This window comes from Salinicola sp. MIT1003, from assembly GCF_001858555.1.
In the GTDB taxonomy this organism is placed as follows: Bacteria; Pseudomonadota; Gammaproteobacteria; order Pseudomonadales; family Halomonadaceae; genus Salinicola; species Salinicola salarius.
The window spans coordinates 342,077-398,310 of record NZ_MCAP01000011.1 but is presented as its reverse complement, the minus strand read 5'-3'; the positions used below and the strand labels follow the sequence as shown (position 1 = coordinate 398,310).

The 56,234-nt window shown below is 50.6% G+C and carries 62 protein-coding genes (2 of these 62 running past the window's edge); 35 read left to right on the top strand and 27 right to left on the bottom strand.

Going from position 1 to position 56,234, the window contains the following annotated elements:
• The 4 genes from BC443_RS07025 to BC443_RS07010 form a co-directional block, all read left to right on the top strand.
• Positions 1-406, top strand: the 3' portion of a protein-coding gene (locus BC443_RS07025) for an amino acid ABC transporter permease (protein ID WP_071231113.1). The gene continues 251 nt to the left of window position 1, outside the view; the window shows 406 of its 657 coding nt (coding positions 252-657); its start codon lies off the left edge, out of view; it ends in the stop codon at positions 404-406.
• Positions 387-1,115: an amino acid ABC transporter ATP-binding protein gene (locus tag BC443_RS07020; protein ID WP_071231112.1), complete on the top strand. Its 729-nt coding sequence runs from the start codon at positions 387-389 to the stop codon at positions 1,113-1,115. Before BC443_RS07025 ends, BC443_RS07020 begins: the two co-directional genes overlap by 20 nt.
• Positions 1,116-1,128: 13 nt before the next feature.
• Complete coding sequence (locus tag BC443_RS07015; RefSeq protein ID WP_071231111.1) at positions 1,129-2,001, top strand: MurR/RpiR family transcriptional regulator; 873 nt, start codon at positions 1,129-1,131, stop codon at positions 1,999-2,001.
• 93 nt (positions 2,002-2,094) lie between these two features.
• Positions 2,095-2,949 carry a bifunctional allantoicase/(S)-ureidoglycine aminohydrolase gene (locus BC443_RS07010; RefSeq protein WP_071231110.1) on the top strand — a complete coding sequence of 285 codons (855 nt, stop codon included), beginning with the start codon at positions 2,095-2,097 and terminating at the stop codon, positions 2,947-2,949.
• Here BC443_RS07010 and BC443_RS07005 read toward each other — a convergent pair.
• From BC443_RS07005 to BC443_RS06985, 5 genes are all read right to left on the bottom strand, one after another.
• On the bottom strand, positions 2,946-4,247 hold the full coding sequence (locus BC443_RS07005) for an FAD-dependent oxidoreductase (protein WP_071231109.1): 1,302 nt from the start codon (positions 4,245-4,247) through the stop codon (positions 2,946-2,948). The genes BC443_RS07010 and BC443_RS07005 overlap by 4 nt on opposite strands.
• A gap of 40 nt (positions 4,248-4,287) precedes the next feature.
• Positions 4,288-4,950 carry a GntR family transcriptional regulator gene (locus BC443_RS07000; RefSeq protein WP_071231108.1) on the bottom strand — a complete coding sequence of 221 codons (663 nt, stop codon included), beginning with the start codon at positions 4,948-4,950 and terminating at the stop codon, positions 4,288-4,290.
• Positions 4,951-5,067: 117 nt separating this feature from the next.
• Positions 5,068-6,039 (bottom strand): dihydrodipicolinate synthase family protein, encoded by a 972-nt coding sequence (locus tag BC443_RS06995; protein WP_071231107.1) that lies wholly within the window; start codon positions 6,037-6,039, stop codon positions 5,068-5,070.
• Between the two features lie 93 nt (positions 6,040-6,132).
• The gene (locus BC443_RS06990) at positions 6,133-7,083 is read right to left on the bottom strand and encodes a 4-hydroxyproline epimerase (protein WP_071231106.1); all 951 of its coding nucleotides are present in this window, start codon (positions 7,081-7,083) and stop codon (positions 6,133-6,135) included.
• 233 nt (positions 7,084-7,316) lie between these two features.
• A complete protein-coding gene (locus BC443_RS06985) occupies positions 7,317-7,919 on the bottom strand; it encodes a cytosine permease (RefSeq protein WP_071231105.1) in 603 nt (200 codons plus the stop codon).
• A 50-nt stretch (positions 7,920-7,969) separates the two neighbouring features.
• On the opposite strand from BC443_RS06985, the gene BC443_RS06980 reads away from it, so the two are divergent.
• The 12 genes from BC443_RS06980 (at position 7,970) to BC443_RS06935 (ending at position 15,730) form a co-directional block, all read left to right on the top strand.
• Complete coding sequence (locus BC443_RS06980; protein WP_071231104.1) at positions 7,970-9,637, top strand: recombinase family protein; 1,668 nt, start codon at positions 7,970-7,972, stop codon at positions 9,635-9,637.
• A gap of 101 nt (positions 9,638-9,738) precedes the next feature.
• Positions 9,739-10,131 carry a histone-like nucleoid-structuring protein, MvaT/MvaU family gene (locus BC443_RS06975; protein ID WP_071231103.1) on the top strand — a complete coding sequence of 131 codons (393 nt, stop codon included), beginning with the start codon at positions 9,739-9,741 and terminating at the stop codon, positions 10,129-10,131.
• 60 nt (positions 10,132-10,191) lie between these two features.
• Positions 10,192-10,779, top strand: coding sequence for a hypothetical protein (locus tag BC443_RS18535; RefSeq protein ID WP_139284258.1), 588 nt, complete (start codon positions 10,192-10,194; stop codon positions 10,777-10,779).
• Between the two features lie 59 nt (positions 10,780-10,838).
• Positions 10,839-11,591, top strand: a complete 753-nt coding sequence (locus tag BC443_RS19060) for an HNH endonuclease (RefSeq protein ID WP_071231101.1) — start codon at positions 10,839-10,841, stop codon at positions 11,589-11,591.
• Positions 11,592-11,600: 9 nt separating this feature from the next.
• Positions 11,601-12,587: a hypothetical protein gene (locus tag BC443_RS06960; RefSeq protein WP_071231100.1), complete on the top strand. Its 987-nt coding sequence runs from the start codon at positions 11,601-11,603 to the stop codon at positions 12,585-12,587.
• The gene (locus BC443_RS18890) at positions 12,584-13,321 is read left to right on the top strand and encodes a GIY-YIG nuclease family protein (RefSeq protein WP_071231099.1); all 738 of its coding nucleotides are present in this window, start codon (positions 12,584-12,586) and stop codon (positions 13,319-13,321) included. Before BC443_RS06960 ends, BC443_RS18890 begins: the two co-directional genes overlap by 4 nt.
• A 61-nt stretch (positions 13,322-13,382) precedes the next feature.
• Positions 13,383-13,859, top strand: coding sequence for a lecithin retinol acyltransferase family protein (locus BC443_RS18150; protein WP_210766253.1), 477 nt, complete (start codon positions 13,383-13,385; stop codon positions 13,857-13,859).
• 299 nt (positions 13,860-14,158) lie between these two features.
• Entirely contained in the window at positions 14,159-14,311 is a 153-nt protein-coding gene (locus BC443_RS18790) for a hypothetical protein (protein WP_170835857.1), read from the top strand.
• Positions 14,299-14,580 (top strand): hypothetical protein, encoded by a 282-nt coding sequence (locus tag BC443_RS06950; RefSeq protein WP_071231098.1) that lies wholly within the window; start codon positions 14,299-14,301, stop codon positions 14,578-14,580. The genes BC443_RS18790 and BC443_RS06950 overlap by 13 nt, the downstream gene beginning before the upstream one ends.
• Positions 14,573-15,061 carry a hypothetical protein gene (locus BC443_RS06945; protein WP_071231097.1) on the top strand — a complete coding sequence of 163 codons (489 nt, stop codon included), beginning with the start codon at positions 14,573-14,575 and terminating at the stop codon, positions 15,059-15,061. Before BC443_RS06950 ends, BC443_RS06945 begins: the two co-directional genes overlap by 8 nt.
• Positions 15,058-15,351 (top strand): hypothetical protein, encoded by a 294-nt coding sequence (locus BC443_RS06940; RefSeq protein ID WP_071231096.1) that lies wholly within the window; start codon positions 15,058-15,060, stop codon positions 15,349-15,351. The genes BC443_RS06945 and BC443_RS06940 overlap by 4 nt, the downstream gene beginning before the upstream one ends.
• Entirely contained in the window at positions 15,344-15,730 is a 387-nt protein-coding gene (locus BC443_RS06935) for a hypothetical protein (protein WP_071231095.1), read from the top strand. Before BC443_RS06940 ends, BC443_RS06935 begins: the two co-directional genes overlap by 8 nt.
• A gap of 112 nt (positions 15,731-15,842) precedes the next feature.
• On the opposite strand, the gene BC443_RS06930 is transcribed toward BC443_RS06935, so the two are convergent.
• From BC443_RS06930 to BC443_RS18785, 10 genes are all read right to left on the bottom strand, one after another.
• Positions 15,843-17,120, bottom strand: a complete 1,278-nt coding sequence (locus BC443_RS06930; RefSeq protein ID WP_071231094.1) for a hypothetical protein — start codon at positions 17,118-17,120, stop codon at positions 15,843-15,845.
• A 2-nt stretch (positions 17,121-17,122) separates the two neighbouring features.
• On the bottom strand, positions 17,123-18,088 hold the full coding sequence (locus tag BC443_RS06925; RefSeq protein WP_071231093.1) for a hypothetical protein: 966 nt from the start codon (positions 18,086-18,088) through the stop codon (positions 17,123-17,125).
• Positions 18,089-18,172: 84 nt separating this feature from the next.
• Complete coding sequence (locus tag BC443_RS06920; protein ID WP_071231092.1) at positions 18,173-19,018, bottom strand: hypothetical protein; 846 nt, start codon at positions 19,016-19,018, stop codon at positions 18,173-18,175.
• 163 nt (positions 19,019-19,181) lie between these two features.
• A complete protein-coding gene (locus tag BC443_RS06915; protein ID WP_071231091.1) occupies positions 19,182-19,619 on the bottom strand; it encodes a hypothetical protein in 438 nt (145 codons plus the stop codon).
• 230 nt (positions 19,620-19,849) lie between these two features.
• Positions 19,850-20,464: a hypothetical protein gene (locus BC443_RS06910; RefSeq protein ID WP_071231090.1), complete on the bottom strand. Its 615-nt coding sequence runs from the start codon at positions 20,462-20,464 to the stop codon at positions 19,850-19,852.
• Positions 20,465-21,316: 852 nt separating this feature from the next.
• Positions 21,317-22,996, bottom strand: coding sequence for a hypothetical protein (locus tag BC443_RS18530; RefSeq protein ID WP_139284257.1), 1,680 nt, complete (start codon positions 22,994-22,996; stop codon positions 21,317-21,319).
• Between the two features lie 66 nt (positions 22,997-23,062).
• Entirely contained in the window at positions 23,063-25,471 is a 2,409-nt protein-coding gene (locus BC443_RS18525) for a hypothetical protein (protein ID WP_139284256.1), read from the bottom strand.
• A gap of 3 nt (positions 25,472-25,474) precedes the next feature.
• Entirely contained in the window at positions 25,475-25,669 is a 195-nt protein-coding gene (locus BC443_RS06900) for a hypothetical protein (RefSeq protein ID WP_071231088.1), read from the bottom strand.
• A 29-nt stretch (positions 25,670-25,698) separates the two neighbouring features.
• Complete coding sequence (locus tag BC443_RS18520) at positions 25,699-26,061, bottom strand: hypothetical protein (RefSeq protein ID WP_139284255.1); 363 nt, start codon at positions 26,059-26,061, stop codon at positions 25,699-25,701.
• Positions 26,045-26,197: a hypothetical protein gene (locus tag BC443_RS18785; protein WP_170835856.1), complete on the bottom strand. Its 153-nt coding sequence runs from the start codon at positions 26,195-26,197 to the stop codon at positions 26,045-26,047. The genes BC443_RS18520 and BC443_RS18785 overlap by 17 nt, the downstream gene beginning before the upstream one ends.
• A gap of 301 nt (positions 26,198-26,498) precedes the next feature.
• Between BC443_RS18785 and BC443_RS06895 the strand changes: the two genes are divergently transcribed.
• The 10 genes from BC443_RS06895 to BC443_RS06855 all read left to right on the top strand — a co-directional run bounded on the left by BC443_RS06895 (position 26,499) and on the right by BC443_RS06855 (position 34,232).
• Positions 26,499-27,218, top strand: coding sequence for a hypothetical protein (locus BC443_RS06895; RefSeq protein WP_071231087.1), 720 nt, complete (start codon positions 26,499-26,501; stop codon positions 27,216-27,218).
• Positions 27,219-27,234: 16 nt separating this feature from the next.
• Positions 27,235-27,738, top strand: coding sequence for a plasmid mobilization relaxosome protein MobC (mobC, locus tag BC443_RS06890; RefSeq protein ID WP_071231086.1), 504 nt, complete (start codon positions 27,235-27,237; stop codon positions 27,736-27,738).
• Entirely contained in the window at positions 27,735-29,171 is a 1,437-nt protein-coding gene (locus tag BC443_RS06885) for a hypothetical protein (protein ID WP_071231085.1), read from the top strand. The genes mobC and BC443_RS06885 overlap by 4 nt, the downstream gene beginning before the upstream one ends.
• 211 nt (positions 29,172-29,382) lie before the next feature.
• Positions 29,383-29,712 carry a hypothetical protein gene (locus BC443_RS06880; protein ID WP_071231084.1) on the top strand — a complete coding sequence of 110 codons (330 nt, stop codon included), beginning with the start codon at positions 29,383-29,385 and terminating at the stop codon, positions 29,710-29,712.
• A 68-nt stretch (positions 29,713-29,780) separates the two neighbouring features.
• On the top strand, positions 29,781-30,110 hold the full coding sequence (locus BC443_RS06875; RefSeq protein WP_071231083.1) for a hypothetical protein: 330 nt from the start codon (positions 29,781-29,783) through the stop codon (positions 30,108-30,110).
• Between the two features lie 137 nt (positions 30,111-30,247).
• Entirely contained in the window at positions 30,248-31,258 is a 1,011-nt protein-coding gene (locus BC443_RS18515; RefSeq protein ID WP_139284254.1) for a leucine-rich repeat domain-containing protein, read from the top strand.
• Positions 31,259-31,779: 521 nt separating this feature from the next.
• Positions 31,780-32,112: a hypothetical protein gene (locus BC443_RS06870; protein ID WP_071231082.1), complete on the top strand. Its 333-nt coding sequence runs from the start codon at positions 31,780-31,782 to the stop codon at positions 32,110-32,112.
• Positions 32,113-32,785: 673 nt separating this feature from the next.
• The gene (locus BC443_RS06860) at positions 32,786-33,214 is read left to right on the top strand and encodes a hypothetical protein (protein WP_071231080.1); all 429 of its coding nucleotides are present in this window, start codon (positions 32,786-32,788) and stop codon (positions 33,212-33,214) included.
• A gap of 26 nt (positions 33,215-33,240) precedes the next feature.
• Complete coding sequence (locus BC443_RS18510; RefSeq protein WP_139284253.1) at positions 33,241-33,576, top strand: hypothetical protein; 336 nt, start codon at positions 33,241-33,243, stop codon at positions 33,574-33,576.
• The gene (locus BC443_RS06855; protein ID WP_071231079.1) at positions 33,570-34,232 is read left to right on the top strand and encodes a hypothetical protein; all 663 of its coding nucleotides are present in this window, start codon (positions 33,570-33,572) and stop codon (positions 34,230-34,232) included. Before BC443_RS18510 ends, BC443_RS06855 begins: the two co-directional genes overlap by 7 nt.
• 32 nt (positions 34,233-34,264) lie before the next feature.
• On the opposite strand, the gene BC443_RS06850 is transcribed toward BC443_RS06855, so the two are convergent.
• Positions 34,265-34,513 (bottom strand): hypothetical protein, encoded by a 249-nt coding sequence (locus BC443_RS06850; RefSeq protein ID WP_071231078.1) that lies wholly within the window; start codon positions 34,511-34,513, stop codon positions 34,265-34,267.
• Between the two features lie 21 nt (positions 34,514-34,534).
• Complete coding sequence (locus tag BC443_RS06845; protein ID WP_170835855.1) at positions 34,535-34,972, bottom strand: hypothetical protein; 438 nt, start codon at positions 34,970-34,972, stop codon at positions 34,535-34,537.
• 364 nt (positions 34,973-35,336) lie between these two features.
• On the opposite strand from BC443_RS06845, the gene BC443_RS06840 reads away from it, so the two are divergent.
• The 5 genes from BC443_RS06840 to BC443_RS18500 all read left to right on the top strand — a co-directional run bounded on the left by BC443_RS06840 (position 35,337) and on the right by BC443_RS18500 (position 40,472).
• Positions 35,337-36,635 carry a hypothetical protein gene (locus BC443_RS06840; protein ID WP_071231076.1) on the top strand — a complete coding sequence of 433 codons (1,299 nt, stop codon included), beginning with the start codon at positions 35,337-35,339 and terminating at the stop codon, positions 36,633-36,635.
• Positions 36,636-36,650: 15 nt separating this feature from the next.
• Complete coding sequence (locus tag BC443_RS18505) at positions 36,651-37,268, top strand: hypothetical protein (RefSeq protein ID WP_139284252.1); 618 nt, start codon at positions 36,651-36,653, stop codon at positions 37,266-37,268.
• Between the two features lie 267 nt (positions 37,269-37,535).
• Positions 37,536-38,504, top strand: a complete 969-nt coding sequence (locus BC443_RS06835; protein WP_071231075.1) for an AAA family ATPase — start codon at positions 37,536-37,538, stop codon at positions 38,502-38,504.
• Complete coding sequence (repC, locus tag BC443_RS06830; RefSeq protein ID WP_071231074.1) at positions 38,482-39,390, top strand: replication protein C, IncQ-type; 909 nt, start codon at positions 38,482-38,484, stop codon at positions 39,388-39,390. Before BC443_RS06835 ends, repC begins: the two co-directional genes overlap by 23 nt.
• Before the next feature lie 503 nt (positions 39,391-39,893).
• Positions 39,894-40,472 carry a hypothetical protein gene (locus BC443_RS18500; RefSeq protein ID WP_139284251.1) on the top strand — a complete coding sequence of 193 codons (579 nt, stop codon included), beginning with the start codon at positions 39,894-39,896 and terminating at the stop codon, positions 40,470-40,472.
• 43 nt (positions 40,473-40,515) lie between these two features.
• On the opposite strand, the gene BC443_RS06820 is transcribed toward BC443_RS18500, so the two are convergent.
• The 3 genes from BC443_RS06820 to BC443_RS06810 all read right to left on the bottom strand — a co-directional run bounded on the left by BC443_RS06820 (position 40,516) and on the right by BC443_RS06810 (position 43,182).
• Positions 40,516-41,793: a Y-family DNA polymerase gene (locus BC443_RS06820; protein ID WP_071231072.1), complete on the bottom strand. Its 1,278-nt coding sequence runs from the start codon at positions 41,791-41,793 to the stop codon at positions 40,516-40,518.
• Positions 41,790-42,242 carry a S24 family peptidase gene (locus tag BC443_RS06815; RefSeq protein ID WP_071231071.1) on the bottom strand — a complete coding sequence of 151 codons (453 nt, stop codon included), beginning with the start codon at positions 42,240-42,242 and terminating at the stop codon, positions 41,790-41,792. Before BC443_RS06815 ends, BC443_RS06820 begins: the two co-directional genes overlap by 4 nt.
• A gap of 79 nt (positions 42,243-42,321) precedes the next feature.
• A complete protein-coding gene (locus tag BC443_RS06810) occupies positions 42,322-43,182 on the bottom strand; it encodes a cytosine permease (RefSeq protein WP_083387259.1) in 861 nt (286 codons plus the stop codon).
• 373 nt (positions 43,183-43,555) lie between these two features.
• Here BC443_RS06810 and BC443_RS06805 point away from each other — a divergent pair, with 373 nt between their 5' ends.
• Positions 43,556-44,038: an ureidoglycolate lyase gene (locus BC443_RS06805; protein WP_071231070.1), complete on the top strand. Its 483-nt coding sequence runs from the start codon at positions 43,556-43,558 to the stop codon at positions 44,036-44,038.
• 76 nt (positions 44,039-44,114) lie between these two features.
• Here BC443_RS06805 and BC443_RS06800 read toward each other — a convergent pair whose 3' ends face one another.
• The 4 genes from BC443_RS06800 to BC443_RS06785 form a co-directional block, all read right to left on the bottom strand.
• The gene (locus BC443_RS06800; protein WP_071231069.1) at positions 44,115-45,605 is read right to left on the bottom strand and encodes a sodium:solute symporter family protein; all 1,491 of its coding nucleotides are present in this window, start codon (positions 45,603-45,605) and stop codon (positions 44,115-44,117) included.
• Positions 45,606-45,895: 290 nt separating this feature from the next.
• Positions 45,896-46,288 carry a RidA family protein gene (locus BC443_RS06795; RefSeq protein WP_071231068.1) on the bottom strand — a complete coding sequence of 131 codons (393 nt, stop codon included), beginning with the start codon at positions 46,286-46,288 and terminating at the stop codon, positions 45,896-45,898.
• 49 nt (positions 46,289-46,337) lie between these two features.
• Entirely contained in the window at positions 46,338-47,807 is a 1,470-nt protein-coding gene (locus tag BC443_RS06790; protein WP_071231067.1) for a D-aminoacylase, read from the bottom strand.
• Between the two features lie 28 nt (positions 47,808-47,835).
• On the bottom strand, positions 47,836-48,699 hold the full coding sequence (locus BC443_RS06785; protein WP_071231066.1) for a MurR/RpiR family transcriptional regulator: 864 nt from the start codon (positions 48,697-48,699) through the stop codon (positions 47,836-47,838).
• Positions 48,700-48,877: 178 nt separating this feature from the next.
• Between BC443_RS06785 and BC443_RS06780 the strand changes: the two genes are divergently transcribed.
• Positions 48,878-50,101, top strand: a complete 1,224-nt coding sequence (locus BC443_RS06780) for an amino acid deaminase (protein ID WP_083387258.1) — start codon at positions 48,878-48,880, stop codon at positions 50,099-50,101.
• A 317-nt stretch (positions 50,102-50,418) separates the two neighbouring features.
• Here the strand turns inward: BC443_RS06780 and BC443_RS06775 are convergent, their stop codons facing one another.
• Positions 50,419-51,216, bottom strand: a complete 798-nt coding sequence (locus BC443_RS06775; RefSeq protein ID WP_071231065.1) for an SDR family oxidoreductase — start codon at positions 51,214-51,216, stop codon at positions 50,419-50,421.
• A 244-nt stretch (positions 51,217-51,460) separates the two neighbouring features.
• Between BC443_RS06775 and BC443_RS06770 the strand changes: the two genes are divergently transcribed.
• Positions 51,461-53,554: a TonB-dependent receptor gene (locus BC443_RS06770; protein WP_071231064.1), complete on the top strand. Its 2,094-nt coding sequence runs from the start codon at positions 51,461-51,463 to the stop codon at positions 53,552-53,554.
• Positions 53,555-53,663: 109 nt separating this feature from the next.
• Entirely contained in the window at positions 53,664-53,843 is a 180-nt protein-coding gene (locus BC443_RS06765; RefSeq protein WP_071231063.1) for a hypothetical protein, read from the top strand.
• Positions 53,844-54,057: 214 nt separating this feature from the next.
• On the opposite strand, the gene serA is transcribed toward BC443_RS06765, so the two are convergent.
• Together serA and BC443_RS06755 are read right to left on the bottom strand one after the other, a co-directional pair.
• Positions 54,058-55,308, bottom strand: coding sequence for a phosphoglycerate dehydrogenase (serA, locus tag BC443_RS06760; RefSeq protein ID WP_071231062.1), 1,251 nt, complete (start codon positions 55,306-55,308; stop codon positions 54,058-54,060).
• Positions 55,309-55,670: 362 nt separating this feature from the next.
• Positions 55,671-56,234: the 3' end of a zinc-dependent alcohol dehydrogenase gene (locus tag BC443_RS06755; protein ID WP_071231061.1), read on the bottom strand. The gene runs 603 nt beyond the window's last position; only the last 564 of its 1,167 coding nucleotides appear in the window; the start codon falls outside the window, past its right edge; its stop codon occupies positions 55,671-55,673.

The following is a 56,234-nucleotide window of genomic DNA, read 5'->3' as shown; positions in this document are numbered from 1 at the left end:
CGCCTGGACCGCGGCCAGCGTGGCGCTGACGCTCTTCACCAGCGCCTTTCTGTGTGACATCTGGCGAGGCTGCGTCGAGGCGGTACCCAGCGGGCAGTGGCAGGCCGCGCGCGTGCTCGGCCTGAACTATCTGCAGTCGATGCGCCACGTCATCCTGCCGCAGGCGCTGCGGCTCGCGGTACCGCCGACGGTGGGCTTCTCCGTTCAAGTCATCAAGGGCACCGCGCTGGCGTCGGTGATCGGCTTCGTCGAACTGACCAAGGCCGGGACCATGCTCAATAACGCGGCCTTCGCCCCCTTCACCATCTTCGCGCTGGTGGCGCTCGGATATTTCATTCTCTGTTATCCGCTGTCCCGCTATGCCCGCTATCTGGAGAAAAAGCTCTATGGCGCTGGTATCCGTTAAAGACCTGCATAAATCCTTCGGTGAGCTGGAGGTGCTGAAGGGTATCGATCTGGAGATCGAGGCCGGCGAGGTGGTGTCGATCATCGGCCGTAGCGGCTCCGGCAAGAGTACGCTGCTGCGCTGCCTCAACCAGCTCGAACGCCACGACTGGGGCACGATTCATCTGGCCGGTCAGCGGCTCGATGGTGGCGCGATGTCTCCGGGTGAATTGAGCCAGAATGTCGGCATGGTGTTCCAGAGCTTCAATCTGTTCCCGCACAAGACGGTGATCGAGAACGTGATGCTGGCGCCGGTGGTGGTCAAGCAGACACCCCGGGACGAGGCGCGCAGAATCGCCGAGCAGGTACTCGACAAGGTAGGTATGCGCGAGAAGGTCGATGCCTACCCGGCGCAGCTTTCCGGCGGCCAGCAGCAGCGCGTGGCGATTGCTCGTGCGCTGGCAATGAGTCCCAAGGTGCTGCTCTGCGACGAGGTGACCTCGGCACTCGACCCGGAACTGGTCGGTGAAGTGTTGCACGTGCTGGAGGATCTGGCCCGGGAAGGGATGACCCTGATTCTGGTCACTCATGAGATGAAGTTCGCCCGCGATGTCAGTGACCGGGTCGTGTTCATGCATCAGGGCCGCATTCATGAGTCGGGTGATCCGCAGAGTCTGTTCACTCAGCCCGAGACGCCGGAACTGAAGCAGTTCATCGCGTCCGTGCTGTAGAGCGAAGACGATCATGTCGGAAACGAGTCCACAGACGCATATCGGCCGGCGGCTGCAGCAGCATTTCACGGAGCTGGGGCCGCAGGAGCGCCGGGTGGCGGACTTCATCCTGGCACACCTCGAGGACCTGGCGGTCTACAGCGCGGCCGACCTGTCACGCCTGAGTGGCGTCTCCAAGGCGACCGTGACCCGCCTGTTCAAGCGGCTGGGCTTTGATGACTTCAAGGCGGTCAAGGCGCATGCCCGCCAGTTGCGTCATTATGGCGTACCGTTGGCGTCGCAGTCCGATGCACTGGGTGAGGGTATCGAGCGTTTCCGCCGCCACGCCGAACGCGAGCAACAGAACCTGCGCCAGTGCCTCGAACGACTGACGCCGATGCTGTTCGATGAGGTCGTTCGCGCACTCGACGAGGCGCCCGCGGTGGCCGTGATAGGCTATCGCAACAGCTATCCGGTGGGTTTGCACCTGCGTCAGCAACTGATGCAGGCGCGCGGAAGCGTGCATCTGCTGCCAGCGCCCAATCAGTCGTTGGCCGAAGAGCTGGTCGAACTCGACCCAGGTACGCTGATCGTTCTGATCGGCTTTCGTCGACGTCCCAGACTGTTCGAAACGCTGGTGGGAGTGCTGGCCGCGCGTGAGCAGCGGGTATTACTGATCGGCGATCCGACCACCGCCAAGTATGCGGATCAGGTCACGTGGCGGCTGGAGTGCGCGCTGGAGACGATCTCGGCATTCGATAGTTACGCCAGCGCCATGAGTCTGGTCAGTCTGCTGGCCAATGCCATGCTGCACCGTCGGTTGGCGCAGGGGCGAGCCAGGATCGGTGAAGTGACCGAGTTGTATCAGGAACTCGATGAGCTCGCTGACTTTTCAGGCAGACCCTGAGAAGACGCATCGCAGGATAGGAACAAAAGCAAACAGGAAGTGGTGGCGTTCGACGCTTGGCCGAATCGGACGCCGATTGATCGAGGAGAGAGCATGTCGCAGCGCAGCTACGATGGACCTAAACGAACCTACTACGCCCCCCACGGCGGTCTGCCGCCGCAAAGCCAGCTGATTCATGGCCGTGCGGTCTTCACCGAGGCCTATGCCGTCATTCCCAAGGGGGTGATGAGCGATATCGTCACGAGCTTTCTGCCGCATTGGGAGAAGACTCGGCTGTGGGTGCTGTCGCGGCCGCTCTCCGGCTTCGCCGAGACGTTTTCCCAGTACATCATGGAAGTCTCGCCCGGTGGCGGCAGCGAGCGGCCGGAGCCGGACAGTGGTGCCGAGGGCGTGCTGTTCGTGGTCGAGGGCGAGATGATGCTGACCATCGCGGGCGAGACGCACGAGATGGCGCCGGGGGGTTACGCCTATCTGCCGCCGGGCTGCGACTGGCAGCTGCGCAACGCGAGCGAGGCGCCGGTGCACTTCCACTGGATTCGCAAGGCGTACGAATTCGTCGAGGGGCTGGCGGCGCCGGAACCCTTCGTCACCAACGAGCAGCAGATCGCGCCGACGCCGATGCCGGACACCGACGGCCGCTGGGCGACCACGCGCTTCGTCGATCCCGCGGATTTGCGCCACGACATGCACGTGACCATCGTCACCTTCCAGCCGGGCGGCGTGATCCCGTTCGACGAGACCCACGTGATGGAGCACGGCCTCTACGTACTCGAGGGCCGCGCGGTCTACCACCTCAACCAGGACTGGGTCGAGGTCGAGGCCGGCGACTACATGTGGCTGCGAGCGTTCTGCCCGCAATCCTGCTATGCCGGCGGATCGGAGCCGTTCCGCTACCTGCTCTACAAGGACGTCAACCGGCACATGAAGCTGTCGCTTTCCGGAAGTTAGCCGAAGCGGGCGAGCCGATAGGGCGCCAGCGGTGGCAGGTCGTCCCGGCGGGCCGATGTGGAAGACGCATCGTGTTCGCCGGGGCCGGCCAGGTCGGCGATTATCTCGGCGGTGATCGCCGATTGCGTCAGCCCCAGATGGTGATGCCCGAACGCCAGCAGCACGCGGCCGTCGCACACACGATCGATGATCGGCAGCGAGTCCGGCAGCGACGGGCGGAAGCCCATCCACGGTGTGGCGTCCTCGGCGTCGAGATCGTTCTTGAACAGGCCCCGGCTCAAACGATGCAACTGCCACGCTCGCCCCATGTTGGGCGGTGCGTCCAGCCCTGCGAACTCCACGGTGCCGGCCAGTCTCAGGCCGGTTTCCATCGGCGTCATGATGAAGCGGCGCTCCAGCGAGGTCACCGCGAAGGGGAGCCGGTCATGCTCGCGGGGCAGCATCAGGTGATAGCCGCGCTCGGTATCCAGCGGCACGCGCTTGCCGGTGAGCTGGGCGGTCAATGCTGCCGAGTGGGCGCCGCAGGCGACGAGCACCTGGCCGGCCTCGCGTTCGCCGGCGCCGGTCGTCACGGCGACGCCTTTCGAGGTCAACCGCGCCGATTGCACGGTTTCCTGCGCGAAACGAACGCCCTCGCGCCGGGCGGCATCCACCAGGGTGTTGACCACCCGCCACGGATCCAGCACATGGCCCGTGGCCGGGAAGAACAGCCCGCCCAGCAGCGCGTTCGAGAGTTGCGGCGCTGCGCGCTGAATCGCGCTCCCGTCCCATAGCTCGACCGGCACCTGCTGCTCGCGCATGCGCGACTCGAGCGCTTCCAGCTTCGAGTGCGACTCCGGCTTCTCGTAGACCAGCAGCGAGCCATCGGCCTTGAGCAGATGGCTGCCGTCGACCGAGGCCAGCAGGCGTTGCCACGCCGCCAGGCTGCGCTCGTTGAGGGCGCGGATACCGGCCACGCTCTGGCGGAACGGCGCCGGGCGCAGGTTCAGCACCAGCCGGGTCAGCCACGGCAGCGCGCGGGGCAGATATTTCCAGTCCAGCCGCAGCGGCCCCATCGGGTCCATCAGCATGCCGGGCAGCGACGTCAGGATCGAGGCATCTGCGATCGGGAAGACCTGCTCGGTGGCGAGATGCCCGGCGTTGCCGTAGGAGGCGCCGCGTCCGGGCTCCTGCTTGTCGAGCACCAGCACGCGGTGGCCCTGACGCGCCAATGCCAGCGCGCTGGTGACGCCGACGAGGCCGGCACCGACGACGATGATATCGGCATCGGGCGAAGCCGAAGGGGATGAGTCCGACATGCGCTACCTCACGACCAGATCGATGGGGGCGGGCAGCGGCTCAGGCGCTGCGCAGATTCTTTTCCAGCACCGCCGCGATGCCTTCCGCGGCGTCCTTGATGTGGTTTTCCAGCAACTGGCAGGCCTTGTCGACGTCGCCCTGGCGCGCCAGTTCCAGCAACTGACGGTGCTCGAGTTCCGCCTTCTCGATCTGGCGGGTATAGAGCAGCTGCATGCGGATATAACGCCCGGACTTGGTGTTCAACTGGCCGATCATGGCCAGGGTTTCGGGCAGCCCGGAAGGGGCGTACAGCGCATGGTGAAACGCGAAATTGTAGTCGCTCCAGTTGTCGATCTGGCTGCCGGAATCGAGCGCGGCGTCGTACTGGCGCAGGATGCTCTCGGCGTGATCGAGATCCGCCGCCGTCAGGTTCGGGATCGCGTAGCGCAGCACGTAGGTCTCGAGCAGCACGCGCAGATCGAACAGTTCGCGGATCGCCGCCACGGAGAGTTCGGTGGTGAAGGCGCCGCGATGGGCGTGGAATTCCACCAGCCCTTCGGATTCCAGGGTCAGCAGCGCTTCCCGAACGGGAATGCGGCTGACGTCGTAGTCCTTGGCCAGCGCGTCCTGTCGCAGTTGGGAGCCGCCCTTGAACTCGCCGCCGAGAATGCGTTCGCGCAGATCATCCGCCACGTGCTGGGCTCGGGTCTTGAAAGTCGCCATGAAGTGCCATCGTGTCCACAAAATGTTGGATATTGTATGCAATCCAGGAGGCGCTCGCCGACTTTTCACGCCGTTTCCCGTCTCGCCGGAACGCAACACCGGCTCTGGCGAGAGTGGTCATCGACCTGCTGGCAGCCCCTGGCCGACGTTGCCGAGCTGCGCCGACCACTGCTTGTACCATTCACGGAACAGCGCGTACTGGGTCTCGACGTAGCGCCGCTGGGCGTCGCTCAGGGCGTCGCTCTCGTTGAAGTGCAGTTCGTAGGCGCTGTCGCCGTTGAGCACCATCAGCTGCTTGTAATAGAGCACCAGATCCACGCCTTCATCGAAGGAGGAGAGCACCGCCAGCGCCGATTCCAGCTCTTGGGCCTGGCGCCGGGCCACGAGATCGCCCTTGGCGGCCTTCTCGCAGAGCGCGACCAACTGCAGCACCTCTTTCGGCAGCGCGTTGCCGACCCCGGTGATGGCGCCGGTGGCATTGCAGTTGACGAAGCCGTGGAATACCTGGGTGTCGACGCCAACCATCAGGCTGACCTCGTCATCCTGGGAGGTGATGTGCTCGGCCGCGTAGCGCAGGTCGTCTGCACCGCCGAACTCCTTGAAGCCGATCAGGTTCGGGTGCTCGTGACGCAGCTCGAAAAACAGGTCCGCACGGGTGGCGAAGCCGTAATAGGGGCTGTTGTAGATCACTGCCGGCAGCTCGGGCGCGGCTTTCAATATCGCCGAGAAGTGCGCCTTCTGGGCGGCGGGAGCGGTACCGCGGGAGAGTACGCGGGGAATGACCATCAGCCCCTGGGCGCCGACCCTTGCCGCATGGGCGGCGTGGGAGACCGCTTCCTTCGAATTGACCGCGCCGGTGCCGACGATGACGGGAACGCCGGCGGCGACCAGTCTGGCCACGCCTTCCTGGCGCTCGGCCTCGCTCAGCAGCGGCCAGTCGCCCATCGAGCCGCAGTAGACCACCGCGCGCATGCCGAGATCGAACAGCTCGCGCCCCTTGGCGACCAGCGCGTCGTAGTCCGGCTTGCGATCCGCGGTGCAAGGGGTCATCAGGGCGGGGATGCAGCCGGTGAAGATGGAGTCGTTCATGGTTGTCCTCTGGAATCCTTGAAGGTCTGTCGGGAATGGCTTTTCGGAAATGGCGTTTCGGAAATGGCGTTTCGAAAATAACTTGCCGAACGGCTACGACGCGGTGATACCCCAGGCAAACGGGTCGTTATCGTCGATCAGCAGCGTGGCGTCGGCGGTGACATAGGCGTTGCCGGTGATGGATGGCAGTACGCGATCGCCCTGCCACGCGTAGCGCCCCTCGAAGCGGCTGCCGGTGATGCTGGCCTGCACCCAGGTCTCGCCGGGGGCCAGCTTGCCGTCCGCCGCCAGGCAGGCCAGCTTGGCGCTGGTGCCGGTGCCGCAGGGCGAGCGGTCGTAGGCCTTGCCGGGGCAGAGTACGAAATTGCGGCTGTCGGCCGGTGTGCCGGTGCTGGTGTCGTCGGCGGCGAACAGCTCGATATGATCGATATGGCCACCGTTTTCGCCGGTGATCGCCTGTGCATCCAGCGCCTGGCGGATCGCCCAGGTGAAGGCCGTCAGCGCTTCCTCGTTGGCCAGGGTCACCGTCTGGTCATGCTCGCCAACCAGGAAGAACCAGTTGCCGCCCCAGGCGATATCGCCATGCACTACGCCGTAGCCAGGCACCTCGACCGGCACGCGCTGGCGATAGCGGTAGGCGGGCACGTTGCGCACCGTCACCGCGCCGTCTTCGTGCAGCGTGGCGCTGACCGGGCCGACGGTGGTGTCGATCCGGTGATCGCCGGGCTGGATCATCCCGAGGTGATGCAGCGACGCTACCAGCCCGATCGTGCCGTGACCGCACATGCCCAGATAGCCGGTGTTGTTGAAGAAAATTACCCCGCAGGTCGCGTCCGGCGTGACGGGCTCGCAGTAGAGCGCGCCGACCAGAACATCGTTGCCCCGCGGCTCGAGCAGGCAGGCGCGACGCCAGTGGTCTTGGGATTCCCGCAGCGCGTCGCGCTTCTCGACGAGGGTGTCGCCGGGCAGCGCCGGGAAGCCGGACATGACCAGGCGTGTCGGCTCTCCTCCGGTGTGGGAATCGATGACATGGATGCGCTTCATGCGTATTTCCTCCGATCCGGGCGGCCCCGCAAGACGTGGGAAGGCATCGCGACGAGAAATGTCGCGGATATTGTAGATTTTATACAATCTTCACGGCGCGATGGGAAGCGTACCGTGCGGGAAATGAGGCGCGATCTTTGATGTCGAGCCGCGGCGATCACAAAAAAGCCGGCGCTGGAGGCGCCGGCAACGGGAGAGAGCGCGCGAGGCGCTCAAGGAGACAGAACGGGCGCCTACGAGGCGACGGCCGCCGCGACCGTCGCGCGTCGCATCGCCATGGCATAGAAAGTCGCGCCCAGGGCGCCGCCGATGGAGACCGAGAAGTGCCCCAGGTCGCCCAGCGGCAGGAAGTTGATCACGATGCCGATCACGCTTGCTGCGACCACGGCCTTCACCGCGGCCGGATTGAAGCCGTTGCGATACCAGTAGGGGCCGTTGGGATCGACGCTGAACAGGGCGTCCACGTCGATCTCGCCCCGGCGAATGCGGTAGTAGTCCATGATCAGGATGCCATAGAGCGGACCGATGGCGGCCGCGAGCAGATCGACGGTGTAATGGATGATCTCCGGATTGCTGAACAGGTTCCATGGCGTCAGGAAGATCGAGCCGACGGCGGCGATGAAGCCGCCGGTACGGAAGCTGATCTTGCTGGGCGCCATGTTGGAGAAGTCGAACGCCGGCGCGACGAAGTTGGCGACGATATTGATGCCGATGGTGGTGGTGACGAAGGTTGCGGCGCCCAGCACGGCGACGAAGGTGTTGTCGAGGCGGGAAACGGTCTCGATCGGGTCGTCGATCATCTCGCCGAACACCGGCAGCGTCGCCGACACCATCATGACGGGGAATGCTATAGTAGAGAAAACGGCAACCTTCTGGAATTGGGACCATGCAAGCATTCGCATACGTTCGCTACTCAACCGCACGACAAAGTACAGGTGACAGCTACGAACGCCAGCAGAGCCCGCTGGCACGCTTTGAAGACGAATATGGTGTCAAGATAAAGGAGACCTTTGTCGATTCTGGTGTGTCGTCGTTTCGCGGTGACAATATCAAAAAAGGCCAGTTTCGAAATCTTCTCGACAAAATAGATAACGAAGAAATTGTTGCTAACGATTTTATCGTTATTGAAAGTATAGATCGAGTTTCGAGACAGGAACTTAATAAAACCGCGACACAGCTATATGCAATTCTAGAGAAAGGTATAAAAATATACACAACGAATGACGAAAAACTTTATTCGCTAGAAGATAAAAATCGTGATTTAGAAAACTATCTAATGATAGGTCTGATCGCGAAGCGTGCGAATGAAGAAAGCGAGACAAAATCAAAGCGAAGAAAATCCGCTTGGAAGAAAGTTCACAAAGAAGCCAGAGAACAAGGCAAAGCTTTTGCCAATAGCCGAGTCCACTACGGTTATGAGCTTGTTGACGGTGAATATCGGATTGTCGAAGAAGAAGCCGAAGAGATTCGAAAACTATTCGAGCTATTAATTCACCAAGGTGTCTATAGCTCAATTTTGGAAATCAACAAAACGGCTAAGAGAAAGTGGACAGCCTCAAGCGTCTACAAAATGATACTGAGCAAGGCTGTTATCGGTTATCTGCGCAGACAAGAAATTGTAAATGGTAAACGTGTTTTTCGGGAGTATATTGAAGGCTTCTATCCTCAGATTGTAGACGAATTCACTTTCAAGCGTGCAGAGCAAGCTATCAACCGGCGCAAGAGCAATAAAGAAACCGGGCGCAATACAGAAGCCTATATCAACATTTTCCGGCACTGCGCAAACTGCGCACAGTGCGGGGCTAAAATGATTTATAGCAAAAAGACTAAGCAAAACGGAAAGTACAGATACGATTACCTTTTTTGCGCTGACGGAAAAGAAAAAGGAACAGGCTGTAAAAATACACTGAATTACGAATATCTACTCAGCCACTTTGTCAGCAAAATGTTTCAAGCCATCGCTTTCAAAGAAGAAGACGTACCTTCAATAGCCCCGGTTGTTAAAGAACTCTCGAAATTGCTATCAAACAAAAAGCAAATCGAGCAGAACAAGCGCCAGCGAGTTATTGAAAACGAATTATCGAAAGAACAAATGAATGAAGCCAATCTTCAAAGAATGATAGATAACTTCGACGAGATACCCCCGAATTATGTTCTGAAGAAGCTTTCAGAATCCGAAAAGAAAATTGAAGCCCTAAAATCAGAACTGTTATTGATTGAAGAAACCACTGGTATAGACATGGGTAGCTTTGCCGACTTTGGTCAAATGATAATGACAAAGGCAGGTAGAGCAGAAATCAACCGCTTTTTGATAGCAAACAATATCAGATTCAGCTTTGAGTCCGAAAAAGTGGACTCTCTAGAAAGAGAATATCCAGACGACCCTACGTTTCGAGAAATGTATAGAAAATCAGTCGGCAAAAAAACGACCAAGACAGAAATCACATTCAACACCATCATCGACGGGCAGATGTTCACAGATAAATTTTACAAAGAAGACGCCGATTTGAATTACTTTGTTGAGTGCGACATATCAATTTTAGAAAAAAATTGAAATTTCTTACTTCAAACACTAGATGACGCTATTTATATCTGATATCTTTAACTTGTTCTCAAGCAAAACAGCACATAAACCAGACCGCAAGGAATAGCACAATGGCTTCACAACTTGCCGATTACATGCAGAAAGAGGCTCAACTGGCTCGTCTGCAAGCAGAATTGAAGGAAATGGAAGGTAGCGAGCAACTGAAACTCGCCAAAGAGTACAAGCAAAAGCTTGAAGAATTAATGAAAAAATACGGCCATACAGTCGAAGAAACTATCGACGTACTGGACCCGGAATATAAGCTTCGCGGTCTCCCACCGCTCGAATCAGCACCGAAGTCGACTGGTGGCACACGCCGTAAGCGTAAGCTGAAAGTCTACAAAAATCCGAATACTGGTGAAGTCATCGAAACTCGCGGTGGCAACCATAAAGAACTCAAGGCTTGGAAAGACGAACACGGTGCAGAAACAGTAGAAAGCTGGGTTCAAGAAGAAAAAGAGTAAGACCAGATCCAAAGCCCATCCATAGAAGGTGGGCTTTTTTTACGCACGGGGAACAAAAAAATGAAAACGCTAAAACTCTCAGCACTCGTTTTGCTGTCAATCTTGATCGTCTCCACAACCGGTTGTGTGAGTGTCACAAGCTCACCGGACGTGGAATCGAGCTACTACGACGACCCTAACCCTGTAACGTCTGACAGCCCCTATTTCCACGCTGTTGAGGTCGGAAAGACAGAAGGATTTGTAGGAACTAATGCATTCTGGATCTCAGGCCGGGTCTCTCCCAATCTGACGAACGAATCAGCCAAAGAAGTGCTGGAAAAAACGCTTAGCTCGTCGAACATGCTTGCGCAGAACGGGCAGGCTCAATACCAGCTTGACGCAATTATGGTGGACGACGACGCTGTAGGTGCTTTTGCTTCCGAAACGAGCTTAAACGGCACGACCCGAGACATGAGCATTCGCTACATTCTTCGGTCCTTAAAAACCACCGCAGAGCTATACAACGAAGTGATTGTGTCGCATGGAGAGGGAACCTGTGACGACGCTTGTTTCGCTTTCTATATACAGGAAAGCTATGCAGCGGAACGAAGCCAAGTTGACAGTCTTCGCCAACTCGTTGCTGACTTGAAAGCTTTGCCAGTGGATTGACAGCAAACAAGAACACCAAGCCCGCCACCAGAGCGGGCTTTTCTAGTTAAGGTGAAGAAATGAATCGTAAGCAATTTATAGAGAGCCACGGTGCTACCTGTGCGAACTGGACATGGAGTTGGTCATTCGTCAATCACCACGAAAGGTTCGTCATATTCGGCGTATGGAACGATAACGTCGATACTGATATGAGTCTAATTCTGAGCGAGGCTTGGCAGAAATCAAACAAAGGACGGATTCAGAACGGTTATGGTCAGGCGATTGAGCATATCAAGTTGATTGATAACGAAGGCTACACGCTCAAAACCTTTGTTATGGAATACGCAGAACAGGAACGTGACGGCGAAGAAGGTCCAGCGAAAATCGGCGGTTTCATTCCTGAACTCAATAACATGGAGTTGATTAAAGTCGGGAATAAATGGTTCGCTCAGGATCATAACAAACCACCCAAGTTTGTAGCTGAAGAAATTGAAAGCAATGAAGTTTACTTCGAGGGTGCTTCTAAATCAGTCCTAGTCAACCATTATGAGCGAAACAGCAAGGCCAGAGCCCAGTGTCTACATAAGCATGGCTACCAGTGCAAGGTGTGCGAATTCGACTTCAACCACTTCTATGGCGGTCTTGGCAAAGAGTACATTCACGTTCACCACATCGTGCCTATCTCTGAAATCGGTCAGGAGTATCAGATAGACCCGGAAAATGACCTTGTGCCTGTCTGTGCCAACTGTCACGCCATGATCCATAGGACACGGCCAGCACAGAGCGTAGAAGGCTTGAGAGACCACCTGAGAGCCATTGGCTCGATTCAGTGAGGTAGGTTTATGCATATATCAGAGTTCGAGAAAGTAACCTATCTGAAAATCGAGAAATTTGACGGTAGAGTGATACCCCTTCAACCCTGTTATCACGGCAACTCCAATTGGGAAAGCTGGATCGATATCGGAGGTAAGCTTGGGCCGTTGAAAATTGTAGGCGTGGCGAGTGCTAGCTATTTTGCCAAAGCTCCAGAGAGAGAGACCGACATTTTTCTAGAATTCGTCAATTTAATTGTCAAAAGGGCTTACTATCCTGACATAGCTCACTTCGAAGAAGGCATCCACGAAGACATAAACAATCTTGCCACGTGTGTCGAGAAGATAAATTTGTTCCACGAGATTTGGATGTCCGACAAGAACAGAATTTCTTCAAGATACATCTCGACAGAGTTGGAGTATATTTTTAAAGTTTGTAGGAGTCTCTTTGACTTGCTTCAAGAAGTGGCAATGAAGCTTTGGAAAAGGTTTCAGTATCGCGACAACAGTATTGACAAAAAAGAGCTGAAGCCTTCCTTTGCAAAAATGGTTTATCACGACAACAAACTAATAACAACTGAGCAGATAGCGGCGAAATATTCTATCCCAGTCCCGCTAGCAGCTTTCTACGAAAGAAAAGGTGCTTTCTTTGATTGGTTACGAGCTTATCGTGACAAAATCGCTCATGGCGGAAACAGTTTCCATGGTATATTTATGATGGAGGAGGGCTTTGCTATCTCAGTTGAAGCAGAGCCATTTCAAGGGTTACACATATGGGAAACGTCTGAAGTCAAACAGAACGGGTTAGGCTCAGTAAGGGCACTTGTCTCCTATGCAATATTGAACACCATTCATGCACTCGAAGACTTTGCAGTAACAATACAAAAAATCATGAAACTGCCTACAGATATCGCCCCAGGTTATAACGTTTTTTTAAGAGGTGAAACGCTTATGGTCTTACGATCTTTACACAAGTATGGTGAAGAACAGGCGTGGATTGGAGGGGGGCAAGAATGAAAGAGCTGTTAGGCATTGGTTTCGAGCCCGCTGGTCACTGGTTTCTTGAAGACAACCGAATTGCTTTCAAACTCGACCGCTTCTACAAGGACTCAAACGTCCTGTATGCCTTCGTGGTCGACGGTGAGGTGCGATACATAGGAAAGACCACCACAACGCTCTCACGCCGTTTCTATGGCTACCGTAACCCGCACGGGAGACAGCCCACCAACATCAAGAACAACGCCAACATTCTCGCTTGCCTGCAAGCTGGTGAGGAAGTCGCTATTTACGTCCTACCTGACAACGGCCTAATGCATTACGGCTCGTTCCACCTGAACCTAGCCAGTGGCCTTGAGGACAGCATAATCAAGACCCTCGACCCTCCATGGAACGGTAAGCCACCCAAAGAGGTCGCTCAGGAGCAGGAAGAAGCCGATCTGCAGGCACCAGACTTCCCCGCTCCCACCGACACCTTCACCGTGAAGCTTGGCAGCACCTACTTCGAACAAGGATTCTTTAACGTACCAAAGGAAGCCTCAGACCTGTTCGGTGACCACAAAGACACACTTGAAATCTATGTGAAGGACTCACCAGAAGCCGTTCTCGGCTACATAAGCAGGAAAGCTCAGTCTACTGGCGCACCGCGAATCTATGGCCGTGTGGAACTGGCGACCCTTTTCCAAGGTGCCTACAGCCTTAAGGATACAGTCACGGTCGAGGTGCTATCGAAGGAAGCTATACGGTTCACGTGAGAACGATGCTCAAGAAACCCTATTAACAGTCGATAAAGATAGAAAATAGGGAGCGTTTACCGTGGGTCCAATTTTTTCGTTTATCGAATTTTGTGTCGATTCATGCCGAAACCAAGTAAAACCTGTTGCCGGAAGTATCGTGTATTGCGATTTACACTTTGGTTGGATGGAGCACTCGGGTGTCTATATTGGTAAAGGTAAAATTGTTCATTTGAATGGCAAAGGTGTAGTCGAAGCAGTCACTGCAAAACAATTTCTTGCGGGCAAAACAGGTTACAATATTTACGTATCATGCAAAGGTGAAAAGCCTGTCGGCAGTGATAAAGTAGCAGAACGAGCCAGAGAAAGAATTGGCATGGAAAAGGGTTACAACTTCATTCTCGATAATTGTCACGAATTCACTGCAGGTTGTCTAACCGGAGAAATTCCAAATCCAAACAACTTCGTTTGGATGCTAAAACATGAAGTAGAAAAGGCATATGGAAGTGACAATTGGAGATTTTGGAACAACTATTTCTTTGATAAGCCATTTGATTGAGCTTCCCATCCAAAAGCCCACCGAAAGGTGGGCTTTTTTAGTTCCAATCTTGGATATTGAAATCGAAAAGCAAGTTTTGAGTAATGTTGTGAGCAGGTTTCTACTATGTCTATACCCCCTCTTGCCGTCGAACAACACTTCACCCTTGATTCCAAAAATAAATTGTTTTGGTGAATAAGCAGATTTGCTATCAAAGTGGTCTGATTTTATTTTAGGTGATATGTAATTCACCGTAAAAGTAAACATTTACGGTAATTATATGTTATAATAATAAAACAATAACAGAAAGGAGAATCAAAATGACAACACTAGATAGCTTCGAAAAATTCACTAAGAACTTAGACAAGCTTCAAAAAATTGAAGACAAGAAAAACAAACCAAAAAGGAAGCGCGGGCGACCGAGAAAGTCAGAAACCAATAACAATAAAGGAGAAGAACAATGGAGAACCTAGCGAGCAGAATAGTTTTTATTGTCTTAATGATAATTTTGGCTGTAGCTTTAGTTAAATACCCAAATATTTTCAATCTTTTTGAACCGGTGCAGAGTAGTTTTTACAATGCATGGGCAATGCCTAAACAGGTTGCCACCTCCTCAAGTGCAGGAGTGATGGACTGGGGAAAAGTGCTTGGATATATTGCATTTTTCTGGAATTTAGTTTTTTGGGTTTCTGTAGGTATGTTGATCAAAATCTATACAAAGGAGAAAAAGAACAATGACTGAAGAACATAACCATAACCACAACAAAGAGCGCTTAGCAGAGCATATTCTACCGCTTTCGGAATCAGACGACTTCGACACTGCAAGATTAGAATGGTCGATATTCGATATCAAGATTGACGACAACTTTGACCACTGCCCTTGCGGACAGTTAATCAAAGAGCTTTGCTACATACGCAACGAAAAGAACGGCAACACCACATATGTCGGCAATGTATGTATCAACAGATTCATGGCTATCGAGACTGGGAATCTTTTTGAAGGTCTAAAGCGTATCAGTGCTGATAATAGCGCAAATGCCAACGAAGATTTAATACAGTACGCTTACGACCTTGGCTATATATTCGAAAATGAATATGGCTTCTTAATGGACACACGCAGAAAACGCAAGCTTAAGCCAAAACAGCTTGCTTGGAAGCAGAAAATCAATAGAAGAATAATCAACAGAACACAAGTCAGCAAGAAAAAAGGAAAGCAAGTATGAAACAATTAGACCTTTTCAAAGAAAAAGAAATAAGCTTGTTTTACGCGAGCCTCCAACAATATATTGTGGTCTATGGAGTAACGCTAGTGATCTGGTGTGCGGTTATATATTGGAGCGCAATTTACTTTTACAACTTGTTACCTATTGGTTTGAGTATGCTAACGCTGTTAGAAAAAGTGTCAAATTTGGCAATCATCTATAAAGGGTTATTCATTGGCCTCATCTTCTTGACACCTTTAATCCAAACATTTTTAACGATAAAAACATTAAGGAGTTTTGAAAATGACTGAAGAACAAATTGAAGCCAACTTCGGAATGTATGGCGCACTTGTCGTAGCAAAGGGGTTGATTACGCGAGAGAGGCTGATAGAGCTTGCTCGCAAGTATCCGGGCACATTCATAGCGCATGACCGCTCAACGGGGCACTATCAGCTTCATATGCCATCTCAGAAGACTGACGGCAAGCTAGTTCTTGATCTTCACACACACAAAACCGTACAAGCACCCGGAAAGCCAAAAATAGACCCAGCTAAGCGAAAGGCTAAGGCTGTGAGCTTCAAGCTCACTGAAAGCCAGCACAGCGCGATTCAGAAGCTTGTAGGCTCGCAGGAATCACCCGGCCAGTTGGCTAGGCGTCTTGTAAGTGAATATCTGGAACAACACGCATAAAAAAACCCGCCAAAAAGCGGGTTTTTACACAACAACAATAACAAATTTTGGAGAATAACTTTACAACCACAAATAGATTATAACATACAATTTTAAATAAACAATACTTATTCTACATATTTAATGAATTAAATCCATTCTTTATTACTTGCCATTCCTTTTTCTTTCTTTGTTGAATACCTTCGTTGCCAGTTCGCTTGTAGATTTCATTGCGAATCTCCGACATAGAAGCATTCTCAGTTATAGACCAAGAACCATCATATTCAATTGAATCAATATCAGATTTGAATTCAATAGATTGCAGGCTTTCAAGCACTGCAAGCTCAATGTGTGGACGATTATCCGACAATAGTTTCGAAATTTCAGCTTTGTCGTGTTCGCTCAAGTATCGTTCGTTAGTGCCATTCTTCGCGAAAATTGAGTTCAAGCACTCACTAGCGCCTTCGTGAAAAAACCAACATTCATATAGCTCGTCAATTTTATCGTCCACATACCACTCTACGCGCCATTCTGCGCCAGTAAAATCACAGTCTGAAATAGCAACAGCATTCATTATTTCTTCGGTCACAAAACCTTGTTTCTCAAAGCTGATATCAAGCTCTCGAATCAGTGTCGGCACAAGTTCAATAAACGCTTCGTGTTGCATACCGCCGGTCAGTTTCTTCAGCTCTTTCGCTGACACACAGCGGTCTTGAGTCATGAGCAAGTCAAAGTGAATACGGTTTTCGTTTAAGCCCACGAGGCTATAATCGTGAATCCCGCACGATTTCATGATCAATTCAAAAGCTGTCCACTGTTCTTCGCCTGTCATTGAGTTGACAGGCTTTCCGTCGAAGCAATAGCCGAATTCTGGTGCCAAGGTCAGCCATTTCAAAATCTGGTTGTCCCCTTGGTAGGGATCATGGCGAAGCAACATACTGACAGCGTTATTCATGTCGTCTGTCGCGAAAATATCGAATACAGGGGCTTGATAGACGTACATCAGCGGATCTACGATACCTGCAATCGAAACCACATTTTGATTCTCAATACGTTTAGCGAGCTTGAATAGCTCTAAATCGCTATCACTTCGAGCCACTTCCCGCAGTAGACGGGCTTTGTCCGTAATCGCAATATCGCAACCTTCAAGCTCCAGACCGATATCTTCAGCTTCATTATCATAGCCGACTTCAATGCTTCGTATCGTTCGTGAATGCCCCCGATCAATTTTTTGGCTCAGATTATTTTTGAAAACGCTGATTGCTTTCTGAGTAATCGGATTAGCTTTGCAGTCGAATATCATAGAACTGACACGGCTATTGAAGGGAGCGTTGTCAGTATACATGAACCACATAGATAACTGGCGTGCATGGGCTTGTGGCATTTGCGATACAGGCATTTTCTTATACATAGTCAAACCCTCCTATCGCCGAATGACAACCCACCCGAAAGCATAGACTTCACTCGATCAAACCCTTTCATTTCGTGCCCAGTCACAGAAAACAGCTTGTCTCGAATCTGCCCGGCGCTGAATCCTTGATCGATTCGCCATGAGCCGTCAACTTTCGATAGTCCAAGCACAGGCTCAGAATCGCTCGTGAGGTCAGCTAAAGCGCTACGGATATCGTCAGCAGGCTTACCGCCTCTCGGAGCTAGAACAAGGGCTATGGCGTCGATATCAGCCTTGTCGAGTGAGTCACGACCGGCAAGCTCGAAGGTCTCGTATCTCAGATTTGAGAAATCCGTGAAATTCTCTTCGACATAGCCAGACAATCGGTCCTCAAGCTGTTGAAACACAAGCTCGGTGAATCGGCCACCACCCAGAATCCCGCGCAGGTCGGACCTTTCTTCGTCTATGAATCCAACCACTGCATACGACGCACGAATGGGGCGCTCAGACGCTATGAACTGTAGAGCGTGCAGATCCGCACCCCAAGCAAACGTAACAATCCCTTTGTGACCGTCCCCGTATGGCTCGATAGACACCTTCTGAATCGCGATCTCGTCAGCAAGAGCGGTAGCTTCCTCAAGCTCAAGACGCTCGATTTCAGCCTTCTCAGCTTCAAGTGACCGCTCAGATTGCTCGCAAACGAATCTATCCACATTCACAGCAATACCGCTGAAAATCCGTTCCACGTCGTCGGGGTAACGGCCAGCAATCAAGGCTTCGAGACCGTCTGTTTTGGCAAAGGGTGCGGACTTGTCGACAAGCGTGAAATTGCCATGATCGTAGGCCAGCATTTCAGTCTCATAGACTTTCCCTTGAAATTCGAGTCCAACAGCGATTTTGAAAGACTCGCCGTCTGGAATGTAGGAAGGTAGTCTAAGGGATTCGACTCGTATCGAGTCAGTCAATTCCATAAATTGTGTATCAGTCATTTTTGTTATTCTCCTAGTTTTTGGCTATCGCTAGCTCCTGTATTGAGTGAAAGAAAACCCGCCTGTTTGGCGGGCTTGGGTGTTTCAGTTGAAGCCAAAGCTTGAAGATTTCTTTTGTTTCGGTTTTGCCTTTTCTTTTTCCGGCTCTATGCAAATCCTCTTGTGCGTAAGACCATATTTGTCGGTAAACTCAACACGGAATTCTTCTTGTGCCTTTTCAAGTTCTTCTTCGATAATGGGTTTCACAACTTCCTGAATGTAATTCTCTACTTCTTGATTCAAGTCTTCGTCGTCCAGTGTTGAGTAACGGAAATCTCTTGAAAGATTCTCTTTGATAGCTGACGCAAGATTCCAGTTTTCTTCGTCAAGTAAGCCTATACCGTCACCGCTGATACTCAATTCAAGTGATTGCTCAACACCGCGATTTATAACGTCCAAGTCGAGCCATAAGCTCGGGTGATTGCTACCCAAGTCAAGTGTTGGAGTGAATACAGGCTTTTTAGTATCACCGTTATCAACTAAAGTAATTTCAGGCCATACACTGACTTCGAAAAAATTTGCATGCTCTCTATAAGCTTCTGCCAATTTTTCTCCGATAGCTTCCTTCATATCGACGACTTGTTGGTCACTTTCAGAAGTAACTTTCTGGAGACCATTTTCTCTTTGATACCAGTTTGTATAGGCTATAAAAAATTGGTTTCCAGTTTCCCTATCAAACCCCTTGGCTTGACTCATATCCAACTCGGCGTCTTGGAAACTAAACTTATGCGGTAGTTCAATATCCGCAATCATTGACTCAAAAAGAGCAAAACCTGACTGTGGTGAGCAGTGGACCGAAAAATCTACGAAATCGTCGTCGCAATGGGCCTCGAAAACATCGAATCTCGTAGAATTTATAAATCTTGTCATTTTCTCAATATTATCATTCATAGCGTTCTCCTTTTTTGTAGTTGCTATTTTATTAAGACTACTATTATAACATAAAAGTTCAATTATCTGTTGATTTAATTCAATAATTTATTGACTTTTTTTGGTTTTCGATTTGCTCTCAATTTCTGAAAACTCATTGAAAACAAAAACAGCCCCCGAGCCTTCACGGCTGGGGGGCATTTCTCAACTTATATATCAAAGGGCTTGAATTACGAATTCCTTCTTCGTCCAGATAGTGATAGCGATAAAAGTCTTCAATATCAATCTCTTGATACTCGGTAGAAATCAAAGGTAGAAACCGTTTAGCTATCAAGTTAATCATGAAATCTATAAATGAATCGCTTAAAATAAATTCTACAATATCCGAATCTTCAATCTCATCATTATCAGTGAAAACTGAATGTTCTTGTCTAAAGCCATTTTCTCCTTGTATATAGTAAATATTGATACCATATATAATATCGTCAAAGTCTATAGCTGTGAAAATGTGAAGCTCAAATTCCCTTATCTGATTATCACGGTAGTTAACATTAAAATATTCAATTTCGAGCGAGTCCCACAAATGTTCATTGAAAAAACTTTCTGTAATTTCTATTGCCATTGTCATTCTCCTTTTGTGTTGTTTCCCAGCGAATTACCACAATTGCCGACAACCTAGCTGGGTCAGTTGTCAGCAAATTCTTTCAAAAGAACAGCGCATGACCGCCCCCCTGACCGCTAAGCCGGTTCCCGCAATGAAACAGTAAACCCAAGCCCAACGTGCTTTTCTTTCGTACTGCTTACTGCTAGGTCTGCCAGCACACGGCTGGCAAGACTTGGTTCAGGCTACCGCTACGCGATTGCCTTCAATTCTAGTGAAGCAACAGCACTGACCTTCTCGAAAAATGCGTCGTCGATATCTTCGCCATTTTTACCGAGGTGGTCAGCGTTCAGACGCTCTTTCAGCGCAAAAACGAAGTCGCTATGCCGGATAACGTTGCCAGATTTTGCGATACGCGCTTCACCACGAAGGTCTTCGTAGGCTAGAAGCACATAGCCCGCGTCGTCAGGCTTGGAGACGAACAGTGCGTCCTGAAGCTTCTGGAGCTTGGTAGCGTGCTTCGTGCAGGTAGATAGCGGATAGCTCTTGTCTACACACAGAGACCGGCGATTCTCGCGAACGAAGTCGACACAGAGGTCGGTCAGCTCTTTCTGAAGGAATTGGTGTGGCAAGGCACCGGCTCTCGACTCAACCGTCACGACAGGTCTGTCAAAGCCAGATTCCCAGTGAAAATGCAGAAGGAAGTCAGAAAGGACTTTCTTTGTCTTGAGTTCAACGACAAGCGTAGCTTCGAATTGCTCGACAGCGCGGTATTTGTCGCTGGCTAACTCAATTTTTCGAACGTAAAGAGAAGTGTTGTTGTTGCTCTGATTATAGTCGTTCACACCGATTGCTGTTGTAGTCATTATTCACCTTCGTTTTTTCTCATAGCCTCTCCTGAATTGGAAAATTAGCTAAAGAACAGGAAATCCCGTATCCCTGTTGACAGACGCATTAGATCATGATCCACAATGCGTGTCAACCCTAAACCCTGACCTATCTGAGAATGTCAACACCAGAAAACGCAGATTTTTAAAAAAATTATAATTTTCGCTGCCACTGACCCAAAGAATGTGAGTAAAAACAGTCACATATGGATTATGGATTTTGAAAAAATTATATTCGATAACAATAATTTATCTGGAAAGCCAATACCCATCATGAATGATAATGCAAAAAATATTCGCACTAGCCCACAAACCGTTGATTCTGTGATCAATAACCCCGTTGATCACAAAATGACCACCGACACAGCCTATCGGCTCAGTCGTAGGGCAACAGCCATTCCATAGGTGCCACAGCCTCAGAACCCGGCTAAGCCACCTATAAACCATTACGACACAGCCACGAACCCGGCTCAGTCGTAGGGCAAACCCCTTTCGACAGGTGCCACAGCCATGAACCCGGCTAAGCCACCTATAAACCATTACGACACAGCCACAAACCCGGCTCAGTCGTAGGGCTAACCCCTTTCGACAGGTAGCACAGCCATGAAACCGGCTAAGCCACCTATCGAACCCAAGGCAAATTCATTTATATCTATTCTTGTTTTAAAACACATTAAGGTGCTACAAAGTGTTTTAAAACACCTTAAGAATCCTTAAAACACTTTAAAGTGCCACAAAACACTTTATGACACTTTAAAACACATTGTTGTGTATAGAAGCGTTTTTGAGATCAAAAAACCCGCTCAAAAGCGGGCTTCATTAAGCTATGGATTACTGATACTGGAACGGGACCACCAAGCTCATTTCAGCGGGACCACTGCCGGAATCGTAGCTAATCTCTACTCGTTTTGAAGAGGGACCGCGCTTGCCGACCCAGAAGCCAGACTGTCGAATTCCTTCAACACCGGTCCCGGTAGTCATTTGGCCTGATACTGTATAAATGTATAAGTAACGGTCTTCTGAAATTTCAGTCGCTAAAGACTGGACCATAATATAACTTGGTATTATAAAGTCATGATTAACGTTTATAGCAGATTCACAAGTAGCGTCGAGGCCAAGATTTCCACCAACTGAAATCGTTTCTATATTAAGCACAGCGCAATGAAATGGAAAAAAATCTTCTGTGGGTATAAAACTAAAGTAGTCAGATAGTTTTCCATTATCATTAGTTTTACATGTGTAATGAATGCCGGAATCTGTAATACTTTCGAACTGAATAACTTTTTTACACTGATCGCCAAATTCATTGTTAGTCACGTAGTCATCGAGCATAAACCGCTTCGTCACTGATTCCGTACCTGATTCATAGCTCGAATCATAAACCCCGCCATAGCCGTGATTGTTAGCGACGACTTGGCTATCAATCCTTGAAGCTTTTAGACCTTCAATCAAAAAAGGATTTGTGAATGTTCTTATTTCGCTAGTATCAAAGCAATCGACTTCGACTTGTAGTGGCTTCTGACCATAATTAGCACTCACCACATGGCATTTGTTACCCCACAATTCAGGAGACGATCCTAGTGGGTCTGGCGAACGACTAGAAATGGCCGACCCAGAAGTCAAGAACTGAAAATATGTCTTTGCTGTAAGGTTGTCTCTAATAGTGCTTGAAAGCGATTCTAGGCAGATACCGTGTTGATCGTCAGGCAAAATCACCCAACCGTCGGTTACTTCTTCTATTCCGACACTAGCAAGACCATTGCTACAAAATAGCCTAGCACCTGCATTCTGGAATGCGGGCTTGCTATGTGTATAGTGAATCCAAGCGTCACCAGCTTCACGATTGCCTGAGACGCTAGGCTGATAGCTATTCCAGTTCAAATCACCGAAAAACAGCGTCCAGTCAACCAGTTGATTTGGTGCTTCGACAAAGATCCCAATCCGACTATGTGATTCGTCTAAAAAACCTTCAAAACTGGATAAGTCGACATCTTGACCATTTCGTCCTTCAAGCTTGCCGTTGACAATTTCACCAACGATAGCACCAGTAGGTTCACCAGACACTGTGAGATCGATAGCTTTGCTATCAATTACAGAGCGAACAAAACGGCTGTAGTCGTCCTGCCAGCCGTATTTTGCGAGCAATCCTTGATTTGGTTTGCCTTCTGTTGTTATCAGTAAATCCACGCGCTTCGGCTGGTCCTGAGCAACCACGTAGTAAGCGACAACTTCTTGATCTAAGATATGAGGAAATCCGGGCAAAGAGACATTCCTAGCTACCAGATCTTCAACTGTGATTCGACCTTCAGGCATCCAGCCGATACCCGAAACAGCTTGTATATTGGCTTCAAGAAAGGTTGAAGCTGTTTGAGCAGCACTGCTAATAGTTATTTCACGCTCAGCATCCGTTAATTTTCTAATATTATCGGAAAACGTTATAATAGTTAGCGACAATGTTATAACAGCAATTCCCATGGTTAATAATAATGCGTATCCTCTTTGATTTTTCATAATGTGTTCCCTTTTTTGGTTTCATTGTAATTATTTGAAAGGGGGCTTTCTGCCCCTTTTTGCTGATTATTTAGTCTTACCTTGGCCTCCGCGATTGTTTCCTAATCTTTTTTGAGCAATCATTTCCCCAACTTTTGCTCCCAGATTGACTTTAGAGTTTGCACCTGCGTCCATTAACGACTGACCCACTCTATCAGTAGATATGTTGTCGATATGACCACCCATGTTGTAGTCTTTGCCTGACACGAAATCTAGGAACAAGTCTTTAAACACTATGCCTGATTTGAAACAAGTGTGTAGAAGAATGGTTAACCCAGCAAAATGCAGAGTTGCCATGCCAATAAGATTGTAGGGATTGAGCATCCAAGACCCTTGACCAAAAATCATGAAGAACACAGTATTAAAGAACACATACCCGATACCAGTTATAAACATTGATAAAACAAAACCTGCAATCAAAGCTGGCGCTTGAAAGACCAATGTATAAGTCCAGCCAAGTGTTCTGCCAAGATTTTGACCGCTCATTCCTTTACCTTCTGGTCTAAAAGCTACCGCTGGAACCATTGGGCTGATAATAATGCCCGAAGATTGCAACAATAATACCGATAAATAACCCATGCCGAAAATAAGAACAGGAGCCATAGGTATTAGATATGCATAGCCGATACCGTACATAGCAAATATGCCGTTTATGACCTTGAAGAAACTTATCCAGTACATTGCTACACCCGCTAAAGCACCGGAACCACCCCAAGAAGTTACCGAGGTTGAAGCAAATTCGGCAGCGCCCTGAGCAGTAGCCAAGGCAAAATTCATTATCGTGTTGCCGATAATAATGCTTTGACCCAGATTTGAGACGTACATAACCCAATTTCCGATTTGCATACCGGAAGCGCTGACTTCTTGATTCGCCATACTTGTGCCGAAACCATCTCTTGTACCAACCCAGCCAACATTATTTACACCGTCGTCACCATCACCCATAAAAGCAGTAAAAAGACTTTCTTGGATACCAAGATTCAACGGTCTATTAAACTGTCCGTATGTTTGCAGATAAGGCGAAGACATGACATTAGTCAACGAATTCTTGAAACTTCTCTTGTCGCAACCATTATCGTCACAAGCAGTTGTTACGCTCGCATATTTATTAGAAGTAACACCTGCTCTATTCTTAACAGCTTCTAGAACTAGATTGACATTCGTGAAGTGTTGTAGATACTTGCAATCAGCTTCCTCGTCAGTCCAAAAATTATACCAAGGAATATTCGAAGTAATAGAGCAAGCCTCACTATTTTCCATAGTGTACGTAACGCTATCACCGCTAATAACTATATTGTTGCTTGCTTCTGAAAGCGTCTTTGACATAATTGAATAGTAAGCTCCTAGAAGCCCCCAACCATAGCGCTTCACGGCTTCCATGGTGGTTGTCAGGCGAATTTCACCATTAACTATGTCTACCTTTAAACCTTTACCTTCAACTTCGTCAGCTAGCGCTTTAGCGATAATAGCCTTCAATTCAGATTCATATTCTTCTGCAAACTGAATATATTTTGCACTAGCGTTGAGAAGTTTTTGCGTGTTCGCACCTGAGCCTGACACCAGCCCAGCCTCTAATTCTGAGTAATGTAGAGAGCTTTGACCACCGTTGAAAGAAGTTAAAGGGTCGACAATCTCTTTATACATTTTGGTCACATACTTGACATTCAATGCATTTAGAGGTGCGTCAATATTATTCAATAACTCGCCATTCTCGTCAGTGCTTAATTCTCTGCCGATTTTACCGCAACGACCGACAGGACCAAGACCGATCATTGAGCTAGCTCCAGTGTTGCTCAACACTTGGTAGCCACCTGAAGAAGGTAGATACTGGAACGGTTGACGCTCGAATTGACCTCTTGCCCATATGGGATCTTCGTCGCCAAGCTCTTTCATGCTGTATGTCATTGCACGCATACACATAGACTGACGAAGCATGGTGTTCATGACTACATAGCCATTGCCGGAGCTACCAAGGTCAACGCTTCGGCCCATGATTGATTCCATAGCCCAGTAGGTGAATTGGTCAGCTATGTTGCTACCAACACCAGTTGCATAGACTGCAATCACACTTATATAGGGAATATAAACTCCATGTGGCAAGTCTTTGGGCAGACCTTGCATACTGAATGAAGCTGGTGCCAGTAATGCAGCGCCGATTATCGTTCTGAAAGGCCACCAAACGGGATCAATGATTGAACCGCCAAATTTTCCTTCATTTGCCGTAGCTACAGTTCCTGAAAGTATTCCCCAAAACACGCCGATAGCAAAAGCTACTGTGCTCAATTGCGCAAACGCCCCTAGAAAGAGGGTTATGACTGTGTATGAGCCGTCACCGTTGCCCCATGGTGCGTTAATCCAACCACCAAAAATCAATTCCATTGATTCCCAGTAAAAACCGCCGGGCTGTCCTGTTATGTTATCCATAAAAGCTTCCATAGATCACCTCCAAAACTTCATTGAAACAAGGAAAGTTTCGGGTGACTGTGTAGCTATTACTCCGAGATAAATCGCGGATAAGCCCAGAATGCCCCATACTAATCTGTTGCTTGTGAGAATAAGTAGAGCTTTCTCCATATGCTTCAATGCTTTGTTAGCAAGCTCTAAATACCTTTCTTCTTTTTGTTTGTCGTCCATGACAATTCTCCTTTGTTGTTATGTTGTTATCAACGAATTGATAATTTCCTCTGTTGCTCTATTTTCTTTCCTAACCTTTCTATATAGCTATCTTTTTCGCTCTTCGATATCACTGAATAGTTTCGAAGGTCTTTAGAAAGATACGTTAAAAGATAGTCGCAATTTAAACGTTGATATTGTTGCGCCTCTGAATATAGACAGACTTTAACTAAATAGTTCTCAAGACTGCCCGTAACAGCATAAACTTTTTCGGTGTCGTCGGATTGATTCTTTACAATGTTATATCCTTTTCCATATCCAATCGCTATTCCAATTCCGACCGATATTAAAATCAGGAACGGCCATAAAAAAAGCTTACCGCCTATGTTCTTTTTTTCATTTTTGTCTTCCATAACCATTCTCCTTTTTGTTGTAGTGGTTGGCTATTATCAAGCTTGCTTCAATGCGTATAACCTCTAACTCTTTAAGTCGCTCACGATTCACTAAGAATTGACTGTAAGCATTTAAAACCTTTGCTCTATCATTCATTGTTATTGCCTCCAATTTGTTGTTGTTATCAATAAGTATTTATCCGCTTACATATACAGCTTAAATATGTATCAGAAAAATCTTTATTAAATAATTATAACATACTTTTAAAAAATGTGTTATAATTTATTTCGGGTTTAAAAGAAAAGCGAGGATACACCATTCCCCTAAAAACTGGGGAATGGAGTTCTCGAAAGGGTTCCACCCTTTACCCGGTTAAGCAACTACGTTGCTTTTCTTGATAACAAATAACAATGACGAAATGCCAAGGATGGCAGTTCAAAAAAAGGAGAAATGAGTCATGGAAAAATCAAAATTGGAGGCAAGAAAATCGTTCTTCGAGTATGTCGGTAATCCAAGATACGATAAAAAGTTAGTTAAGAGGAAAGGGGTTACAGGTTTCTTTTTGAGGCAACCTGTCAGTTATTTAAATTACTTTAGCTTCAAGCCCCAAATGCTTAACACAATGGATGAATATAGACAGGTAATTGAGAAAGCTCAGAACATGGGAACAATACCTTTCACTGAAGATGAATTCAATTATTCGAGAGATGAAAACAGAGATATCGACGCTATCAAATTAGGCTACCATCCTAAATATTGGGAAAGCGAATGCAGACGAAGATGTAGAGGTATGAGAGTCGGAATGGTAGGCATGATTCTGTTTATGATATTCGCTTTTTATCACGTTTTATCAAATCTACTTCATAACTGGCACTGGTTCTTTATCAATCTACAAACTTTACTAGCTGTAGGTGGAGTTATTGTAGTTGCTTACACTTGGTGGAATTGGATGGAGCTATATCATAGGCATTCAAGAAACATTAAATTTTGGCACTATCTTAAGATTCTGAGATATCACCCTGACCAAATTTTACCGATTAGCAACTATGACGAAACCTTAGAATCCATTTATGGTCAGACAGAAATGAAGTTTCTGATTTACGGTGGTGTTGACAGGAAGACTAGGGATAGAGCACTGGCACAACACTTAAAGAAATTAGAAAGACAAAAACAATAATAAGGGAGGTGAATATATGAAAAGCGATTATCTAAATACTGAGAGTTTGAAAGTTCATTTGACTCCCAAAGAAAAGAAAATGTTTAAGAAGCTTAGTGAAGGTTCTGGATATACAATGTCATATCTCGTTCGCACTTTGCTTTACAGCTTTCATGCTGTGAGAGAGTTCAATATCACTGAGCACCAGTTCTTAGAGAAAATGGAAAGCATTCGAGCCAGCAAAGGTTTGGAGGTTTTCAAAAGACGCAAGGCTCATAGAGTAGAAGAAGTCATTCAGGTCGACCCCGAGCTATTGAATCACACGAACTATCTCAGTGCTCAATTTCAGAGAATCGGAAACAACATTAACCAGATAGCCGTTCACCTCAATAGCAACAATGTTGAAGGCAACATGGTTGAGTTAGCCGATATCCGCGAGAAGCTTTTAGACGCTCTTTTCGATTTGAGCAATAACGGTGAGAAGATTCAGGCTCTCGTTGATAAACACATAATCTATAACAACAAGGAGACAGAGCTATGATGATTAAGCCGACTGCTCACAAATCCAACCCTTCACAGCCAATGAAGGCTGTGAAGAACGGTATTGCTTACGTCACTGGGGGACAGGATTGGGAGAAAAACGATAGAAAGGCCAAGCCTATCGAGCTAATCGGTCAGGCTGACGACTTTCTAATGAAAATCTCGAATGGCCCACACAGAGGGAAATACACGCACTTCGTGGTGGCTTTCCCTGAAAAGGAGCTATCACAGAAATTCGTCAAGGATCGTGTCGAAGAGTTCATAGACGCTCTCATGCCCGGTCTGGACACGGCTAGGGTGCCTGTCTATGCGAATCTGCACAGGGACAAGGATTCGAATCAGCATGTCCACCTGTTCGTCGGAGGCGTGGATCTGGCTACGGGTAAACGATTCAATGCCTACTATCACAAGCACGACTTCCACCGTGTAGACAGCTTCCAGAACTACACCAACGCCAAATTCGGTATGGAAGACCCCAAAGACCCGGCTAAGCGTCGTTTGATTGAGGCCACGAACAAGAAATGGCCTGGGGTCAAAGAAATTGCTCAGCAACTCAATGATCACATGGAAGACCAGATAGAAAATGGTGTGATTCGAAGCCGTGCTGACATTATCAAAGAAATCGAGCGTCTGGGCTTAGAGGTCAATCATGACGCTAAGCAAAGGAAGTCGCGTATCTCTATCAAGAATCCGAACAACACGGCTGAGAACGCCCGTCCGATAGCTCTACGCGGTGAAGTGTTCAAGGCTGACTTCGATTTCAATGTCGAATCGTTGCGAGAAAAGAAGCAACAGGAATCGAACGAGTTCAAAGCGCAGGCACCGGAACGAATGGCAGAGGCTCAGAAGAAGTATGAAGAGCTTTATCAAACTCGTCTTGAGTTCAATCAGAGTCGTTACAAAATCAGGTTGTCGAAGTATGCCAATCGTGCAAAAGCAACTACAGGGCTTTCTACTGGTAGTATTTTGAATGCTTCAAAGAAAGACGATGGTAAAGCCGACGCCGATTTTATAGACAACACACTGAAAAATTTCAGGGTCAGTTCAATGTATGCGAATCCTGACACGCGTTGGAGAGTTCCGTTAGAAGCAAGACAACAGATTGAAAAAAACAAAAACAAGGAGAACACAAATGAAGAACGAACAACAGATAATAGAGATATTCAAGCAGTTATTGAATCAGTTAATGATTTCGCAAGACAGGTCGACAACCAAAATCAACGAATTGATAGAAGTATTGAGCAACAACGTGGAGACGCTAGATCTTATATTCGAAAGACTAGACAGAGACTCGAACAGAATGGATCAAGTGGAAAAGGATATACAGGCATTAGCAAACAGCTTCGAGAAGTGGAGCAGTGTTATGACGAATACATAAAAATGATGGCAAATAAAGCAAGCCGTAAGAGAAAAGAACAAGGTCTTGGTTATTGATAGTAAAAATATAGTTATTGCGCTCTGTTAGTAATGTAGTAATATTGCGGTATAATCGGATTTGGCATTGTAAAATTGAAATAAATGTATAAAAAAGTATGATGTTTTATATTTAATGTGCTATAATATTTGTAGGTTGAAATTGATTTAAACTTTTAGGGGTTAGGTTGTAATAGAAAAATACTGCAGGATGAAGAGGGGAAATCAGGTTATGATAAAAACAATATATGACATTGAAGGTTATGCCAAGGAGTTAGAGCGCCTTGAGCTTGGTTTAAAAATTGCGGTTGCTGGCAGTAGTTCTTATAAAGTTTATGTTGTGGATTCAAGCAATCGAAAGCTAACCAAGGGGTTCAGGTTTAGCAATATTGATAAAGGTATAGCCAAAGTCGTTTCAAACGAAGCAGATTTTGGATCAAGGAAGTTGATAGCCATTGCTCGTGCGTTCAACGAACTTGTCGCAACAAACTACATTTATAAACTTGCTCACGAAACCAATTCGGAGCTTGTGAAATTAAAGGAGAAAGAATATGTCTACTAAAAGAGCTGTTATGGTATCTATCGGTTTTCTAGCTACGCCGGTAATCACAATAATTTGTGGATTGCTGTTTGGATAAGCTAAAGCTTGAGCTTCTGGTCAATAAACAAAGGCTGTTTATCAAAGAGACCGTGGCGCAGTTGAGTGACTACAGAATCGGCTTCATTGTTGAAGACGATCAAGCAGTGTTTGTTTTTAGAAACAACAAGCCAGTTCATATCGGCGGTGTAATCTTGGATAAGCGACAACCGGATAAAATTGACTATCACGCTACAGTGAAATCGATTCTGGGCACTTTCAGCATGGCTAGCGGTCGTGTTATTGAAGTTCAAGGTATCCAATACAGTCGATGGGGCGAGAAAGGAGGTGCAGGAACGAAACTAGGAAGGATTGAGTTATGAAACAAAAACAATTATATACGGTCTATTTTTTTGGGGTTCTTGGTTTGCTGTTAATGACAGACGGCTTAGTGAGGCTCATTTAAGGTTGAATTTCATATAGGGCAGGAAGCCCACACTAACAAAAAAGGAGAGTAATTATGAAAAAAGCAATTTTAACAACAATAGCATTAGCAGTCGCGACAGCGAGTTTGTCAGCCAATGCAGGTTTTATGTTCAGGTATCCAATTTCTGGTGTTAAAGCTCAGGGTGACTCAGTAGTAACACCTCCTGTGGAAGATGAGCCGGTAAATGCTTGGGTAACATTTGCACTAGAACACGGCTTAGATAATCCAGAAGACCAAGATTTCGATTACATAGACTGGAGTAGAAATTCCCTGACCGAGCTTCCAACTTCTTTATACCCAAAAAATAATCCTGACATGATGTATTTTGGCTTTAACTCAATTTCGGATATAAGTGGTTTATCTTCACTTTCTGAAGTCAACACAATTGATTTCATGAATAACAACGTGTCCTCAATAGAACCGCTCTCGAATCTTATTAAAGCCAGCCAGATTAATTTTACGAATAACAATATTTCAGACGTTTCGGCTTTGTCAAACTTAGATAGCTTAAATTATTTTAGCTTCGGATCTAACAAAATCACCTCTTTAAAGGCTTTGTCTAAACTTACTTATGTAAGCCACTTTTACATTAATAACAATAAATTAACAAGCTTAGATGGATTAGAAAACTTAACATCCTCTCTTGACTTTGATGCTAGCAATAATGCAATACAGTCAATTAGTGGCATTTCCAATTTAAATTTGCCGGGGATGTCTTTGAATCTCTCAAATAATCAGATTGCATCTATAAAAGCTTTATCTAATCTTACATCTGTAGATTCTCTTAATTTAAGCGGAAATAAATTAATTTCACTTGATGGCCTTGATAATTTAATTGGAGTTAATACTTTAAACCTGAACGATAATCCGAATTTAATCGATATCTCTTCTCTTAATAATGTAAACTTTGCGCGAGCAATCAATATTGATTCCGACATTGCTGACAGAGCAGGTTTCGTTTCTATTGACGCTGATTCCTTCATATGTTCTTCAAGTATGGTTATAGTAATGGGTGCTAGCAAAGAAGATATATGTTCAAATTGATTTTTGAAATTATTTTCTAAGAGCCCTTTTCAGTGGCTCTTTTTGCTGACAACCCATGTTATTGAAGAACAAACCTTCCTGCTTTTCCTTCTTGAACAATATAATTCCAAAATAGTCCTTCAATCAATATCCATTCTTGCTTTCAAATATCAAGCAAATCTTCATACCCCAAAACCTTGTCAAGTAAATGATGAGGTGGAAATGAAAAATAAATTAACTTATAGAACTTGTAGTTTTGCTTAATACTCAGCATTTAGCCCCTTTTTGAATGATTAAAACTCATTAAATAATCAACATTTAACTGAATTATATGATATAATAATAGTCATAATAACAAAGGAGATTATTTATGAAAACAATTTTACTAGCAATCACACCATTTGCAACTTTCGCCGGTCTTATCACTATTGATTTTAGTCCTGTTGCAACTATCACTTTAGGGTTATCGTTCATTGCAACTTCAGCAATAAACGTTCCTAGGTTCGCAAAAATAATAACAGACACACTATAAGGAGAATGAAATGGGAACAAGAATAAAAAACATGAAGGCAGGGTTTTCAATCGCTAAATCTAACGCCAAACAAAAGTTCAAAAAAAATATCAATGTCAGATTGTGGCACTGGTCTTCAAAGCTTCGTGGAATCCTGATTGTTTACGCTCTGCTTTTCCTAGTTGCACATGTAGCGTCCGTATTCGTTGGCGACATGAAGTGGATGCAAATCACATTCAATGCATTGCTTATTAATTCCTTGGTTTTGATTGTCGTGTTTTTCGGAACTTGGCTTTTTAACTTCGGGAACGCAGTTGGTCACGGGGTCGCATTCGTTGGCAAAAAAATAAAAGGAGATAAATAATGGACTCATTAAGATTGTTTTTTAATTACGCGCTTTACTTGCTACTACCATTTATAGCATTTGGATTCTTCCTTTTGGTCGACTATCCACCTTCAGCAAGTTTCTTTGTTGGTCTGTGCTGTTTGCTGTCAGTAGCACCGTTAGCTTGTCGATTCTTGTCGATAGAGATTGAGTGAGGTGTGACTATGAGCAAATACAACATACATACAATAATGATAGCGCTGAAATATTTAGAATTGAGCTTTCAATTCACTGTCGCTTCGAGCACTGAATACAGACTCTACATAGTCGACACGAACAACAAGAGGCTCAATAAAGGTAGGAAGGTTTCTCAGAAGCTGGAAAAGTTGAAGGCTGGTATCTTCACCCAGAAAACTATCAATGTCGTTCAGGAAGTTTTCAGCGAGATTCTACGAACTAACAAAGGATATGAAATAGCAACCAAAAAACTAATACAAAAGGAGATATGCCATGATTGAGAATTTTCTTTCAGGAGTGCTCATAGTAGCAATAGTAGGACTTGGATTGGCTTGGCTTTATTTGCCTGACGTTTTATTTCCGGTAGTTGCTTTTTTCTTAGTCCCATTCATAGGTTTCATTTTTTACAGACTCAATAAAGGTTAATAAGGATTGACAATTAAAACTGCATAACAAAAACAAAAGGAGACACGCTATGCAAAATATCAAATCAACAATATCAAAAACAGTCGGAACACTAGCAATCGCAGGTATTGCCAGCGGTATCACTTGGCTTATCACCTACGACCATATGGTTCACAAAATTGCTGACTGGAGTGACCAAGCAAGCGTTTCGTTCAACGCTCAACAGAAGGTCATAGAAGCGCTCTCAGACGAGTTAACCGAGCAGTGTATCGCTAACAGCAATATCCAGCGTTTCAAGCCTGACGCCTGCTTAAATGCTGTCTCTGTTCTAGAACAGCGTCTTGACTACAACAAAGTTCCTGAATACGAGAAATTTGTTGAGGAATTCCAGAAAAACGCACAAAGGAATTTCTTCTACAAAAGGCTTGCGAAAGAAGCCTCGGAACTTGCTGACAAGCACAGAGCTATAGAAACCAATAACAACAAGGCCGACCAGTAAGTCGGCTATAATCAAGGAGAACAACAATGAATATACTACAAAAACTTGAATCCAAGCTAACCCCCAAGTCCACAGACGAAGCAGTAGATAAAGAGCTTGAAGATTATTCCATTCAAGATATCAGGCTACGCTTAAAAAAAGACAGGAGAAACCGTAAGATAGCTTTTCTTCTAAACTCTGGTATTATTACTCTAAGTTTATTGTCTTTGTTATTTTTTACTGCGGTAATATCTTCTCTGGTTATATCTATTACGTGCATTATCTGTTTATCCACACTTAGAGATATTGATAACAAGATAGAAGCTTTGGAATCAGGCTTGAAAAGGAAGATTGAAAACAATAAAGGAGATCCAAAATGTTGATAACAACAAACAATAACCCCGTCGCATTTGTGCGCACTACAGACGAAATTTTGAAAGCAGGTGCTTCTAGAAAAGCCAAGCTCGATATCTTCAGCCTCATGCAAGGTGAGCCGGTTTTTCTAGAAACGTCTCTCACTGATGACGGACAGCTCTACGACCTTGCTGTGTTCGATTCTGCGGGTAAGCCTGTGCTGGCTACGGGTATCAGCCCTACGCATGTTTTCGAGGGTGATACGGCCACGGGTGAGGACTACGCGTCCTTGGCAGCGTATCCGTCTCTATGCCAAGCCTGGGACCGTTTGGCTAGGGTTCTGGCTGGTAGGACCGTGGTCAGCTATCAAGCCTCAGAGACCTTCTATCGCTTGCTGTTCGCATTGAGCGATTGCGGTATCGAATTCGAATTTGCGGGGCTCGTAGACGCTTCTGAAGCTCTACAGCGTGTGTTGGGGTCAAGACACTCGCTCGCGAGCGCATACGAGCTTTTAGGCGGTCAGGAAGCCATAGGTAGTGATATGGCTTACGGAAAGGCTCTCATGCTCGCTCAGGTCTACCGTTCGATTGCTGATTCAGTAGAGGAACCGCTTAGGTCTGGCACGGTCTCGGGCGCTGTGTATCGCGAGATCCACAACGCCAGAAACGAAAAGGGGAGCTTGTGAGGCTCCCCGGTTTTGAAACGGGTGTGGATAGATTAGAAGCGACCCTCTGGCCCGCCAGTCTGGATATCGATGCACACGTCGACGATTCGATCCCGCTTGGCGTCGGGAAAGGCCATGACGGTTTCGTGAAAATCCTCAGCACGGCAATACGCGAGATCGACATAGGTGCCTTCCACGGTCTCTTCGTAGCCCGTTTTATCAGTAGATTCACTGGCTTCTTGTGCCATGGCAGAGCCAGCGACGAAGGCCAACGCTACCGCTATGAGTGTGGTGGTGTTCATGGTGTGCTCCCCTGTGCATTATTAGTTGTTAGCATTGGCTTCTTTCATTAGTGCTTTCTCAATACCCTGAATGTAGGTATTCCCGCCTTTAATGCTTGCGAAACCTACAATCAACGACACTACTAGAGCAGGTATTGCTAGACTCTGGGCCATATCAAAGCCTGCATGAATGCCATTTTGGAAATAATAGTAAATCAGGAAGACACTAAACAGAATTGTGAAAACGCTAAAATTTCTGTTAAGTCTATCAACTACAGGTCCGTTGCCTGATTTCCTGAATAGCGATATGAACGCCAATAGGCCAAAAATCGGAAGGAAAGCTATGACCAACTCAAGTAGAGAACAATAAATCACTGTTCCTACTAAACTACCATTTTTGCCTGCCTCAGCTCTCATGCGCACGATTTCGGCGGTAGATTTGTTATAGAACATGGCAAGCCCTTGATCGTCGTATGCCATGATTAACTCGTGTCCCGGCCAGAACGAAAGGCTCGTGTTATCTAGCGACCAAGTGCGTTGTTTTCCCGTTTTCTGGTTCTCAAGTAATACCTTGGTCGTAACACCCCCGGTATGCTCGGTCTGAATCTCGAAATAGCGACCGCTACCTTCGCTATAGACTGAGGATTGACGGCTATCCTGCTCCACAACGTCAACAACCTTCACATGATCGAAGCGCATTCCCCTGACCTCATTTTTGGTTTTGGCCGGTAGGTTTGATCGACTGTAACAGGTTGTCAATAGGCAATGTCTTAATTTTTGTAGGAAATGATCTATTTAGTAAAATATGATATAATAGTACCAATAACAAAAAAGGAGTATTGATATGATTTACAACAAGCAAGAGATTAAGAGAAAGTCGAAGCAATTTCTGTATCAAGGGGTTTTAGGGACTACCGCCTTGGCCTATGGCACGGGGGCTGTAGCTTCGTCTTGGGAGCAAGTTGATAGAAAAGATTTAGTTTTGAATAAAGCGTCTCAATCTGATGAAGACTTCGATTTGACGCAGTTCATTCAAAGCGGAAAAACAAAGCTCAATAATGATGCTGGGGCAATGTCTGCAGTGACGCATTTGTCAGCAAAAGAGGTTGCAACCTCACCAATGACCCAGCTAACAAAAAACGAACCAGTCGTCATGGGAATGTTTGACGGTGCGAACGATATGGGCACTATTCAAATAATTAGCATGAAGCGCCACCCGGACGGTTCCGCAACTCTATATCAAAAGTTCTTTACGCCATATGATTTTGACCCCAAGAGCGAAGGTGGCACGTTGTCGCGTGCAAGCGTTGATATTTTGGAAAATCGATATGGTGGCAATCCATTTGAAGATTTCAAGTCTAATGAAGAAGAATACAAAAATTCGTTTATAAAGATAAAGCCATACGGTCTTCAGACTGCGATGGGAATTGCTATGCAACATTACCAGTCCACTACCGGGATATACGTTTTTCTTGAGCCTCAAGTGAGAGTTTGGACAACAACTAGTGGTGGCCCATTTAGAAAGAAAGTCACGACACACGTTGAAGCGCATTTCAAGCCACACTGGGGATTTATGACCCCTGCCGATATTGGTAATGATATGGGGACTGTAGGAAAACCATTTTACGTATTAGACAATGGCAAAACTGTTATCTCCGGGGCAAATCTACACGAAGTGTCATGTGATCTTAATCCGCATTATGGTGATCCCGGCGAGCCCAAATATTTGTCGAAATTTAGCTGTGATCGCGTCAAGGTTTTTTACGACAAAAAAACTAAATCTGGGTGGACTGGTATAGCGCTTATCGCTGTTGGTATCGCGATAGGTATAGCGACAGGCGGTATCGCTATGGCAGGAACGGTATGGATGAATGGATTATACGGTGCCATGGCTGTTGCAGGATTCGGTGCTATAAACGGAAATACAAACTTTACTGATGTTTCTTCTACAAGTTTAGGTAACGTTACAGCAATATCTGATACTAAATCGCTTGAAAAACAGGGTGATTGGGCTATGAAGTGGAAAAATGTTATGAGGGATAGAGTTAATGAAGGTCCGCTTGATTCGAAACTTGAAGGTATCAATGAGGAATTCAAAAAAGAAAAAGACAACTGGTCCGCAATGACTATAGAACCAAGATAAATAAAGGAGAGGTTTATGAAAAGAACAATTATAGCCATAGCTTTAGCTTCAATATCAATACCTGCATTTGCTGACTTTACACTATCTGCAGAAGAGAACCGCAATTCTCCGCTCTCGATACTGCTCCATGGCAAAGCCGTTGCGGTGTCTACCGATCCCGGCAAAACCCTTGTTATCGAGAAACGAGGATTAGACGATTCTGGTCGTCAAGTTATTCAAGAAACGCGCTACGACAAACCCCTGCAGAAGGTTCTTGAGTCTAACGCTGTGATGTATGGTATTAGTCATAACGGACAGCATTGGAGTATCGAAACACGCGGGCATAGGGAGAGAGTAAACGCTTACACCAACACTGCTATTGATTCTGTTCAAGAAGCTTGGACAAGAGGCCAGCTATCTTTTAGCCCGGTCGATTCTTCAGTCTTCGGATTTCCTTTGATTCAATCCGGTTTCGTTTTTGCCAACCAAATCGTTTTAGGGAATGCAGACTACAAAATCTCGCCTGAAACTGAAAAATTGCTTCAGACTTTAAATAGACCAAAATCGAAGAATAAGAACAATCAAGACGCTTGGAACAATCTGCAAATAGGTCTACACAACAATGAGGCAAGAGAAGCTTTTTTTGCTCACTAGTTTTACTATAAATGTAAACTTTTTTAGTAAAAAATATAAATAATTATTACATTTTAATATTTATATGTTATAATATTAATATAGCCACCCGGAAGAAGGTGGCTATAACTAGAAGGCAAAACTGACGCTGAAACCAAATTAGAGAAAGAGAACAATTTGACGCCAGCTCTGACAGTAAACATTATATAATAAGCTATATGTAATTGTCAATTAAATATTTGCCTCCTTTTTAATAATAAGTCATTAAAAACACAAAAGGAGAGAGGAATGACTAACAATAATATTTTAGAAAAATCTGCGAGCGGTTGGAACTACTTTAATATAGACGCAGTTAGCAAGACCACACCCGAACCACTAGACTTCGTATTGCCGGGGTTCGTTTCGGGAACAGTGGGCTCGCTTGTCGGTGCAGGTGGTGCTTCAAAATCAGCCATGGCACTCGCTATAGCCGGTGAAATTTGCGGTGGTAGTGAAACTGTAGGAGCAAAGCTAAACCCTACTGAGAAAGCCGTGAGCGTCCTTGTTCTTGAAGATCCTGCGTTAGCAACCCAGCACAGAATCGATTCATATTTCCATTCGCTCAATGAAGTTCAGAAAAAAAGCGTTGCTGACGGCAGGCTTCAAATTATGCCATTAGCCAGCCAAACCTTTAATATCGAAAATTCCGCTACGCTTGAAAAGCTTGAGCAGATTGCCAGCTATTCCCGCTTAATAATTCTCGACACGTTCAAGAAGGTTCACAATCTCAACGAAAACGACAGCGGTGATATGGGTATTGTGCTGGACAAGCTTTTGAAAATTGCTGACAAAAACAACTGCGCGATTCTCTTCCTCCACCACATGAATAAAGGCTCTGCCGTCAACGATACTGCAGGAGAACAGCAGTCTTCGCGTGGCTCGTCTGTCTTAGTGGATAACATTCGTTTCCAAGCTTATATGAAGACTATGAGCGTGAAAGACGCGAACGACTACGGAATCTCGGAAGAAGACCGAAAAAGATTCGTTCAGTATGGCGTCAGCAAGGTTAATTTGGCTATGCACCCTGAGCCTATCTGGTTCAAGCGTGTTTCCGACCCAAGACCAGAAATTTACGGCTATACACTTCAGCGTGTAGAGCTTGAGAAAAAAAACAAGAAGGAAAAGCCAGTCGCAAAACCTGCAAAGGCAAGGAAGCCAGTAGCAGTCGAAAATAACAACAACATGGAGAGTTCAAATGAAAAATTCGCAGACTTCTGAAATCACTTTCGCGCAGAATGACACGGCTTCACTTTTAGCGCCAATTTTTACACACGTCAGCAATACGAAAGGCGAACGAGACAAAGATATCGTTCACTACAACTACAATGGCGCTGATATCACATTCAGAATGTTCGAGAAGCTTGACGCTATCGAACAATCCGTTTTGCTCGCAATTGTTGGATTGTCAGCAAAACAGGGATTGTTGCTACCACCTGAGCCAAAGCAGGGTTCTATATCTGAGAGGCTTTTGAGTCGTTTGAATAAAGACACCAGCGAGCTAGCTCCGTTCTCGAACCACCCGCGTGTTATCAAAACTAGCTACTATGCGATTTTGAAGGCGTCTGGAATGGGTAGAAGCAAGCAAAGCAAAGAAAGACTCATAGAGGCTTTGAGAAGGCTTTCTCAAGTAAACTATGAAATCGAGACAGATAGATATATTACTTCAGAAAACATGGTGTCGCTTGTTGTCGATAAAGACGAAGAAATGTTGTATGTCGGTATTTCAAGTATTTTGTCATATGCTCTAGAAAATCAATACACTTACATAGACCTTGTTGAAAGGAAGCAATTAGGTTCCCGTGCGGGCGTGGCTCATTTATTGCACGCTCGACTCAGCGCAAGCGTTAATGTCGGTAGGTCTCACTCGTTCAACGCTGAAAGAATGGCGCTAATGCTTAACGGCTATGTGTCAAGACAGAAGAAAGATGGCGCTTGGCATGAAGTCTATGTAGATATTGATAGTGTCAAATTGAAAAATTTGAAGAAGTATGTTGTTTCCTCTTTCAGAAAAATAGGCAAGCTTGATGGCTGGGAAATATCTGAAAAAGGTAAAGGTAGAGATCAGGTTTTCATTGTTAGCAGGTTGGATATTAACAATATCTAATGATTCGCTTAGACAGCACCTCCAATTATTTTGCTTGAAGTGCTGTCTATTTTTTCGTCTATCTGAAAAGTCTTTAAATTAGCGCTTAAACAGAACCTACTATCGCTTAAACAGAACCTACTATCGCTTAAACAGAACCTAGCGACTCAATTTTTCCGCCAATTTCTGTGCGGTTTCGCTACTAAATTGAAAGTCACCATTTTTCTCTTTTAATACTCCTTAAAGAGTATTTTAAGGAATCTCTTAAAACCGGCGCTTGAAGCGCCGTTTTCTTCGATTCGAATTTCCGTTTTAGAAAAACAAAACCTGTTCGCTTGGAACTTCGTTCCTTCGCTCAATGTTATTGATAAACAGAATTATTAGTTTTGTTTAGTTCTAGGAAGAATAGCTTTAAACAATTAAAAACTATCGATCAATAAATATTATTAGCATTAAATAGTTGATGTCTTAAAACTATGATGTTATAATAAGCTCTGAAACCAAAAATATAAAGGGGAACAAAAATGAAAACATTTAAAACTATATCTATCGCATTAATTTCTTTATCTCTATTAGCTCTCCAAGGTTGTGTGACAATGACCGGGGAAGCCGACCCAGAAAATACTACATACATTTCTGAGCAACAGGTTTCACCTGATCACAAGCTTTACAAAGGTGTCAAAGTTGGTGAAGTTGAAGGCTTTGCAGGAACTAGCGTCTTTCCAATAATGGGTAAAGTATCGCCGAATCTCAATAATGACACTGCTCGCGAATCTATCGAAAGAACTTTAGCGAGTGCTGACTTGTTAGCGTCTTCGAATGCCTCTTATGTTCTTGACGCAATCATGATAGACGACGGTGCTATCGGTGCGTTCGGTATGGAAACTGTTTGGTCTGGCACTGAAAGAGATATTAAGATTCAATATGTGCTTCATGAAATCAACAATCGTCTGAAGTTGTATGACGAAGTGATTACAAGTCATGGCGAAGCAAGTTGTTCAGATAAGTGCTTCGGCCTGTATCTGCAAGAAAGAATTGCTGCAGAACGTAGCTATCTTATCAATATGAAAAATATGCTCAACGCGCTAATCGCAATAAAGTAAATCTGACTGAAGTTTCAAAGCCTCGCTCTCACGCGGGGCTTTTTCATGTCTGAGCTTTCGGTAATTCGTCCCATCTTGTTGAATATCGATTCGATCTGTTCGAACAACGCAAATGCCAAGACGCATTACCTGACGGCAACCCAAACCGAACGCTTTGTCTTCCCATTTTTTCGTTCACTGAATCAATAACACTCATGAGCTTTTCAGCTTTCTCGCGCTTCTCAACTGATTCGGAATCGTCGAGCAAAGACATTTGGTTTTTGTCCGAATCGATAAGGTCAATCAACATAACCCCGCCTTTCATAAAATGATAGCCTTCACGATAAACCTCGCGAAGACAACGACCCGCACCGGCTATGATTTCACGGCTATCGTCACTAGGATTCTCAAGCTCAATAACAAAAGACGGTGAGTATTGCGCTAAGTCTTGTCGGTATCGATTAGTCTGCAAGAAAACCAGCACCGCTCTACATAAGCTATTTTGTTCACGCAATTTTTCAGCACCACGCTGTGCGTGTTGACGGATTGCTTGCTGTATCTGTTCAAAATCGTCTGTCAGCTTCCCGAACGAACGCGAAGTCATTATCCGTTTCTTTGGCTCATGGTAGTCATTCATTGTGATACAAGGCTTTCCCTGAAGCTCTAGAATGGTTCGCTCTAAAACTACCGAGAAAGCCTTTTTCATTTCCCTTGAATCCGTTCGGCTTAAATCCAATGCTGTATAAATTCCCATAGCATTCAGCTTACCGACGAGCTTACGACCAATCCCCCAGACATCCCCAACGTCTATACGCTCAAGAATCTTTTCTAACCGCTTATCCTTATTTTCAATAACAAAAACTCCGTCAAACCGTGCCACCTTTTTCGCAATGCGGTTAGCCAGCTTGGATAGTGTCCGCGTTGGTGCAACACCCACGCAAACAGGAATGCCAGTGAATTTCTTCACTTTCTGCCGTAAATCGTGGCAATGCTCAATCAACTGGTTTCGCTCAAAGCCTTCGAATTTTACAAAGCACTCGTCAATAGAATACGGCTCGATTCCTGCCGAATACTCTTCAAGAATCGACTGGACTCGATTCGACATATCACCGTAAAGTTCATAATTAGAACTGAAAAGGTAAACTTTTTTAGCCTTTATCAAATCTTTAATTTTGAAAGCTGGCGTGCCCATTTCGACACCCAAGGCTTTCAATTCCTGAGACCGGGCGATTACACAGCCGTCATTATTCGACAAAACCCCAACTGGCTTACCGTTATACCAAGGCTGAAAAACCCTCTCACAGGAACAGTAGAAGTTATTGCAATCTACAAGCCCAATCACCGTGAAACCCTCTTCAAAACTCGCATACGGCGGTGAATCGAAGACACCACACCCCACGTATCATCCTCGACCGCTTCGGCTGGAACCGGTGGATATCGGTCAGCACCGGAGCAAAGCATTTTCCGCCCGTGCCGGATTTCATACGACTTCACGATTAGCTCACCGTCCACAACACCCACAACGACATCATCAACGGCTAAATCGAGCGACCGATCCACAAGCAACAGCGTCCCATCGAAAATCCCATACTCGCGCATAGAGTCGCCAACAGCGGTGATATAGAAGCTCGCAGAAGGCCGGGAAACAAAGAACTCGTTGAGGTCTAACTTTCTACCTTCATAGTCCTGCGCGGGGCTGGGAAACCCGCTAATTCCCGCTCTACAGAGCGTTTCAAGGTGGGGCAGGTATAGGCGTGCGTTCGATTCGATTGGCTTCTGTACGGCTTCCATGGCTTATGGCTCGAATACTGTATGGATAGACAGTATCGGCAATGGCGAACCTATCTTCAAGCCTTACCAACTCTAGCCGTCAAATCTTCTCTACTAATGTGTTTACCGTCATCACCGTGGTCGCCGAGAACACCAGGAAGTTGACCGGCAGGCCCCAGAAGTTGCCCCGCTTGACGTCGTCGAAGGTGCGCGCGTAGCGGGTGAAGTCGCCGAAGTTGAGCGTCGGCCCGGCAAAATAGCCGGCGACGATGGCGGCGGCGATCACCATCTGCCACAGCTGCTCGCCGGGGGAGAGCTGAATGTCGCTCAAGGTAAAGCTGATATTGGACCAGCCCGCCTGCCACACCAGCCAGGCGGCCAGGGCGAACATCACCAGATAGACCGCCGGGCCGCTCCAGTCGATGAAGCGACGGATCGAATCCATGCCGCGCCAGAACACGATCGCCTGCAGGCCCCACAGCAGCATGAAGCTGATCCAGCCCAGGTAGGAGAGACCGAGAAAGCTGGGGCCGGCCAGCGATTCCATGCCGGGGAACAGGCGCAGGATCACGATGGTCAGGGCGTTGGAGGCCAGATAGGTCTGAATGCCGTACCACACCACGGCGATCAGGCCGCGAATCATCGCCGGAATGTTAGCCCCCAGCACGCCGAACGAGAGCCGGCAGATCACCGGGAACGGCACCGCGGCTTTCTGGCTCGGCTTCGCCATCAGGTTGGCGAAGATCTGTACGATGCAGATACCGATCAACAATGAGATCAGCACCTGCCAGCCGGCCAGACCCAGAGCAAACAGGCTGGCGGCGACCACGTAGCCGCCGACGCTGTGCACGTCGGAAAGCCAGAAGGCGAGAATGTTGTACCAGTTCCAGTTCTGCCTGGTGGGCGCGAGATCGGCGTTATAGAGCCGGTCGCTGTACTGATGATGCGGTTGCTGTGGCATGGCGGCTGCCCTCCGCAGGGCGGTTTGCGATGATGGTTCCTTTTTTTGTATACAAGATGCGTGCCATATCCCGCATGCACGTGAAGGGGGATGGGGCGCAGACGGTGTGGATAACGCGACGCTGCTAAAAAGAGACCAGCGATCAGGCTTTTAGAATCGGCGCCATTGCATGGCATGATTTCGCTTCAGCCATGCGTTCACCTGTCGGGCGGGAGGCGGCGAGAGAGTCTTCAAGCTCGGATGGCATGACGACGCACAACCGATGCGCGCTGGAATAGCGAATCGCACCATTGAAGGTGCATAAAGACGAAACGGTTTCATTTTGTATACGATGATGCGCTAGATTGGAACGAAGTACCAAGGGGAGAGAGTCATGCTGGAATTGAAGGCCCAGAAGCTGACGCCGGAGGCTTTCGCGCCGTTCGGCGACGTGATCGACGCGCGTATCAGCGAGTCATTTGCGATCAACGGCGGGCGCACGCAGCGCCATCACGATCTGGCCCGGGTGGAGATCCTGGACGCCCCCTCGCGACCGCTGATCAGCGTGTTCGTCAGCCAGCCGGTCACGCTGCCGCTGGAGCTCGAGCTGCTCGAACGTCATCCGCTGGGCAGCCAAGCGTTCATGCCGCTGCACGAGGAACGCTTCATCGTCGTCGTGGCGCCGCCGGGAGACGACATCGACCCTGACGGGATCCGCGCCTTCGTCACTGACGGCCGCCAGGGCGTCAACTACCGCGCCGGCACCTGGCATGCCATTCATTCGGTGCTGGAGCGGGAAGGCGAGTTCCTCGTCGTCGACCGCGCTGGCGCCGACAATCTCGACGAACGGCCGATGGCGATTCGGGTGGTGGTCTAGAGCGGATCAGCGGGCGAGAGTCGAGAACGATGATGCCCCGCTGGCGCGGGGCATCGAGTTCTTGTGGAGCCCCGACTCAGGCCGTCTTGCCGCTGACGGCTGCCGCCGGATCTTCCTCCAGCTCCATGCGCTCGCGCTCGTCGTCGATGATCTTGAGCGCCTGTTCCGGCGTCACCTTCGAGGCCGGCGTGACCAGACTGACGACGACGCCCACGACCAGCGCCACCAGCACCGCCGGGATGCTGGGGTTGCCCCAGAACGTCGTCCAGCTATCCACGTTGATCACCGCCAGTGACGTGGCGGAGGCGGCGATCAGGGTGGCGATGGCGCCCTGCCAGTTGTAGCGCGGCCAGAAGCGCCCCAGCACGCCACAGACGAACATTCCCGCCATCACCGTGGCGATCATGCTGGTGATGTAGCTGATGACGTTATTGGAGGTCAGCGCGAACAGCAGCGCCAGCCCGATCGTCGCGACCAATGCCAGCCGCGAGAGACCCACGACCTTGCGGGCCGACGGCGTATGGCCGGTGAACAGCACGTAGACGTCGCGCAGCAGGATCGAGACGCCGGCGATGGCATCCGAGCTCGCGCTCGACATGGTGGCCGACAGCCCCGCGACCAGCAGCAGCAGGCCCAGCCACAGCGGCAGGATCTCGGTGGCCAGGAACGGGAAGGCGAAGTTGCTGTTGTCGAGACCGGGATTCAGCGCATGGGTCGCCATGCCGATGATCGCCGGAATGATCGAGAAGAACAGATAGAGGATGCCGGTGATCACGAACGACTTGCGCACCGAGCCGACCGAATTGCCGGAGTAGATCCGCTGGCGGTAGGAGGGCGTTGCCAGCACGCCGACGGCAATGACCGCGGCGAGCGAGATTGCCGGCACCAGGCCGATCTTGTCGATGCCCAGAAAGCTGGTGGCAGCGATGTCCATGTTGGCGCCGAGACCGGAGAAGCCACCGACCTCGAACAGCGCGATGATCGCCATCGCGATGAAGCCGACGAACAGCACCACCGCCTGGACGGTGTCGGTCCAGATCACCGCCATGTAGCCGCCGATCACGCAGTAGATGCCGAAACCCAGCGCTACCAGGATGCGCGCGGTAGTCAGGTCGATTCCCGCCATCCATGAGAGGTAGAGCCCGCCGCCGAGAATATGCGCGCCCAGCCAGCCGATGCAGGCGATGTAGATCAGAACGGCGACGATATTGCGCACCCAACGATTGGCGCCGACGTAATAGGAAAGCTCCTCGCTCATGGTCATGAAGCGGAAGCGGCGTACCGGCGCGAACCAGAACGCCAGCAGCAGCACGCCGATGGAACCGCCGATGCCGTAGAGCGCACCGGCCCAGCCGTTGGCATAGCCGAACCCGACCGCGCCCATGCTGGAGCCTGTGCCGACCATGGTCGCCACCGTCGTGCCGATGGTCAGAAAGATCGGGACGCTACGTCCGCCGAGCAGGAAATCGTCGCCGGTGCTGCGACTGTTGCGGGAGACCCACCACCCGAACGCGATCATGACGAGCACGTAGGCGATGAAGGCCCCGAGGAAAACGTGACTGTTCATATTGACCTCTTATAATTGTCGTTCCGGTCGTTGCCGCGACCGGAGCAGTGTGGAATGTCATGGCCTATGGGGTTTTTCACTGCGGTCGCGCCCTTGCCGGGGCGCGACCACCTTTCTAACTTCTCCGCTTTTGTATCTCGTGCGGGCATTGTTCAAGTGCTATATCGAAGCTATGCGAGCGATGGTCAGGCGAGGCAAAAATCGACGAGATAGCGCAGTTTACGTGGGTGTAAATGAGCATATTGAGTCGATTTTTAACGACGCATGGCCGAGCGCAGCAAGCTTCGAAACTAGGCCCTGTCAGCGCGATAGCACTTGATGTCGACCTCAACCTTGCAGTCGACGACAAGGTCCTGAACGCTGCAGATCCGCGCTGGCGGATGGTCGCCGAACACTTCCTTGAACACCTTGTTGAACGAGCTGAAGTAGCGCGCGTCGGTGAGCACCGCGGTGACGTGGACGACGTCCTCGACGCCGTAGCCGGCTTCTTCGGCAATCTTCAGACAGTTGGCGAACGCCAGCCGGGACTGTTCGATGATGCTGCCCTCGACGACTTCGCCGTCGGTCATCGGCGTCTGGCCGGAGACGAACAGCCAGCCGGCCGCCTCGGTGGCGCGGGCGAAGGGCAGTTTCTGGCCACCGGTACCGACGCCGCCTTCGACGCCATAACGTTTGATACTCATGGTCTTGTTTCCTGTTGCTTTGATGAACTGCTGATCGGGATAAGTGGGTTCATGGATGGATACGAGACGGGGCAGGCGAGAGGCGAACGTCTCGTCGCAGCAGTCGTCCGGTCCGGTGTTCGCTGGCCTCGCCCTGGCGATAGCTGACCACGCCATTGACGATGACCCGCTCGATGCCGCTCGCCCTGGCGATCGGCGCGGTGTAGGTCGCGGTGTCCTCGAGGGCGTCGAGATCGAACAGCACAAGATCGGCGAAGGCGCCGACGCGGATTTCGCCGCGGTCGGTCAGGCCGAAGTTGGCGGCGGAAAGTCCGGTCATCTTGCGCACGGCTTCGGTCAACGGCAGCAGTTTCAGGTCGCGACTGTAGTGCGCGAGCACTCGCGGGAACGCGCCCCACAGACGCGGATGCGGATGCGGATCGTTGGGCAGCCCGTCGGAGCCGATCATCGACAGCGGATGCGACAGCACCAGGCGCATGTCCGCTTCGCTCATGTTGTGGTAGACCGCACCGGCCGGCTGCAGGCGCCGGGCGGCGTCCATCAGTGACAGCTTCCACTGCTCGGCGATCGTCTTCAGCGATTGGCGCGCCATTGCCGGGTGCGGGTCGGACCAGGTGATGAAGATGTCGATCTCGTCGGTGACCTGGCCCAGATCCAGCGTCGAGGAGCCGGCGGTATAGGGGTAGCAGTCGCAGTGCACGCCGTGGGAAAGCGCGGCGTCGTCGAGCTTCGCCAGCGCCCTGGGCGCGTTGCCCCAGTTGCCGGCACCGGCGCACTTGAGGTGCGAGATCACCAGCGGCGCCTGACCTTGGGCGGCGGTGGCGAAGGCTTCGTCCATGGCTTCGGGAAGCCCGGCGAACTCGTCGCGGAGATGAGTGGTGTAGACGCCGCCGGCGCGGCCGACCGCCTCGACCAGCGCGTTCATCTCGGCGGTGGGGGCGTGATAAGCATTGCGATAGGCGAGCCCGGAACTCATGCCCACGGCGCCCTCGGCCAGCGCCGTTTCCAGCTGCTCGCGCATGGCGGCGATCTCGTCGTCGCTGGCGGCACGGTCGAAGCGATCCATGACCTGGCTGCGCAGGCTGGTATGCCCGATCAGCGCCGCGACGTTGACGCTGGGTTGCGCCTGCTCGATTGCCTCGGCATAGGCGGCGAAGCTGGGGTAGCGGAAATCCTCCGCGCGGCCGAGCAGGTTCATCGGGTCCGGCACCTCGCCGGCGAGCCGTACCGGGCTGGCACTGATGCCGCAGTTGCCGACCACCACCGTGGTCACACCCTGGGAAAGCTTGGGCAGCATCTGGGGGGTACGGATGACGTTGGTGTCGTCGTGGGTATGCACATCGATGAAGCCGGGAGTGAGAATCAGCCCCGTGGCATCGACGGTCTCGCGGGCGTCGGCATCGCCCAGATCGCCGATGGCGACGATCCGGTCGCCCTCGATCGCCACGTCGGCGATGAAAGGCTCGCGTCCGGTGCCGTCGATGACGCTGGCGCCGCGGATCAACAAATCGTGGGGCATGGTGGCTCCTGAAAGCGGCTCGTGATGCTCAATCTCCCAGCGGCTGGCGGTTGTCGCCGCCGCGGTGGGCATCGAGAGTGATCTTGAGTCGTCGCAGCTTGTCGCGGGTGCGCGAGCGGTGGCGCAGCGCCAGACCGAGGGCCAGCATGTCGATGGCCGCCATCATGGCGTAGCGTGAAGACGACGGAAAATAGATGTAATCGGTCTCGCGGGCGGCCAGCGATAGCGTGATATCGGCGACCTTGGCCAACGGCGAACCGACCGCAGTGACGGCCAGTACCCGGGCGCCGTATTGGCGCGCCAGTTCGGCCGCCTCGACGATTTCCGGGGTATAGCCGGTAACGGAAAGCGCCACGACCACATCGCTGGGCTCCAGGGTCGAGGCGACCATGCGCGGCAGCAGCGACTGGGGATAGGCGCTGATCGCGTAGCCGAGGCGAACCAGCCGGAACTGCAGCTCCTGCGCCATTACCGTCGACCCGCCGCCGGCCCCGAACACCAGAATCTGGCGGGCATCGTCGAGCATCGCCACCGCGCCTTCGACGTCGGCCTGCTCCATCAGCGTGCGGTTGAGCGCCAGCGTCTGGGCGGCGGTGTCGTAGATCACGCCGAGGCCATCGTCCTCGCTCGCTTCCTGAATGAAGCGGCGGCCGGCAGCCAGCGCCCGGGTCAGGCGCGTCTTGAGGTCGCGAACGTTGCGGCAGTCCACCGCTCGAGCAAAGCGGGTCACCGTGGCATCGCTCACCTCGGCGCGCCTGGCGATTTCACCGATGCTCGCCTCCGCGACGAAGTCGATATCGTCGAAGATCAGATTGGCGACCTTCTTCTCCGCCTCGCGCAGACTCGGCAGGCAAGCGGTGATGTGCGACAAGATGTCGATTTCCTGGCTCACGTTGGGCTCGATAGTCGGTAAGTAGTCAGTCGATGTTAGTGACTAACGTATTTTTATTTTGTGTGTTAGTAAATACCCCGAAGGGTTGAGAAGAAAAAGGCTGAGACAAAGAGCTGAGAAGACAGACTTGGTGACGACGATCACCACAAGCACAACATTCGCGACAGGAGAAGAACCGATGGCTGACCCGATGACGTCTTTGGCGCCGCCGCAGAAAGGCACGCCGCTTTCGACCCCCGCCAATCTGCTGGCGGACGTGCCGCTGCCGGCGGCGGCGATCTTCGAGGCACCGCTGGCGCACAATCTCGCCTGGATGCAGCGTTTCGCGGACGATCACGGCGCCAAACTCGCGCCCCACGGCAAGACGACGATGACGCCGGCGCTGTTCCAGCGACAGATCGAGGCGGGTGCCTGGGGCATCACGCTGGCGACGGCGGTGCAGACGGTGGCGGCGCATGCCCACGGCATCGATCGCGTGCTGATGGTCAATCAACTGGTCGGCCGGCCGAACATGAGGCTGATCGCGGATGCCATCGAGCGTGGCCTCGAATACTACTGCGTGGTCGATGGTGACGATAACGTGCGCGATCTGGGGCGCTATTTCGCCGAACGTGACCTCACGCTCAATGTGCTGATCGAGCTGGGCATCGACGGCGGTCGCTGCGGTTGTCGCGACGCCGAACAGGTCGAGGCGCTGGTGGCGGCGATCGCGGAACAGCCGGCGCTGGCGCTGGTGGGTATCGAAGGTTACGAGGGGATGATCGCTGGTGGCGACGAGGTCGCCGCCGTGCGCGCCTACGGCGAGCGACTGGTCGATACCGTCCGGGCGTTGCAGGCCAGTGGCGTGCTCCAGCGCGAGGCGCCGATCGTTACCGCGTCCGGCTCCAAGTGGTTCGACCTGATCGCCGAGGCGTTCGACAAGGCAGAGCTTCGTGAACACTACACGCCGGTCCTGCGCCCCGGCTGTTACGTGGTTCACGATCACAGGCTCTATGCCGGTGCAATGGACGCCGTGAAATCGCGTCACCCCGGCCTCGAAGGGGAGTTGCAGCCGGCGTTGGAGGTCTTCGTCCACGTGCAGTCGCTACCCGAGCCGGGCTTGGCGATCGTCGCGCTGGGCAAGCGCGATATCGGCCATGAGCCGGATCTTCCGCTGCCGCTGCGTCTCTATCCCCGGCTCGACGATGGCGCCCCGGCGCCCATCGACATTCGCTCGTGGCGAACGACGAAGATTATGGACCAGCACGTCTTTCTCGAGATTCCCGTGAATGCCGAGATCGCCGTTGGCGATGTCATCGCGTTCGGCACCTCGCATCCCTGCCTGACCTTCGACAAGTGGCGCCGCCTGCTGCTGGTCGACGATCGGTTGGCGGTGAAGGAGGTGATCGAGACCTGCTTCTGATGCCGGCGTCGCATTCGGCATTAAAAAAGTGGAAATGGTTTCCATAAATATTGACGCTCGGGCGTTGCTCGCTTAATTTGGCACCCTGTGAGCATCGGTCGCGGCCATTTTCCGCACCGTTGGCTGCACGACGGTCATGCGATGGTTCGCGAATCAGGCCCGGCGGTATCCGGGCAGGCGTGCCATTCCCGAGCGCTCTTCCGTCGGGATGAGACCTAACGAATCATTGACGGAAGTTTCTGGCGAGCCATTGGCTCGCCTTTTTTATGCCGGGGTTTCTGCTGTGGAGGCTAATGCCGAGGGAAGATTCGGCGCGTTCAATTCTGAACGGAGATGACGGAGCCGCCATCCACCCGGACGTTGCTGCCGTTGACGAATGAGGCGTGCTGCGACACCAGCATGGCGATCACATGAGCGACTTCCTGCGCTTCGCCGCGGCGTTTGGGCACGATGCCGGGGCGCTCCTTCTCGAGAAAACTTTCGATCGCCTCTTCGAAGGAAACGCTCAGTTGATCGGCGCGCTGCTTCATCATGCCGTCGGTCATGGGCGTCGCGATGAAGGCGGGGGCAACGGTATTGCAGAGCACGCCGTGTGCCGCTTCCTTGTAGGAGAGGTTCTTGACGAAGGTGCTCAGCGCCGCCTTCGCGGTGTTGTAGACCGCCTCTTCCCAGTAGGGTTGAACGCTGTTTTCCGACGTGATGCAGATGAAACGGCCCCAGCCGCGATCACGCATGGCAGGAATGGTGGCGCGGGCCACTCGCACGGCAGAGAAGAAGTCGATCTGCCAGGCGTGTTCGTAATCCCCGTCGGTGAGTTCCAGCGGATCGCCCTTGGAGCCAGTCACGCCGGCGGTGTGGATGACGATATCGATCGCGCCGAAGTGCTGCACGCCCTTGGCGACCAGTTCGTCCACTTCCGCTTGCCGCGTCACGTCTGCCGTCAGGCATAATGGCGCGCCCGGCAAGTCGTTGGCGGCACGCTCGAGCGCTTGCGGGTCGAGATCGGTGAGCACGAGATTGACGCCTTCGGCGGCCAGGGTGTGAGCCGTAGCCAGGCCGATACCACTTTGCGCCCCCGTGATTAATGCCGTTTTACCGTGAATGGCCAAATCCATTGCCAAGCCTCCCTGCTTACGATTGGATTGCTCGAGGAATGCAGTATTCGAGCCTCCAGCATGGTCAAGGTCGCGAATTCTTGCCAACCGGCGACCGTGAGGCTTGGCCTTGCGGGGGCGCCATCGAGGCGTAAAAATGGCGCCCGTCTCGCGACCGTGCGGGTCGGAACGCTCGCCAAAAGCGAGACATCACGTCTACACAAGCCGCTGGAAAAGCGGCAACACCTCCATTGCAGGGAACGCCATGAAATTTCGCTATCTTCCAACGGCACTCTGTCTGGGCGCCGTCCTGCCCGGCGTGGCGCTGGCGCAGTCCGGCTCGGCGTCGTCTGCCGCGAGCCCGTCGACGGCCGCGCAACCGGTGATCGAGGTCACCGCGCCAAGGCTCTCCCGCGAGCTGTACGCGACACCCGCTGCCGTCTCGGTGGTCGAGCGCGACGAGATCCAGCAGGGCCAGCAGCGGGTCCGTCTGGACGAGTCGCTGATCACGGTGCCCGGTCTCTTCCTGCAGAATCGCGATAATTTCGCCCAGGGCGAACGCATTTCCATCCGCGGGTTTGGCGCGCGGACGCCCTGGGGCGTGCGTGGCATCACCGTGCTGGTCGATGGCATTCCCTACACGTTGCCGGACGGTCAGGCACAGCTGGATGCGATCGATCTCGACAGCGCCGAGCGCATCGAAGTGATCCGCGGACCGGCCGCGGTGCAGTACGGCAACGCCGCCGGCGGCGTGATCAGCGTGACCACGGCAGACGGCAGCGACGATCCGGGCAGCCATATCCGTATCGAAGGTGGCAGTGACGGCTATCAGAAGACGTCGGTCAGCAACGGCGGCGTCAACGGCCCCTGGTCGCACCATATCAGCGTGTCGGCGCTCAATGTCGACGGCTATCGCGACCACAGTTCGACCGAGAAATACCTGCTCAACGCCAAGCTGCGTCGCGAACTGGGCAGTGATCGTGCGCTCACGGCGATCGTCAACCTGCTGGACAGCCCCTACGCCGAAGACCCGGGCGGATTGACCGCGGCAGCCGTGGACGAAGATCGAGAGGGCACGGTCGACAGCAATTTCTACTCGCCGACCCGAATCGATGCGGGGCAGGAGGTCGATCAGCAGGTGCTCGGCCTGCAGTACGAGGATCTCTCCGCCGGCCCCGGCGAGTTCTACCTCAAGGGGTTCTATCTCAAGCGCGACTACCAGCAGCAGCTGGCCTATGCGGGTGACGACAACTTCGTTGCCTACGATCGCGACTACTACGGTGGCAGCGCCGAGTATCACCAGGCACTGGAGCTGGGCGAGCTGCCGCTGCGCTACGTGGCCGGCGTGGACGTGGGGCGTCAGGTGGACGACCGTTACCGGGAAGCGGTGAACATCGATGGCGATCATCAGGGGCGCACTGCCGACGAGACCCAGAAAGCGACCTCGCTGGGCGCGTTTCTGCAGGGCGATCTCGACCTGACCGAACGCTGGACGCTCTCGCTCGGCACCCGCTACGACCGGGTCGATTTCGATATCGACGACGACTATATCGATCTCGCCAACGACGACGGCGACGACAGCGGCGACCGTACCTTCGAGCAGTGGAGCGGCAGTGCCGGGCTCAGCTTCCGTTACCTGCCCACGCATCAGGTCTACCTGTCGACGGGCACCTCGTTCGAGACGCCGACCTTTGCCGAGTTCGCCAACCCGGCCGGCGTCGGTGGCTTCAATCCCGGTATCGAACCGCAGAAGGCGTGGAATCGCGAGATCGGCCTGCGCGGCAATTTCGACAACGGTCTCGATTACGACGTGGCGCTGTTCTCGACCCGCGTGCGGGACTCACTGGTCTCCTATCAGATCGATGGTCGCGACTACTACCGCAATGCCGGCAAGAGCCAGCAGGACGGTATCGAGGCGGCGCTGGGCTGGCAGTTCCAGCCCAGCTGGCGCCTGGATAGCGCGCTGACGCTGGCCAAGTACGAATTCGATGACTTCGAGGACGCCGACGGCAACTACGACGGCAACCGGATTCCCGGCCTGCCGGAGAAGACCTGGGTCAATCGCCTGACCTGGCAGGGGCTCGGCCAAAGGTTCGCGACGGTGGAAACCCAGTACATCGGTTCGATGATGGCCGACGATGCCAACGAGGTGAAGATCGACGACGTCTGGCTGGTCAACCTGCGCGGTGGCGACGGCTGGCGGCTGGGCGGTGATACCTGGCTTAAGGGCTACGTCGGCATCCGCAATCTGTTCGACCGCGAGCATTATGCCAACGTGATCATCAACGCGACCAATGCGCGCTATTTCGATCCGGCGCCGGGGCGGACGGTCTATGCTGGTATCGGTATCGACTTCTGACACGCCGATGTCTCTAGTGACGTCTCGTGGCGATGTCTCGAGTCGATAGCCATGACACGAGAGCGGCGTTCGAGCATCGCCGCCATCAACGATGATTCAAGGAACCGTTATGCGAATTCTCATTGCGTTTGCCGGGGCTCTGGTCCTGTTCTCCCTGATCGGTGGTTGCACGTTCAACCGTTACAACGATGGACAGCGCGAGGTGAAGCCGGGCGTGCCGCAAGAAGGACCGACCAGCAACCCGGCGGATGCTTCACGCGGTCAGAACGGCTCCGGCGAGCTGCCGTAAACGCGTGGTGACACGCCTGACCTGACGTAGAAAGCCACCGGCTGCAACGAGATCGCCCCGCAAAAAGCGGGGCGATTTGAGGCGGCTGCCGGCCAGTCGTTTCGACACAGCCTGAAAGGGCGGCTTTTCGATCGTCGGTGTATCGAGGCACCTTTCAGGCTTGTTAGCCGTTTTTCAGGCTTGGCAGACGTTCTTCCGGCTTGGTAGCCGTTCTTCAGGCCTGATAGTCGCTCTCGGAGTAGAGCACGCGCAGGCGCAGGGTGTGATCGACCTGCTTGAGCGCTTCCAGCGCCTGCTTGCCGTAGGCCTTGTCGACGTCGATGACGACGTAGCCGACCTTGTCGTTGGTCTGCAGGAACTGGCCGGCGATGTTGATGCCGTTTTCGGACAGCACGCGGTTGATCTCGGAGAGCACGCCGGGCACGTTCTCGTGGATGTGCAGCAGGCGATGCTTGTCCGGATGCGAAGGCAGCGCCACCTCGGGGAAGTTGACCGAAGTGATGGTGGTGCCGTTGTCGGAGTAGGTCACCAGCTTGTCGGCGACTTCGATGCCGATGTTCTGCTGCGCTTCCAGCGTGGAGCCGCCGATATGCGGGGTCAGGATCACGTTCTCGAGACCGCGCAGCGGCGAGGTGAACTCCTCGTCGGCGCCCTTGGGCTCGACCGGGAAGACGTCGATCGCCGCGCCCAGCAGCTTGCCGCTCTTGAGCGCTTCGGCTAGGGCCTCGATATCCACGACCGAGCCGCGAGAGGCGTTGATCAGGATGCCGCCCTGCTTCATCAGCGCGATCTGCTCGGCGCCGATCATCCAGCGCGTCGACGGCAGATCCGGCACATGGAGGCTGACCACGTCGGCGCGGGCCAGCAGTTCCTCGAGGCTGCCCACCTGACGCGCATTGCCCATCGCCAGCTTGGTCACCACGTCGTAGTAGAGCACGTCGAGGCCGAGCGATTCGGCAAGTACCGAGAGCTGGGCGCCGATGCTGCCGTAACCGATGATGCCCAGCGTCTTGCCGCGGGTTTCATGCGAGTTCTTGGCGGATTTCAGCCAGCCGCCCTGATGCGCGCGAGCGTTCTTCTCGGGGATGCCGCGCAGCAGCATGATCGTTTCGGCCAGCACCAGTTCCGCCACCGAACGGGTGTTGGAGTAGGGCGCGTTGAATACCGGAATGGCGCGCTTGAGCGCCGCATCGAGATCGACCTGGTTGGTGCCGATGCAGAAACAGCCGACGGCAGTCAGCTTTTCCGCCGCGGCGAAGACCCGCTCGTTCAGCTGGGTCCGGGAGCGAATGCCGATGAAGTGCACGTCGCGGATCTTTTCGATCAGATCGTCTTCGGCCAGCGACGTGGAGAGCGTCTCGATATTGGTGTAACCCGCGTTCAGCAGCGTATCCACGGCGGACTGGTGAATGCCCTCGAGCAGGAGGATCTTGATCTTGCTCTTGTCCAGAGACGTCTTGGCCATTGGTGGATCAACCCTTCTTCATCGGCTTGTGGCGACGGTGGCATGAAAGCCGTGTCGCGGTCATGGGGGAAGACCTGGCGGGACTGGGGCAGAAATCTCCGCCTCAGCGGCGCCAGCGGGCGCACAGCTTAACACAGGCACTGGCGGGCGGGATGAAAATGACGCAGCTTCGACATGAAGCCCGTGCATTCGAGATTGGTTGTGACAAGCGGCGAGGGTTGGCGGCAAGGCAGACGACAAAGACGCGAAACGCCCCGCAGGGGGGGCGTCCGAGATGCCGTTTTGCTTTTCCGTCTTGTTTTGTGGGGGGCGGTTTATGGGGAGCGGCCGACAGCCGTGAAGCCTGCCGGCAGCGCGGCGGTTCAGGGCGTCAGCACGATCTTGCGACAGTCGTCCTGCTTGTCTTCGAACATGCGGTAACCATCGGCGGCCTGATCCAGCGTCATGCGGTGGCTAATGATCGCCTCGGGCTTGAGCTTGCCCTGCTCGATGGCTTCCAGCAGCTTGGGCAGGTAGTGATGAACGTGGGTCTGGCCGCCTTTCATGGTCAGGCCCTTGTCGAAGAAATCGCCGATCAGGAAGCCGTCGACGGCGCCGGCATAGACGCCCGGCACGCTGATATTGCCGCCACGGCGCACCGCTGCCAGGCCCTGGTGCAGGGCGATGTCGCTGCTCTCGACTTCGAAGTTGTCCATCGCCGGCAGTTTGCCGCCGTGACCCTTGGCCTCGTAGCCCACGGCATCGATCACCGCATCCACGCCACGGTAGCCGTCGGTCATCTGGATGATCGCGTCGGCCACGTCGTCGATGTCATCGAAATCGAGCGTTTCGACGCCGTAGGCCTGCCTGGCGAAGTCGAGGCGATAGCGCTGATTGTCGATCATGATGATCCGCTCGGCGCCTTCCATTCTGGCGCAGGCCGCCGA

Coding starts and splice junctions, on each gene's coding strand:
- BC443_RS18530 (WP_139284257.1), bottom strand. CDS start 22,996: ATGAAAAATCAAAGAGGATACGCATTATTATTAACCATGGGAATTGCT.
- serA (WP_071231062.1), bottom strand. CDS start 55,308: ATGGCCAAGACGTCTCTGGACAAGAGCAAGATCAAGATCCTCCTGCTC.
- BC443_RS06975 (WP_071231103.1), top strand. CDS start 9,739: ATGGCTTCACAACTTGCCGATTACATGCAGAAAGAGGCTCAACTGGCT.
- BC443_RS06840 (WP_071231076.1), top strand. CDS start 35,337: ATGATTTACAACAAGCAAGAGATTAAGAGAAAGTCGAAGCAATTTCTG.
- BC443_RS06860 (WP_071231080.1), top strand. CDS start 32,786: ATGCAAAATATCAAATCAACAATATCAAAAACAGTCGGAACACTAGCA.
- BC443_RS07010 (WP_071231110.1), top strand. CDS start 2,095: ATGTCGCAGCGCAGCTACGATGGACCTAAACGAACCTACTACGCCCCC.
- BC443_RS06995 (WP_071231107.1), bottom strand. CDS start 6,039: ATGAACGACTCCATCTTCACCGGCTGCATCCCCGCCCTGATGACCCCT.
- BC443_RS18890 (WP_071231099.1), top strand. CDS start 12,584: ATGAAAGAGCTGTTAGGCATTGGTTTCGAGCCCGCTGGTCACTGGTTT.
- BC443_RS18500 (WP_139284251.1), top strand. CDS start 39,894: ATGAAAACATTTAAAACTATATCTATCGCATTAATTTCTTTATCTCTA.
- BC443_RS06845 (WP_170835855.1), bottom strand. CDS start 34,972: ATGGCATACGACGATCAAGGGCTTGCCATGTTCTATAACAAATCTACC.
- BC443_RS07000 (WP_071231108.1), bottom strand. CDS start 4,950: ATGGCGACTTTCAAGACCCGAGCCCAGCACGTGGCGGATGATCTGCGC.
- BC443_RS18510 (WP_139284253.1), top strand. CDS start 33,241: ATGAATATACTACAAAAACTTGAATCCAAGCTAACCCCCAAGTCCACA.
- BC443_RS06770 (WP_071231064.1), top strand. CDS start 51,461: ATGAAATTTCGCTATCTTCCAACGGCACTCTGTCTGGGCGCCGTCCTG.
- BC443_RS18505 (WP_139284252.1), top strand. CDS start 36,651: ATGAAAAGAACAATTATAGCCATAGCTTTAGCTTCAATATCAATACCT.
- BC443_RS06940 (WP_071231096.1), top strand. CDS start 15,058: ATGAAACAATTAGACCTTTTCAAAGAAAAAGAAATAAGCTTGTTTTAC.
- BC443_RS06925 (WP_071231093.1), bottom strand. CDS start 18,088: ATGACTGATACACAATTTATGGAATTGACTGACTCGATACGAGTCGAA.
- BC443_RS06985 (WP_071231105.1), bottom strand. CDS start 7,919: ATGATGGTGTCGGCGACGCTGCCGGTGTTCGGCGAGATGATCGACGAC.
- mobC (WP_071231086.1), top strand. CDS start 27,235: ATGAAAAGCGATTATCTAAATACTGAGAGTTTGAAAGTTCATTTGACT.
- BC443_RS06795 (WP_071231068.1), bottom strand. CDS start 46,288: ATGAGTATCAAACGTTATGGCGTCGAAGGCGGCGTCGGTACCGGTGGC.
- BC443_RS06835 (WP_071231075.1), top strand. CDS start 37,536: ATGACTAACAATAATATTTTAGAAAAATCTGCGAGCGGTTGGAACTAC.
- BC443_RS06800 (WP_071231069.1), bottom strand. CDS start 45,605: ATGAACAGTCACGTTTTCCTCGGGGCCTTCATCGCCTACGTGCTCGTC.
- BC443_RS06930 (WP_071231094.1), bottom strand. CDS start 17,120: ATGTATAAGAAAATGCCTGTATCGCAAATGCCACAAGCCCATGCACGC.
- BC443_RS06950 (WP_071231098.1), top strand. CDS start 14,299: ATGGAGAACCTAGCGAGCAGAATAGTTTTTATTGTCTTAATGATAATT.
- BC443_RS06790 (WP_071231067.1), bottom strand. CDS start 47,807: ATGCCCCACGATTTGTTGATCCGCGGCGCCAGCGTCATCGACGGCACC.
- BC443_RS18785 (WP_170835856.1), bottom strand. CDS start 26,197: ATGAATGATAGAGCAAAGGTTTTAAATGCTTACAGTCAATTCTTAGTG.
- BC443_RS06960 (WP_071231100.1), top strand. CDS start 11,601: ATGCATATATCAGAGTTCGAGAAAGTAACCTATCTGAAAATCGAGAAA.
- BC443_RS06850 (WP_071231078.1), bottom strand. CDS start 34,513: ATGAACACCACCACACTCATAGCGGTAGCGTTGGCCTTCGTCGCTGGC.
- BC443_RS06815 (WP_071231071.1), bottom strand. CDS start 42,242: ATGGAAGCCGTACAGAAGCCAATCGAATCGAACGCACGCCTATACCTG.
- BC443_RS18515 (WP_139284254.1), top strand. CDS start 30,248: ATGAAAAAAGCAATTTTAACAACAATAGCATTAGCAGTCGCGACAGCG.
- BC443_RS06765 (WP_071231063.1), top strand. CDS start 53,664: ATGCGAATTCTCATTGCGTTTGCCGGGGCTCTGGTCCTGTTCTCCCTG.
- BC443_RS06775 (WP_071231065.1), bottom strand. CDS start 51,216: ATGGATTTGGCCATTCACGGTAAAACGGCATTAATCACGGGGGCGCAA.
- BC443_RS06980 (WP_071231104.1), top strand. CDS start 7,970: ATGCAAGCATTCGCATACGTTCGCTACTCAACCGCACGACAAAGTACA.
- BC443_RS18525 (WP_139284256.1), bottom strand. CDS start 25,471: ATGGAAGCTTTTATGGATAACATAACAGGACAGCCCGGCGGTTTTTAC.
- BC443_RS06900 (WP_071231088.1), bottom strand. CDS start 25,669: ATGGACGACAAACAAAAAGAAGAAAGGTATTTAGAGCTTGCTAACAAA.
- BC443_RS06935 (WP_071231095.1), top strand. CDS start 15,344: ATGACTGAAGAACAAATTGAAGCCAACTTCGGAATGTATGGCGCACTT.
- BC443_RS06805 (WP_071231070.1), top strand. CDS start 43,556: ATGCTGGAATTGAAGGCCCAGAAGCTGACGCCGGAGGCTTTCGCGCCG.
- BC443_RS06855 (WP_071231079.1), top strand. CDS start 33,570: ATGTTGATAACAACAAACAATAACCCCGTCGCATTTGTGCGCACTACA.
- BC443_RS06880 (WP_071231084.1), top strand. CDS start 29,383: ATGATAAAAACAATATATGACATTGAAGGTTATGCCAAGGAGTTAGAG.
- BC443_RS06780 (WP_083387258.1), top strand. CDS start 48,878: ATGGCTGACCCGATGACGTCTTTGGCGCCGCCGCAGAAAGGCACGCCG.
- BC443_RS07005 (WP_071231109.1), bottom strand. CDS start 4,247: ATGTCGGACTCATCCCCTTCGGCTTCGCCCGATGCCGATATCATCGTC.
- BC443_RS06885 (WP_071231085.1), top strand. CDS start 27,735: ATGATGATTAAGCCGACTGCTCACAAATCCAACCCTTCACAGCCAATG.
- BC443_RS06915 (WP_071231091.1), bottom strand. CDS start 19,619: ATGGCAATAGAAATTACAGAAAGTTTTTTCAATGAACATTTGTGGGAC.
- repC (WP_071231074.1), top strand. CDS start 38,482: ATGAAAAATTCGCAGACTTCTGAAATCACTTTCGCGCAGAATGACACG.
- BC443_RS06920 (WP_071231092.1), bottom strand. CDS start 19,018: ATGAATGATAATATTGAGAAAATGACAAGATTTATAAATTCTACGAGA.
- BC443_RS19060 (WP_071231101.1), top strand. CDS start 10,839: ATGAATCGTAAGCAATTTATAGAGAGCCACGGTGCTACCTGTGCGAAC.
- BC443_RS18790 (WP_170835857.1), top strand. CDS start 14,159: ATGACAACACTAGATAGCTTCGAAAAATTCACTAAGAACTTAGACAAG.
- BC443_RS18520 (WP_139284255.1), bottom strand. CDS start 26,061: ATGGAAGACAAAAATGAAAAAAAGAACATAGGCGGTAAGCTTTTTTTA.
- BC443_RS06895 (WP_071231087.1), top strand. CDS start 26,499: ATGGAAAAATCAAAATTGGAGGCAAGAAAATCGTTCTTCGAGTATGTC.
- BC443_RS06870 (WP_071231082.1), top strand. CDS start 31,780: ATGGGAACAAGAATAAAAAACATGAAGGCAGGGTTTTCAATCGCTAAA.
- BC443_RS07020 (WP_071231112.1), top strand. CDS start 387: ATGGCGCTGGTATCCGTTAAAGACCTGCATAAATCCTTCGGTGAGCTG.
- BC443_RS06810 (WP_083387259.1), bottom strand. CDS start 43,182: ATGCCACAGCAACCGCATCATCAGTACAGCGACCGGCTCTATAACGCC.
- BC443_RS06990 (WP_071231106.1), bottom strand. CDS start 7,083: ATGAAGCGCATCCATGTCATCGATTCCCACACCGGAGGAGAGCCGACA.
- BC443_RS06945 (WP_071231097.1), top strand. CDS start 14,573: ATGACTGAAGAACATAACCATAACCACAACAAAGAGCGCTTAGCAGAG.
- BC443_RS06910 (WP_071231090.1), bottom strand. CDS start 20,464: ATGACTACAACAGCAATCGGTGTGAACGACTATAATCAGAGCAACAAC.
- BC443_RS07015 (WP_071231111.1), top strand. CDS start 1,129: ATGTCGGAAACGAGTCCACAGACGCATATCGGCCGGCGGCTGCAGCAG.
- BC443_RS18535 (WP_139284258.1), top strand. CDS start 10,192: ATGAAAACGCTAAAACTCTCAGCACTCGTTTTGCTGTCAATCTTGATC.